Here is a 57,671-nt window from a genome sequence, read left to right on the forward strand (position 1 = left end):
TTTATCCTCTTCTTCTAGCTCAAAAGGAAAATGATTTGTCAGCGTGATAAATTTACTATAAAATGGCTCCGGCATTTCTTTTAAATGAGCGATGGATTGTTCGAAGAATTCAATATCCTTCAATCCCCAACCAACGGAATTTTCCTCATTCACCTCGTAATCATTAATTTCATAAAAACGGTCATACCCCAAGCTTTGGTACATAATATCGCGATTCCAGAAGCTCTTATTATTTGCATGAAGGGTGGCAGTAAAATAACCATTTTCTTTCAAAATCTCTGGTGATGCTTCATACTCATTTCCAGAATGAGTAAAGAAAACTGCTCCTCTGCTTAATGGATACATGGAATTTTCCACAATAAACTCAGAATCTGATGTTTTACCTTGTCCAGTTTGGTGGTAAAAATTTTCAAAATAAAAACTTTCTTTAATAAATTCGTTTAAAAACGGCGAAATTTCTTCCCCATTCACTTCCCGATTTACAGTAAAGGTCTGTGTTGACTCTAAGCTTACCATTATCACATTTTTCCCCTTGGCAATTCCAAACATATCCTTATTTGGTTCTGTGTAATTCGCCTGATTGTAGTTAACCATATCTGTTAACTCACTACCATCTGCAAAAGCTCTTTGTGCAGTAGCCTTTGTTTGAAGAAATACATCATAAAGTTGGTAATTATACGTACCAATATTTTTCACTAATAGCTCTCTATCAAATGTTCTTGTTAGTAATTGCGTTCTCTGTGTTTCTGCTAAGCTTAGATTAAAAAACGCTAAGCTTATCGTAAATAAATAAAAAATACTTTGCTGAACCCTAGTATATTTGGGAATCTTTAAGAATGTTGGTTTCTTTTTCATAATGACTGCAAGTAGAATAATATCTACGAAGAAAAGAATGTCTGTAACATGAACCAGTTCTCTGACACTACTTCCTAAATCACTCAAATTACTTGTCTGAAATAAAAGTGGAAGGGTTAAGAAGTCTGTATAAACTCGATAAAAGACTACATTTGCATATAATACGAATGAAAGAATCAAACTGGAGATAAATATATATCTTTTTTGATTTTTCTCTGAAAGAAACATGGAAATCCCCAAAATAAACAAGAGGGAGCTTAATGGATTAATAATTAATATAAATTGTTGAATCGAATTTTCAATTTTAATATCAAAGCTAGTAATATAAGCAATATTCGTTTTAATCCACAATAAAACTGTTGCAATCGTTATAATGGATAGCTTTGACCATTCAAATTTATTCTTAAACAATGGTGAATCCTCCTAACTATTGATCAAACAAAATCTCTAAATGATCACTTTACACATTTTACAATAATTTTATTATATAAAGCCAATCTTTATGAAATTTTAATCTAATTTTCATGTTCATGTATTAATATAATAACTTACTCTTTTTTAGACGTCCAATTAGACGAAAAGTTTCAAAAAAGCAGAAGAAATTTATAGAGAAATTTTTCCAAATACTTTTTTTCATTTATTTTTTCAAAATAAAGCAATTTATGTATAAATTTAGATACCATTTCCAGCAAAGTACATACAAATTCTCCGTATGAAACATCTATTAAATTACACCAAAAAGAGGCTGGAACATAAGTATTCCAGCCATAGATAAACCCGAACAACCATATGATTGTTCGGGTTTATATTGGTTTATAAAAGGCTGTTTCAGTGAAGATGGTGTTATTATCCGCAGCTTGAATACACTTTGCTTTCCATGGGGCGAGCGCCGAGCCGGCTTCGTCGCTCACGCTCCTGCAGAGTCTCGGACTTTCTCGCAGCTCCCATGGGAGTCTACATGTATTCAGGCTGCTCCGTCTTTCCAATTAATTAATTTTTTCTATTTCCATAATAGTTTATAGAAAAACAATCTTTAAAAGTGAATTAGTTTTTACACTGACTATATTTAAAATCATAAATAACTAGCATGAAAAAGTAGCCTTTATTTAAGAGCTAAATTAAGGATTGTTCGTCTTTACAGACTGGCTATTTAGTTTTGTCCCAGCCTCTTAATATATCTATATGAGGTTTAGACTTTTAAAAACTATTCCTACTAAATTAATTTTTCGCTAACCAAGCAGCACCAATCACACCTGCTGTATTCCCCAAGGTCGCAACATCAATTACTGTTGATTCTGCTACGCTTTTAAAAGAGAACTTCAAGAAGTTTTCTTTTACCGGATTTAATAGCACATCACCAGCTTTTGAAACGCCACCACCGATGACAATTTTCTCTGGATTTAAAGTATTAGCAATATTAGCTAATACTAATCCTAAATGGAAAGCTACGAATTGTACGATTTCATTTGCTAACTCGTCACCTTTTTTCGCAGCATCAAAGACATCCTTTGCTGTAATGGCACCTTCTTGATCCAACACAGAATGAAGCACACTCAATGTATGTCTTTCAGCTAATCTTTCTTTCGTCAATCGAACAATTCCAGTTGCTGAAGCAATCGTTTCTAAACAGCCCGTTTTTCCACAGTTACAAGGAGCACCGTTTTCTACAATAGCCGTTAAATGACCTATTTCACCAGCAGCTCCCTTCACTCCTTGCACAATATTCCCGTTTATAATAACTCCGCCACCTACACCAGTACCGAGCGTAACACAAACTAAATCTTTGGATCCTTCTCCAGCACCTTTCCACATTTCACCTAGTGCTGCACAATTCGCATCATTATCAATTGTTACAGGCAGACCTAAATCTGCTTCAAGTCGTGCTTTTAATGGGAAATTATCTGGCCAGCCTAAGTTTACTGTATTGAAAATAACACCTGTTTTATAATCAAATGGTCCTGGTGCGCCCATCCCAGCACCTAAAACATCTTCCTTCGAATGTCCTAATTCTTGCAATTTAGCATCGATTGATTTAGCAATATCTGATGTAATGTTTTTACCTTCTTCAGAATTATCTGTTGGGATTTCCCAATGATCGATCAAATCTCCCTTTAATGATAAAAAGGCTATTTTTACCGTTGTTCCACCTAAGTCAATTCCCGCTACCCATTTTTCCTGCATTGTTAATTCCCCCTATTTTTCTGTTCCAATAAAACCTGTATTTCTTGATTAAGTAATCGCATGGCAGAGTCAAATTCTCGATCTTTTATTAATTGAGATTGATATAATTCTTTAATTTCAGATTTCATTAATTGTAAATCGCCTACACGATCGCCAACATAGATGATCGTCCCATATTTTTTTAAAAACTGTTGCACATCATAAATTGTTTGCATGGTACCCCTCGATTTCATACATATTCAAACTCACTGCAAAGGTTTGCATAACTTGATAAATTAATCGTTTTCAAATTAAGTATATCGGAAATGAACCGTTTCCTCAACAGCAGATTCATTTCCCTTATTAGAATAGTAAAAATCAGACAAATGCTTTAATTCGTGCCAAATTGAAGGATAAACCACCCTTTTATCATATTTCTCTTCTTTTCTCATATATATATAAAAGTAAATATAAGACAGGCTTATAAAGTAAATGATTATTTTTTATTTCCATTAGATGGAGCGGTGAAAATAATGAAAAAAGATTTTATCCGATTAAGTATCTCTCTTATTATCCTTGTTGCTATTTTTTATATTTTCCAGCAAAAGCAGATTGCAAAGGAAAGTATAACTTACTTCCCAATTGATCCAACAGTGACCTTTCCTAAAGCAAACACTACCCTTACATTTAATAAAAAAAGATTCGATGAGTACAGCATTCTCTGGGAAAGCAATTCTTCTATTAATAAACAAGCGTATTTACGGCAAGATATGAGCTTACTCTATGCAAATGGGAAATTAATAAGCACGATGGGAGAATGGCGACAAAATACATTAGAACTTTCAGAAGAAAAAACAGTCGTGGAAAGAGAAAGCAACTATTTACAAGCAATTACTTTTCATTATGCTGAAATACATGATACAAATGAAAGAATTTTCAGTTCTCAAAAAATTTCAGCGGACAATTTATATGTCATTAATTCGAAGTTTGAAAGTACACCACTATCTTTCCATACTCCAAATAACTTAGTCGAAAAAGATTGGGCAACAACATTGGATAAACAAGCATTAGATTATATTGATTACTCTTATCGTCAAGTACTAAAGAAATTCCATATTTCAGCTGAACAATATGATACAAAACTATTACTTACGGAATTAACCAAATTTAACGATTCACCACTCCCATCTTTTTCAAAGGAACAAAGCGCAAAAATACTTGGACAATTGACTGAAGGTCTTTATAAAAACTATTTCCTGGGAATTATGAAAGAAGACGGAACCATCGCTGATCCCATCGGCAGTTCTATCCCTGTAATATTAATTAATGACAATCATCTTCTTATCTTATTTACAACCAAAGATGGCGAACCAATTGTTTTAAGACAGCAAATTTCTACTCTTTAATTTTATCCCATAATAAAAGATATTTCGGATTGTTTTCGTCCAATTCTAAAGCTTTTTGTAAATATTCTCTAGCTTCTTCTAGTTTCTTATCGTATAGACTGACAACTGCTAAATTATAATATGCTTCATGAAACTCTGGATTCAAATGGATTGTTTTTTGCAGATTTTTTTCAGCTGCGGCAAGTTCCTTTTTCTTAAGTTGGATATAAGAAAGTAAAAAATAATAGTTCTCGTTATTTTTAGTTTTAATTGTTTCTAAAACTTGTTCTGCATCATCATATTTTTCATCATTCACATAATTATTGACCATAATTAGTGCAGATTGATCCCGATTTTGTGACACCCCTGAACTCGATGTATAGCCAATGCCAATACCTATTAGCAATAAAGTAATTAGTAATGCCCCAAGCTGGATTTTCCAGCTTTTTTTCTTTGGAAAATTTACAATAGCTGTTGCCAGAAAACCGCCTACTAATCCACCAATATGTCCAGCATTATCGATTCCTTGTATGGTAAAGCCAAAAATAAGGTTAATAATGATAATAATAATGACATTCCAACCCATCACTCGAAAAAATAGCTTTGGAAATTGCCATGCAAAATAAAGAAGTGCACCAAAGCATCCAAAAATCGCGCCACTTGCACCAGCTGATAAAGATGGACTAAATAAATAACTTGCAAACACCCCGCTAAATCCAGCGAAAAGATAAATGATGAAAAATCTACTGTTCCCAAAAATCCTTTCTATTAATGGACCAACATAATAAAGAGCAAATGAATTCATTACTAAGTGCAAAAAACCAATATGCAAAAAAATAGGTGTTATTAACCGCCACCATTCTCCAACTGCGATTAAATAATTTACTTTCGCTCCCCATTTAACCAATGTTTCGCTATTGGTACTTCCTCCACTCCCTTCCATTAAGAAAAACATAATAACTTGAAAGACAATAAATAAATAAGAGATAAACGGTTTTCCAAAATTCAGTAGCTGCCTTTCTTCTTTTTCATTTTGTTTTATTAGCGCAAGGATAGTTTCTTTATAGCTCTGAATTTGATTGTCCCGTTCTTCCGCTGTATCAGGAATAACATTTAAGTTTATTTTTCTGCCTGCTATCTCCCACTCCTGAACTGACCGATCAAGAAGGATAGTATTTATTTGTACTTTTTTTTCAGTACTATTAAAGGACTGATTTACTAAATGGTCATAAGAATCTACAGGCGGAAAGGTAGTTATATAAACGCTCTCTACTTTAAGAGAGCGTTTACGCAATGTGCGTCTTATCCTCTCAGCATTTAATACTGTTCTTTCCATATCCCTACTCAACCAATTACTCCAATCAAGATCCATCTGAAACAAACGAATAATCGGTGTGTTTCCCCCATTTTTTTTACCTTCTATCCATATTTCTTGGTAATTTTTTGATAGATAGATTACATTATAATGGCATTCCATTATTAAAAAATGGATTATTCTCCAATACTTATACGGTTCTATCTCCATCTGTTTTCTCCCTACTCTCCAAACGCTGAAAGCTAAATATCTTCTCTTTTTTATTCTGTCGGTTTTTTAAATAGGACATTCCTTTCTATTAGGAAATCACCTTTTCCTTTACAATACTATAAATTGTTGTTTTTTTCCTTTTTTTCGCTTGATTGTCATAAAATTATTGATTCTTTCATTATAAAGAAAAGCTTATAATATTTGTTAGGAGCACAAGCTTCAAATAACTATTAAAAAATCTTTTTTTAAAATATTGGTTAATATGGAAAATAATTTTAAATATACTTTTACCAAGATGAGAAGGAAATCGAAGAACCAAATACCCTGTGAGTCATGTTTCCACAAGGTATTTAGAATTTTTTGAAAAGGTTATTGATAAATCGTATCTCTAGAACGACCAAAGACTGAATTCATCATCGTTCTTTTTACACTTGGAATGCTCATTAATATTCTTACTGCATATTTTCGAATAAATGGATTTCTCAATACAGTATTTATGACACGATACCGTTTTTGAAATAAATAATATCCACCTAAAGCAATTAGTAAAATGGAGAATACTCTTGACATTTTTCCATCCCTCCTAATTATTAGTTTGGTAATTATATTATTTTTTATCCGCATACGATAGTAAAAATATTCCCGTATTTCTCATCATGTAAACGACAATTATCGTGCATTACAAATGAAAAACAAGATAGCCCAATGCCGCAAAAAAACCTGATAGGACATTCACCATATCATTGTTAAAAAGGGGAAAACCTTTCATCTTAACTACATTCTGATGACATACTATTCTTGTTTCCACCATTTGACCACAAACTGGACATTGATACTCTACTTGTATAAATGCACCTAAAAGGGTATCCACCACATTCCCTAAAAAACCAAAAAGAAAAATGAGGAAAAATCCCCACAGCTGGATAGGAAATAATAGGGTTGCTATCAAGGCAATCAAAAATGACCCTGCTAATCCTGCGAATGTCCCTAATATGCTAACAGCTCCCGATGTTCCTGTTTCTGCCGCCTTAAAGGTCCGAATAGATAATGGTCTTCTCTTACTTAATGATCCAATTTCAGAAGCCCATGTGTCTGAATTAGCAGCTGCAAGCAAAATAGCGAAAACCGCAATCCACATAGACTCTTTTGTAAAATAATAAATAATACCTACAACGGCAGCCAATGCACCATTTGCCATTACTTGTAACCAATCTCTCGTAGAACCTTTTTGTGTTTTTTTCTCCATTGATTTTTTTGTTTTGCTTTTGTACTTAGAAAGCATGCTAGAGGACACAAAAAAAGCTCCTAAAATAAGTAATCCCTTATAACCAAATCCTAAAGCAATCCCAATGCCGACAAAAAAAGCTGCGATTGCACCACTTTTTGTTAAAGACCTGCGTTTATATGCATAATAGGAGACAAATAAAATGATAATGGCATACATTATATTACTCATTTGTACAAATTATCCCTTCATTCGTGATTATTTTCTGTACAGCTAAATCATGTTTCTGTAGTGGTATTTCTTCTTGAACCTGCATAGAAAACGCTAACGAAATTGTTTTTCCTTTATAGCTTTCTAAAAATCGGTCGTAATATCCCCCTCCAAAGCCTAATCTGTATCCATTCTTCGAAAAGGCTAGTCCTGGAACAAGGAGTAAATCGATTTCTTCTGAAACTGTTCGTTCTGTTTTTTCCATTATAGGTTCAAACAGATTGCTATAAACAGATTCAAGCTGATTAAAACTCTCTAATTTTCGAAAAAACATTTGTCTAGTTTCAGGGATACACTTCGGCACACTTACCTGCTTTCCTAATTGCCAACACATACGAATGATTTGGTATGTATCAACCTCAGGAAATTTGGAAATGGTAATTCCTATATGAGAAGCAGAAGAAAAGGAAGCATTTTTATATAGTTGGAGAGCTATCTGATATGACATATGCTCATACTGGGGTTTACTGATTGTTTGTAGTTGTTTGATCATATTTGTTCGGAACTGTTTCTTATCCAGCATATTATGTATACACCATCCTTACCTTTTGTTTTTTAATATGAAAAAAACAGAAGGGAGATATCCCTTCTGCTTATTTTGTTTCACGGTGAACGGTAGTACGTTTTTCTCTTGAGCAATATTTTTTTAGCTCAAGACGATCTGGATTATTTCGTTTATTTTTTTTAGAAATGTAGTTACGATCACCACATTCAGTGCAAGCTAACGTAATGTTTACACGCATGTTTATTTCCCTCCAAACTATAGGTTGCTAGTTCGTGCATACGACTTTTATATGATAACATCTTTTGTTAGGAAATGCTAGTACTTGTTTTCATTAGAATATGATTCAGCTCTAAAATATCCTTTTTTTCTGTACTAGTAATAGACCAAGCGCGACTAATCCCAGTTGATTGAGGCTTAACATCCATGCTCAATGAAAAGATGCTTACACTTGAACCTTTTGCCATGGGCTGATATTTAAGAATCCCCTTTAGATTATTACTCCAAATATGTTCTGTGTGTACATTCCAAATAGGTTGTACCGTTCTCTGCTCAATACTGTTTGTATTATATTCTCCGTTTACTAAATATAGCTGGTCATCAACAGAATGATAGATGACATTATCCGTAGGAGAAACGAAACAAAGATGTTCTTGATACGCTTTAGGAAAATAATTTAATACTAAAATTTTTAATTTCCTCTCTTGTTGAGAATGATTTCTAACGAAAATCTCGTTATATTGAATTTTGGAATGCTTGTGTATTTGCTTTACATGAACAGAAATCGAGTGTTCTGGTATTAATTTTTCATAGCCATTTTGAATCCAATAAGTTTTTCCATCAATCCAAATTCCAGGGGTAGTAGTTATTTTTTTCATAAGTAGCTTTCTTTGAGCACTTTGATAATCTTTTTGTAAGTTGGCCTCAATCTTCATTCTACTTTCACCTACTCTACTATTTTAATTAGATATGGATTCTTTTACCTTTGTATTTACTAGCAGTTCATCAAAGACTCTTTTTGTTTCTTCCCCCATTCGTTTCCAGCTGAATAGTTGACTCACTAATTTTTGACCATTCTCGCCAATCGCTTTACCTACTGTTGGATTTCCCAATAAATATTCGATATTTTCTACTAAGTTTTCTGCATTATTTGGTTCCATAAATAGACCTGTTTCTCTATTCTTTATAATGCCTTTTAAACCACCAGTATGTGAAACAATCGTCGGAATAGCAAATATAAGTGACTCTAATGCTACAATTCCAAACGGTTCATAAGAGCTCGGAATCACAACGATATTGGCTTGACCATAAAATGCATTTTTTTGTTCTCCCTGTAAATATCCTATTAATTGAACACTTTCCGATAATCCATTTCTCTCAATAAATCTTTGATATTCATCATACATTGGCCCTACTCCAGCAATAACAAAATATAAATCAGATCGTTTTTTATGCAATTTTCTCGCTGCTTCCAATAAAGTACCAAAGCCTTTTTCTTTTACCATTCTCCCCATTGCAAAAATGATTTTCTTATTTTTATCTAAATGAGCGAGTTCTAAAGGTGCAATAGAAGCTTTTTCGATTTGCATAGATTCTATTCCATTTGGGATAATATTAATTTTTGATTGCTCTATTTCAAAAATAGTCATAATCTCATTCTGCATATATTCACTGCAAACAATTAAAGAATCAGCAGCATCAATTAGTTGTCTTTCTTTTCCATGAATAAATTTTTGCATTTCCGTATAAATGCCACCATTTCTTCCATGTTCTGTCGCATGAATAGTTGCTATTAGCGGAATATTTAATTGGTCCTTTAACGAAATTGCAGCAGCCCCTACTAGCCAATCATGTGCCTGAACTAGATCAAATGTAGTTTTCTTCCCTATCTCTATCGCTTTATCCCACATTGCTAGATTTAATCCGCCTATCCAATGGATAAAGTTTTGCTCTATGCTATAAATTGGTTTAACACGATAAACGAATAAACCATTCTTTTCTTCTACATCTTCTGCATTTTTTTTCATATCCTGGGCTGTAATAAGATGAACTTCATAGCCATTTTTTATTAAACTATCTGTTAAGCCAACCACATGAGTACCAAGACCACCGACTATATTCGGCGGATATTCCCATGATAAGATAAGTACCTTCTTTTTATTTGTCGGAATCATTTCTCTTATTTTCGGGTTATTCATTTGTATTGTTGTATTTAAAATAGGATGCACCTTTTCTCTCAAAGACATCCATTCCTTATCCATTGGTCCTTTCATAAATGCACTTAATTGATTTGCAGCTTCAAGGTAGATTAAAGCTTCTTCCCTCGTCCAATTATCTTGGTAGAGCAATGCGCTTAACAATAGCCATTCTTTTTCCAACTGTTTTTGAACACTTTTGGCTTCATTTGCTAAAGGAACTTGTCTCCATTGATGTAGTTCTCTTTCTAAAAAAGCTAAAGAGGCATATAAATTACTTTGATTCTTGATATAGCTTTCTCTTTGGCGTTTCAAAAAAGAAGAACAAAGATGTACATGGTCCATCCCTTGACTAAATTGATTCATATACGTTTCAGGAGTGATATGAACCATATAGCCTTCATCACATAAGTAACGAATACTTTTATTTAACTCCTCCCTTATCTTTTCATAGCTCTTTAAATCAATTGGTAGTGATAGAATTGACTCATTTGTGTAATGATTATACGATTCAAGTACCTCCATAATCGCTTTATCCCAAACTTGCTTTTGAGCATTTCCTTCTGAAAAAATCTGATACAAGCTTTCTTCAACAGGAAAAAAAACAACATGATGGGGTGATTCAACTGCTAATCCAACATCGCTTGGCAATGGATCACTATGATTGATTGTCGCACTGTTAAGATAACTATATGTCAATTTCTCTTTATGCAAATATAAATCTAATCCAGGTGAAAAATACCCTTCTGGAAACCAAAAACCTTTCGGACGGTAGTCAATATAATCGTCAATAATCGATAAGCCCAATTCAATTTGCAATTGAACACCTGTACTAGTTGAAACGTTCGAAACTTGTGAAAAGGAAGCTGGGCTTGCAAGGAGATCTATTCGGTTGTCTTGAATGAGAGACTTCATTATTTTTAATAAATTCATATCCTTTTGCTGCCAATAAGAAAGTAATTTCACATTTCGGTTCTCTTTTTCTAAAAATTCTGTTATTTCTTCTCGAAACGACTGCAAATCCAGTATTTCCATATATATTGGTGGTACAACAAGCTGAATGGTATATGGAGAATTATCTTTTTCAGTAAGGAAAAGAAAGTTAATAAATTGGATTGTTTGTTCATAAAATTCCCTTTTTTTATTCTTATCTTCAGAAAAATAATTCATAAAAGGAATGTTATTTATTACAATCAATTGAAAATACGAACCATTCATTTCTTTTTCACATCCTCTTGCTCTTCTAATTCGTAATAACTATAGGTGCTTACATGCTCAATCCAATTCGGTATAGGGTTGTCCCCTTTTTCCCAATTCTGCAATTCTTTTTCCATTGTACCGACTTGATCATGTGAGATTCTAGGAGTGTGTAATGGATTAGACTGTAATATCGGTAAAAAGGATTGATAAACATCAAGAACGCCTATTTCAAAACAAAAGCTTCTGTTTGGAGACAAGTCTTGTAATACAATCGATTCCTGTCTATTCTCTACAGGAAGAAAGCGATAGCTATGTGCATTTCTTCCATTATAAATAATACTCGTTATATCATTAATCTTTACTGCCAAAGAGCAAGTTCCCGGGTCAATATCATAATAAGTTGAAATTAACTGCCATTTCCCATCCGGTATTCGCCAAAATACTAATGCAGTATTTTCACTTGTTAACCAAGCTTCCATGCCATTTTTCTTCGTTAATAAATCAATACTTGTCCAAAAACGTTCTGAGACATAAGAAATCTTTGGCTGTGTTTTTGTGGTTATTTGTTTCCCTTCTTCTTGTCCGCTCGTCTCTTGTTCTTTCACGTACTTTTTCCATTGGTATTGAACTTTACCAACAGTTGAATTTAGTTCAATGGCAATTTTACGGAATGAAAGTCCTTTACGTCTTAAACTTATAATTTGTTCAATCAATAGAAATAGCACCTCTTTCTAATTTTTTGATTTACCTCTTTCTGAAAATCTTTGGTGTATGTATCGCAAATTACTAGTATATGTCTACAAGATTCCTTTTAGTTCCCTATTTATACTATTATGTTACCACTGAATGGTTGATGCCACAATGAACAGATTTTGTCGGATTGTGCTTAAACTTACGTACGTTCATCTTAGAGGAGCAAAAAATTTTTTCTACCTTCTATCTGCTTACTCTAGTAACCTAAATTCGACATAAGCCTTCTTAAAATCAAGTAGTATTACGACATATTCCTAAATGTTTCGCAAGCAAATTCGAATATTGTCTCCCTTTTTAGAAGAATAGATGATGAAATTATTTTGCCATCTTGCAAATAGATGAAGCTTTTGACCAATTTCTCCTCTATTCCTGTCATAGGTAAATGCTGATTAAATAGGAATTATTGATTGATAATGATAAAATAACTTAGACTGGACTGTTTTCTGCAATACTTTTGATGATTGCTTTTTTTGAAAATAGTCTAATATTATGAATTTGTGACTTGAGGTGAATTATGTTAATTGTAACGCTAGTATTATTAGGGGTTTCCTTATTGCTTCTTCTTCTATCTTTTTTTCTTCGTGATCCTATAAAAGACTTACGTGAGGAAATAGATCAGCTTTCCATTCAACAAGTACAGGAACTATATAAAATAAAAAAGAAATTAAAAGTGTTAGAAGAGGAATTAATGATTGGGGAGGAAAATTTTTCTTTCAAGTCTCCTTCTTCCATAAAGGAGACAAAGCCAATCCAAAATGAAAATACACTATCTATTCATGCTATTATTAAAAACCAAGTTTGGACACTAGCAGCAAGTGGAGTTCCAATTGATCAGATTGCCAATCAATCTTCCCTATCCATTTCTCAAGTTCAACATATTATTAACGAACGGGAAGGACAGTCATAAAATGAAGAAACAAAGTTTACGCTCATTCGCTATAGGAATGCTTCTTTCAGCTAGTGTGATAGGTAGTTATTATTTCTATATGGAAAATACGAAGCCAGATGAAGGCTTCCTAAACACCCCTGATGCGACTACATATCTTCAAAAACAGGGTTTTATCGTATTAAGTAATGTAGAATATGAGGAACTGCAAAAAGCCATAGAGGAAAATAAACAAGAACAAGCTAAATCTGATACGGAAGCAAATATTAAAAAACAGGAAGAATCTAAAAAAGAAGAGCAAGAGACATATACCTATACGCTAAAAGTAAAAAGCGGTATGAGTATTTCAACAATTGCTGAATTATTATATAAAAATAAGATTGTTAAAGATCAAAAAGAATTTGAAACATACTTAATTGATAACGAATACCATACAAAAATTCAAGTTGGCAGCTTTCGTTTAACTAGTAATATGAGTCACAAGAAAATCGCGGAGACTCTTACAAAATAAATAGTGTGATTCTTTAGGCTGGTAGAAAAATATTTTCTTCAGAAAAGAAAAAACCAAACAATCAAACAAAAGTTTGTTAAGATTGTTTGGTTTTTTTATTAACTTCTTAAAAAGGAATTTTTAATAAAAAGTTTGTTATTAATACTCGCGGCCATATTCTTATCACCAATCATATTGTCTGCCTTTAACTAAATAGAAAATATTTTCAGCTATATTAGTAGTGTGATCTGCAGCTCTTTCTAAATAGCGACAAACAAATGTCAGCTGGGAAATTTGATGCAAATATTCAGGTTTATTTTTACTGATTTCAAATAGTTCAATAAACGCTTGTTTGTTTAAACCATCAACTTCATCATCCATCTCAGCAATTTTCCTAGCTAATTTTGTGTCTTCCTCATTATATGCATTTAAAGATAACCGTAACATTTCATTGGTGATTTCTAGCATCCTTTTTACATGTACCATCGGTTTTACTAATTCCTGATTACCTATTCTAATAGTAGCCTTTGCAATATTAACTGCAAAATCTGCAATTCTTTCGATATCTGTTGCAATCTTAATTCCAACAATAATTCGTCTTAAATCAATAGCCACAGGTGCCTGTTTTGCAATAAGAAGAATAGCAAAATCATTTATTTCTTCATACAGCATATCTGCCTTTGCATCATCATCAATTATTTCTAGTGCCATTTCGATATTTTGTGTCTCGAGTGCATCTAATGATCTTTGTAGAGCTTGAATAGAAAATTCTCCAAGCTCTGTCAATTTTCCTTGTAGTTCCTTAAGCCCTGCTTCAAATTTTTCTCTAACTGGCATGATAGGAGTCTCCTTTTTCAGGTGTTAACTAAATTTTTTATCCAAATCTTCCTGTAATATAATCTTCGGTTCTTTTATCCTTTGGATTTGAGAATATTTTATCTGTTACATCAAACTCAACAACTTCTCCATTTAAGAAGAAAGCTGTTTTATCAGAGATACGAGCAGCCTGCTGCATATTATGTGTAACAATAATGATGCTGTAGTTTTCTTTTAGTTCTTGAACTAGCTCTTCCACTTTTAATGTCGAAATTGGATCAAGTGCAGAGGTTGGCTCATCCATAAGAATAACATCTGGTTCTATGGCAAGACATCTAGCAATACATAGACGCTGCTGCTGTCCACCAGATAGTCCATATGCATTCTGGTTTAATCTATCTTTTACTTCATCCCAAATTGCTGCACCTCTTAGACTTTTTTCCACAATTTCATTTAATATTTTCTTATCACGAATTCCGTGAATTTTCGGCCCGTAAGCCACATTTTCATAAATCGACTTTGGAAATGGATTCGGTTTTTGAAAGACCATTCCTACTTTTGTTCTTAATTCTTCCACTCCGTAGTCTTTATCGAAAATATTTCTGCCACGGTAATTAATTTCACCTGATGTTTTTACACCTGGCACTAATTCAATCATACGGTTTAATGTTTTTATATACGTTGATTTACCGCATCCTGATGGTCCAATAATAGACGTTACTTCATTTTCAATAATATCTAAATCTATATTTTTCAGCGCATGGTTATCCCCGTACCATAAATTAAGCTGATTTGTTTTATAAACAGAATTTTTCACCCTACCATCTGTAGAATTATTTTCTACTGCTTTCTTAACTTTATCTACAAAGACTGTACTCATTTGAAGGTCCCCCTATACGTTTAATAACGTTTTTGAAATTTATTTCTAATCAATACTGCAATAGAGTTCATTAAAATCAATAACACTAAAAGAACAATTATTCCTGCTGCTGCAAGACTCTGAAATTCTTCTTGCGGTCTTCCCGTCCAGTTATAAATTTGCATTGGCAATACCGTAAACATATCAAAAACAGTTCTCGGCAAGAATGCTAGGAACAAAGGTAAGCCTAATACTACCAATGGAGCAGTTTCTCCAATTGCACGAGAAAGAGCCAATATCCCCCCAGTTAAAATACCTGGAATAGCTGCAGGCATTACCACTCTAACAATTGTCTGCCATTTCGTTGCTCCCATTCCAAGAGAGGCTTCTCTTAATTCACTAGGTACTGATCGAATAGCCTCTTGAGCTGCAACGATAATGATTGGCAATACCAATAAGCTCATTGTTAAACCTGCTGCAAGGACACTTGTTCCAAGTGATAAAGCACGAACAAATAGTGTTAAGCCTAGTAGTCCAAAAACAATCGATGGCACCCCAGCAAGGTTTGATATATTGATTTGGATAAAATTCGTAAACTTATTTTTGCTCGCATATTCTTCTAAATATATTGCAGTTCCCACACCAATCAAAAGGGAGACTGGCGCAACAACCGCCATAAGCCACACAGTTCCTATTAATGCAGTATATACCCCTGCATTTTCAGGTTTACGGGAAGGCAAGCTCGTTAAAAATTGAAAATCTAAATAGCCAATTCCTTGAGTCAATACTCGATAAAATAGGATACCAAGAACAACTAAACCAAATAATGTTGCGCTAAAAAATAAACCTCTCATTATGACATTTTTCATTAATCTCGGTTTCATTCGCTTGATAACTTCTGAATGATTTACTAACTTCATCTTAATATTCCTCCCTAAAGCGACGAGAAATGTATTGGGCAAGCAGATTCATTAAGAAAGTAAACAGGAATAATGTAAATCCAACAGCATAAATACTGTAATAAATTGTTGTCCCATATCCTGCATCACCTTGACTTACTTGAACAATATAAGCTGTCATTGTCTGAATAGATTCTGTTACATTGAAGCTAAGGTTTGGTGTACTACCTCCAGCAACTGCTACAATCATTGTTTCACCGATTGCTCTTGATAAAGCTAATACTATTGATGAAACAATTCCAGAAACCGCAGCAGGCAAGACAACCTTTAAAGCAACTTCAAATTTTGTAGAACCCATCGCTAAAGCCCCTTCACGCATTGACCGGGGAACTGCACTCATTGCATCTTCTGACAAAGAAGCAATCATTGGGGTAATCATAATCCCAATAACAATTCCTGGACTTAAGGCATTAAACATTTCTAAAGAAGGAATAATTGATCTAAGCAATGGTGTTATAAATGTTAAAGCGAAAAACCCATAGACAATCGTTGGAATACCAGCAAGTACTTCTAAAATTGGCTTAATTATTCTTCTTGTTCTATCACTCGCGTACTCACTTAAAAAAATGGCAGATGCAAGCCCTATAGGCACAGCAACAATTCCTGCAATGATGGTTACTTTTAATGTTCCAGAAACAAGTGGCATAATTCCAAATGATCCTGGATCAGAAAATGGATACCATGATTTACTTGTTAAAAACTCTTTTATATTTACTCTTTCAAAAAAGGTAAATGTTTCAATTATTAGCGTAAATAATATACCAAGTGTGGTTAAAATCGATAAAATAGCAGTAATTAATAATACTTTCGGCATCATTTTTTCTAGCACTTTGCTAATATTATTCTTTTTCTTCTTTTCTGCAATTAATTCCTGAACAGAAAGTGTATTTTCTTTTAACTCTTGCTTGATCATGCTTTTTAGCCCCCCTTAATCCAAACACCAAGATGGAAAGCCAAGTACAAAGCTTTCCATCAAAACTTATTACTTAAGTCCTTTAATTAATTCTAGATCTTTTTCATATTCTTCTTCTGGTAATTTTACATAGCCTACATCTTCTGAAAGCTCTGCAGCATTATCAATCATAAATTCAACGAAATCAGCAACCTCTGCATTTTTCACAGATTCATTTTTCACATAAGTGAATAATGGTCTAGATAGTGGAGCGTATTCTCCACTTTCAACTGTTTCGTTTGTTGGTTCAACTGGACCGTTACCACCATCAATTGGAACAACTTTTAACTTATCTTTGTTTTCCGCATAATAAGCATATCCAAAGTACCCAATTGCATTTTTATCACCTGTTACACCTTGTACTAAAATGTTATCGTCTTCTGATAATGTTGCTGCTTTAGCAATTGGTTGATCTTCTAAAATCACTTCATCGAAATAATCGAATGTTCCAGAATCAGTTCCTGGAGAATAATATTTAATTTCTTCTTCTGGCCATCCTTCGCGGATATCAGACCATTTTTTTGCAGTTCCATCTTCAAGCCAAATTTTCTTTAATTCATCAATTGATAAATGGTCAACCCATGTATTATCTTTATTCACAACAACGGAAAGTCCGTCATATGCTAGTCGTAATTCAGTAAAATCAATACCTTTTGCTTCTAATTCCGTTTTTTCTTCGTCTTTAATTGGGCGAGAGGCATTACTAAAATCAGTTTCACCTGCGATAAATGCTTTAAAGCCTCCACCTGTTCCAGATGATGCAACAGAAACTTTTACATTTGGTTGCTCTGCTTGATATTCTTCAACGATTGCTTCCATAATTGGATAAACAGTTGATGATCCATCTAATTTAATTTGTCCTGATAATTGTTCAGTGCCATTTTCCTTTGATGAATCTGACGAATTGGAAGGACTAGATTCGTTGTTGCCTCCACACGCCGATAATGCTAACATTGTTCCAATCATTGCTGTTAATCCTACTGTTTTAAGGCTCTTCATTTTTCTCTTTACCCCCTAAGGATGGTTGTTTTGTTTTACAAGTTAACTATAAGTCTTTAGTATTAATTTGGTTTTAACTGTTTGTAAATCAATGTAAACGCAATGTAAATTTAGGGATTTCCCTTATATTTTGTCGTTATATGTTAGTTAACATTTAGTTCTGCCTTTATTAAAAGACTTTTTTCTTTAATAAAATGCAAAAAAAGGACAAAACTAATGGAGAATAGTTTGTCCTTTTTATTGCTATCATTATTTTTCTTCATTTTCCTCGTCTTTTTGTCTTTCTTTTTTCAAATCGAAATATGCATCCAATACACGTTCTCCGATTTTTTTATTTGCACCATTATCAACACTTCCTTGGTATGCCCATGGAACCATCACCGCCATCGCAACTTCTGGATTATCGGAAGGAGCATAGCTAATTAAGCTTAGGTTCATGACTTGAGGAGGTATTTTACCATAATCACTTCTAGATGGTCCATCATAAAATGCTTCTGCAGTACCTGTTTTTGCTGCAGGAGAATAATCTTTCCCACCTAAATTAGAATAAGCCGTACCTTTTGGAGTTTGTGCTACCATTTTAAATCCTTGCTGTACTCGTTCAATCCATTCTGGTTTTACATCAACCTTATTTAATACTTTGGGTTTAATGGTTTCTACAACCGGACCAAGTGTACTATCGTCTGCTACAGGTTCACGAATTTCTTTTACAATATGCGGTTCCATCCTTTTCCCACCATTAGCGATTGTGGAAACATATTGCGCGAGCTGCATATTTGAATACGTATCATATTGTCCAATCGATAAATCTAGTAAGAAACCTGGCAATGTATCTTGTCCTTTAAAGCCAACTTGTTCGTTAGGCAAATCAATCCCCGTGCGAATTCCTAATCCATACTGAGCAAATTCATTTCTAACTAATGAAAAGTCACTGAGCTGTACTGACAAGGGTTGACCATATACATAATTTGCACCAGCCATCTTCATCACTGTACGGAACATATAAACGTTAGAAGATCGTTGCAATGCAGTGAGATCATTAATTGGTCCCATTGTTGTCCATGATTTTTTGATTGTGTTTCCTATTTTTACTGGTGTATCATTCCAGACTGTTCCAGGAGAAATAGCTCCTGTTTTATATCCAGTTAATACGGTTGCACCCTTTACAACAGATCCCACGTTGTAAGTAGTTGTAATATTACCAAGTGCATCGTCTTGAACTTCCAATTTTCCTGTTTTTTCATTTCTTACTAGTCGCTTTCCTGCCATTGACAGAACATCTCCAGTGTTTGGATTCATCATAACGACATAGGCTCTATCAAGCAATTTCGTACCAGCAAATGTCTTTGCTGTTTTTAATTCTTCCTCGATAACTTTTTCTACTTCTAATTGAAGTTCCATATCAATTGAAAGAACTAAATCATTCCCTCGTTTCCCTTCCGTAATGACCTCAGTACTTACGATATTGCCTTTTTTATCTGTTTTATTGCGAATTTTTTCTTTTTGTCCTTTAAGAACATCCTCATATTGAAGCTCTAAATAACTTGTTCCAACCCGATCATTCCGACTGTATCCTCTTGAAACATAATAATCTAAGTTTTCAGCCGGCAATCCTCTCTCAGCAGAACTAACATTACCTAAAACAGATTTTAAAGTATCTCCGAATGCATAAAATCTTTCCCAGTCAGTTGTTGTATCTACACCAGGTAACGCTTCTAAATTCTCACTTACAACTGCAAACTCTTCGTCACTAACGTCTTTATTTTTTACCATTTGCGGAGTTAGTTTGTACCCGCTAATAAACTCACGATAGATTGCTAAAACCTCTAAATCATGATTAGAAAGTGTTTTTAAGTCCTCTTCTGTAATACGATTAAGCTGCAATTGATATACTTCTGTATTGTATTCGTCTTGATCTGGATACTTCTCTGCTAATGCTTCCTTTTCCTTATCAGAGACCTTCTTATTAGCCTTTTCTTCATTTTTTATAATCCAATAATCCTTTTTCTCACGCTCTGTTACCTTATTCGTATCTTTCATAATATACTTTGAAAGCAACTCAGCTGTTTCGAGCATCTCTTCTTGCTTCACTCCAGAATTAGTATATGTAATTGCTTTTTGCGCAACATTATCCACAATTACTTTTCCAGTAGCATCATACATTTTCCCACGGGGCACAGAGGTATTTACTGTAACATCTTCTGTTTTCTCTAACTCTCTTTTATAATCCTCTCCATAAACAATCTGCACAAAACCTAGTCGCAGAATTAAGGCTGAGAATAATAAAAAGACAAAAAAGAAAATAATATTAAGACGTACAGGTATCGTTTTTTTCTTCTTCTTTTTTCCCAACGTTTAATCACACTTTCCTTGAATATTCTTTTTCTATTGTAATAGAAAACAGTAGATTATTCTATTAATAACCAAATGGAATAATATCCCATAATTGTTTCAGGCGCGAAATATGCTTTTTCTTCCTATGTTATTAATTAATATGGAAATAAAAACGCCTATGTATCCACGTTTCTTTTATCCAAAAAACACCAAAAAGACTATCTATAAAAGGCAGATATGTATCTGCTCATAGATAGTCTTTTTATTGTAAGAGTCTATTAATCTAGTCTTTTTCTTTCTTTAATTCAAAATATTTATCCATTACACGTTTTCCGATGGTTAAGTTCGGTGAAGGTCCATCATTCGTTGTATAAACCCACGGAACCATTACAGCCATTGCTACTTCTGGATTTTCAGATGGAGCATATGTTATTAAACTAACATTCATTACTTGTGGTGGTTCTTCTTGTTTATTTAATGGATCATAATAGAAAGCCTCTGCAGTCCCTGTTTTTCCAGCTGGACTATAAGAAGCTCCTGCAAAAACACTTCCTGTACCTCCTGGTTGCATTACCATACGAAAGCCTCTTTGAATTTGCTCTATCCAGCCAGGTTTTAATTCTAATTTATTTAATACTTTGGGTTGAATTTCCTGAACAATCGGTCCTAATTGCCCCTCTTCAATAGAAGTCTCCCGTATTTCTTTCACTATATGTGGTTGAATACGATAACCACCATTCGCGATTGTTGAAATATATTGTGCTAATTGCATATTCGTATACGTATCATATTGTCCTATGGATAAGAACATGAGATTTGCTGGCTGATTTGGATCAATTGCTCCTTTAAATCCAGCCATTTCATTCGGTAAATCAATTCCTGTTCGAACACCTAAACCAAATTCAGAAAATGAATTTCTTATCTTTGGATAAGCATCCAAATCGATGTTTAAAGGCTGCATATAGGCATAATGTCCTTTACCTATCATAATAGCCGTTTTAGCCATAAAAACGTTTGATGATTGCTTTAGAGCAATTAAGTCATTAATATTACCCATTGTTTTCCAAGATTTAAATGGGTTTGAACCCTTTATTTGCATGGTTGAATCATTAATATAGGTCGTGCCAGGGCTAAGTACTCCTTCTTTATAGCCTGTTAATACCATAGCTCCTTTCACTACTGAACCCACATTATAAGAAGTTGTAATATTTCCCAATGCAAAATCTTGTACAATTTGTTTACCTGACTTATCATCTTTTCCCAATTGTTTACCAGCCATTGTTAAGACTTCACCTGTATGTGGATCCATTAATACAACAAACGCTCTATCTAAATATTGGGTACCAGCATAGCCGTATTTCGTTTTTTTAAGTTCTTCTTCAATGATTTTCTCAACTTCCAACTGTAATTTCATATCGATCGTTAATACTAAATCATTCCCTGCCGATCCATTAGTCAAAATTTCCGAGCCTACAATTTCATCTGTTTTATCTTTAATATATTTGACCTTTTTCTTTTGACCTTTTAAAACATCCTCATACTGTTTTTCTAAATAACTTAATCCAACTCTATCGTTCATGCTATAGCCCTTTGCTAAATAGCTATCTTTTTGTTCTGCAGGAACCCCTCTTTGTGAAGTACTTACATTCCCCAAAACAGTTTTCAATGTGGAACCAAATTCATACTTTCTATCCCAATCACGAAGGGTGTCTACACCAGGTAATCTTTCTAAATTTTCACTAATAATGGCAATTTCTTTATCGGTAACCCCTTCATTTTTTACAATATGGGGAGTATAAAAATAACCGCTTTGAAATTCTCGATATATCGCTAATGTTTCCAAATCTAAATCGGTTAGTTTGTTTAAATCTGTTTCAGATATGCGACTACGCAATAGCTCATCATACGCTTTTTGATATTCTTTTTTGTCGTCTTTATACTTTGACGCAAGCTGTTCCTGATCTTCTTCTGATATCTTTGTCTTTGCTTCATCTGGATTGATTAAAATCCAATAATCTTTCTTGTCTCTTTCTGAAATCTTTTTAAGATCTTTATCACTGTCCATCTTAATAATTTTTGCTAATTCTTCAGCGGTATCCCGCATTTCTTTTGGTGTATACTTCTTCCAATTAGTATATGTAATGGCATTCTTGCCAACATTACTTACAATATTTTTACCTGTTCTGTCATACATTTCGCCCCTAGGAACAGAGGTGCTAATTACGACATCCTCTTTCTTCTCTACTTCTTTTTTATAGTCATCTCCATACACAATTTGTACAAAGCCTAATCTTAAAATGAGTGCTGAAAACAATAAAAATACCGTAAAGAATATAAGGTTTACTCTTAAAGGTATTGGATTTCTCTTTTTTTTCTTTTTTTCCCCCACTTTTAACTCCCCACCATTTCCTCCAAAACTTTCCTAATTACTATTTTAAAGGAAGTTTACAGAAATTTCTATATGATTACAGGATTTTTAATGGAATTCTCTCTTTTCTCATTCACCTTTTCACACAAAGAAGAAGATCTGTTAACTCTATAACAGATCTTCTTTTACATAGTTAAGCTGTCTTCCATCTGATTCTTCTAGCAAAGAAATAAATCACAGAGTGTCCACTTCCTAGGATAAACAACAATACAGGGATTACTTTATTTGGATTGAACATGCTAACACCAATTATAAAAATGAGAACGGATAAAAGCCTTCCTAGATTGAGAAACAATTCTCTAACCACTATATATTCAATTCTCATTTCTCCTGCTTTCCAGCCTTTTCCGATTACATCAAAAGTTAAGCTTGTATAAGGAACAAGAATTAATGGATAGGCGATTGCTATTGTACTCGCATAAATCAGTAATTTCGTATAAGAAAAATCAAAAACGATAATAAACATCGATAGGAATAACATAATTCCCCCAACTAAAATGGACTTATTCCGATTCTCATTTTTGATTGTCCTCGAAACAATATAATAGGCAACAAATGAAATTCCCGAATTGATTAACCCAAATTTACCTAAAGCTAACTCACTGTCTGTAGCTATATAAACAAAGACAGTTATCATAAACGCAAAGACACCTTCTCGTAAGCCTTGGAAAAAATGAGCGTTCGTAATAAGTTTCCAGTTATAATTATTTTTTCGCTCTTCCAAAATTCTTTTAAAAAAATATTTTCCTTCTGCCGGCCTTCTTTTAAGAAAGAAACTAGAAATAACCGCTAGAAGAAAGAGACCAAGAGACATTCCAAAAACAATCATATACCCTGTGGACTTTGTTAGCTGGGAGATAATATAGCCCGCAATCATCGGGCCAATCATTCCAGCAACAGAATTTAGCAATCCTAAAAAGCCATTAAAAAAATCTCTTGTTTCCGGTTCGGTAACTTCAAATGTTAAAACATTATACGCTAGCCAATAGAATCCGTTGCCAATACCAAGTATTGCCCCTAGCACTAGGAGAAATGTCGATGCCTTGTCTCCAATTAACAAAACTGTCAAATAGAATATGGTAAGGAAGGCAACTCCAATTCGAAATACAATGACACGATCAATTTTCTTTGCCCATCTGCCAGCAAGTGTAAAGGTAAGTAATTGTAGCAAGATAATAGCAAGATTATACAATCCTAAATCTCTAAATTCGCCTGACTGTTTCCATAAGAATACATTAACAAAAGTATTAGAAAGCGCTACACTTAATGAGTACAAGCCTCCTGTGAGCAACAATATTTTCAAATCTTTTGTAAGCTCTACATCACCTAATATTTTCCCTATTTTCATCATAGAAACTCCCCTTTGTTCTAGAGTAGTTTCTAACAAAATGAATATCGTTATGCATTATATATAAAAACTAACAATTATGAAAATAAGCTTATCATTACTAAATTTCTGATAATAATACAAAAAACCTGTGAGCATTATGCCCACAGGTTTTGCTTAACCTATAATTATTTAGCAGCAGAATAACGTTTAGCTACTTCATCCCAGTTAATGACATTAAAGAATGCACTGATATATTCAGGACGACGGTTTTGGTAATTTAAGTAGTATGCATGCTCCCAAACGTCTAATCCTAAAACAGGTGTTTTACCTTCCATTAAAGGATTGTCTTGGTTTGGTGTGCTTGTTACTTCTAACTCACCGTTGTTAACAACTAGCCAAGCCCAGCCTGAACCAAAACGAGTTGTAGCAGCTTTTGAGAATTCTTCTTTGAAGTTTTCAAAGCTACCAAATTTGCTGTCAATTGCAGCAGCTAAATCACCAGTTGGTTGACCGCCACCGTTTGGAGAAATTACTTCCCAGAATAATGAATGGTTTGCATGTCCACCACCATTGTTACGAACTGCAGTACGAGCAGCTTCTGGAACTGCATCAAGATTAGATACAAGCTCTTCAACTGTTTTAGAAAGTAATTCGTCATTTCCTTCTAATGCGTTGTTTAAATTTGTTACATAAGTATTGTGATGTTTCGTATGATGAATGTTCATCGTTTCTTTATCAATGTGAGGTTCTAATGCATCATAAGCGTAAGGTAATTGTGGTAATGAATAAGCCATGTCTAATTCCTCCTAATATTATATGTATTATTTTCTTCCCTATAATATTTTGTCCTATTCCAACAATTTTTATAAGAGAAGCTCTTTAACAATACATTAACAAATAAAGAACTTACTTTCAATCTATTTGCTTGAAAAGATTCCCTCTTTAAAATACCCATTTTATATTATTTTAAACAGACAAATGATTGGTTGTTATAACGCGCAGAGAGTTCTAGTATATTTATTATTCTTAAATCTGATAAAATTCACTTTTTGCTTTAATAGTCAGAAAAATGGCGTTCATTCCCTTAATGAAAACCACTTTTCACTTTACTCCTCAGAAAAATAGCGTTCATCCCCCTAATGAAAACCACTTTTCACATCAAATAAAGGGAAACTTCCATCAGTCTCCCACCTGTCTTCCTCGAATTCTCATAAGCAAGAGGTGAGAGTCTTATTGAAGTTTAAAGTGAGATAAATATCCTACATAAAAATAAGACTATTCTACTCTCCATATTTTTTATCATCCTTAGTGATTAACATCACTCCAGTATTCATGCTAATTTGTAATTACCGCGTCTATTAGAACTTATCCTGAAATAAGTTCGATAAATTGTCATTTTTCCGTTTCTCCCTTTTGAATCAACGTTCTAGAGTAGAATATAATCAATACCACTCATACTTAATCCAATTTATTCCATATTAAGATTGACAAATATTTCACAATGTTTTTTAATCAAGGAAAGAGGAACTTTTTAAGGAGTGCTTTCTTATGAATGAAGTACAACTATCATTATATAGTTTATTGATACAACATTTCTTTGAGACTGACAAAATAGAACATGTAAAAAAGGGAACTTTATTATTTCAAGAAAAAGAACCTGTTCAAAAAATATATATTATATTAAATGGAACGATATCTCTTGGGAGAGTACATGAGAAAGGCAAAGAATTTGTGATTAAGATACTCCATAACGAGGAATTACTGTTAGAGTACCAATTATTTAAACATTCTCCTAAGTATTATTTCTTTGCTAAAAGTCTTACAGATTGTGATGTTCTTGCAATTAGCCGCCAAGAATTTGAAGATTTAGCGTTAAAAGATCCAATGCTTCTTACTTCCATTACTAGTTGGTTAAGCACCGGATATCTAAAGGCCCATATGAAATGCCAAGATCTTATAATGAATGGAAAAAAAGGCGGTCTTTACAGCATATTAATCAGGCTGTGTCATTCATTTGGAATAAAAAATAAAGAAGGAATCTTGATTGATATTCCAATCACGCATCAAGAATTAGCGAATTTAACTTTTGGAACAAGAGAAGTTATTCAACGCATATTAAAAGATTTAAGAGAAAGGGAAGTCATTGACTATAGCAACCAGAAAATTACTGTAAAAAATCTTGCCTATTTAAAAAGAGCAGTCGATTGTCAAAACTGTCCCGTTGATATTTGTGGGCTTAATTAATAATAGAAGAGGCTGGGACAAAACAAAATATATAATGGTTAAAGACGAACAATCTCTCATATAGCTATTTAAATACCGGCTGGTTTTCAATATTGGGTTATGGTTATTTATGTTTTTAAAATATCAAGTGGAGAAACCAATTCATTCCATTGCGCTACAGACACACGATGTGCAGGGGAGCAACCTAAGCCCCTTCGGCTAAAGCCTGTGGGGTCTAAAGCTTGCTCTACTTCCCGCAGGAGTCGAGTGTCCTCCACTCCATTTCACTCCGTTTTTAAGTTTACTTAGTTATATCATTTTTTCAAAAGAATACATTAATTGTTAGGAAAAACGGTGCAGACTGAATACACGTAGATTCCTATGGGAGCTACGAGAAAGTCCGAGACCCCGCATATCAGCGTGATAACCACAAACCGTCTATTCTTAAAATTTAAAAACCCAAACAACTATACGAAATTTTTTAACATCTCCGTATAATTGTTCGGGTTTATATTTGGTTGGAACACTTTTGTCCCAGCTTCGTTCATTGAGTTATATTTTCAGCAAAAAATACACAATCATTATCCCCTGAATAATACCTTTTGTAACTATACTGCTGAGAAAGCCTATTAGTGAGCCTACTCCTATTTTAAGCGCATTTTTCCAATTGGTCCTACTAACGATAAGCTCTGCTAGTACGGCTCCTAGAAATGGACCTAGTAGAATCCCAATTACAGGAATGACAAAAGGTCCAACAAGCAATCCAATTGTACTTCCCCAAATCCCAGCCTTCGTACCGCCAAACTTCTTTACACCGATCCAGTTAGATACAGAATCAGCAAAAAATAATAAGACAACAAACATTCCTTGAATAATCCAAAAAAGGACACTAAGTTCTTCAAATGAAAAGAAGAGACCATATAATAGATACCCTGCTAAAATAAATAGTACACTTGGGATGATTGGATAAATCAGTCCAACAAAAGCAATAATAAATAAAATACTGATAATTATCCAATAAATAATATCCATAACATCCCCCTTTCCTTCTAATTTTAGTATAGGAACATCCTTTTAAAACTTTTACCATACTTTTTTATGCAAATCAAATGCTGGGACTTGTATCTATTGGCATTAAAAAGATACAATAGGAATGAAACTTTTGAAGGATGTGTCAGAATGAATATTTTTAAGCAGTTTTATCGAAGCCTCTATTCTCCAAAAGATATAGCAAGCTTCCGTTTTCAAGGTATCGGAAAAACCATTATTTTTTTGTTGCTTTTGACTATTATTGCAGCTATACCTAATTTGTATTATTTAAGTAAGGGAATCAATGAAGCGATACATACTTTTAGTATAACGCTGGAAGAAGAATTACCTTCTTTTACAATAAGCGATAATACACTACATACAAAAAATCAAGAAGAACCAACTATCATTGAAAAGCCTGATTTAACAATCATTTTAGATGCTTTTGGAACCTATGACCATACAAAAATTAGTTCTTACGGAAATACAGTAGCGCTCTTAAAAAATGAATTTGTTATCGTAACAGCAGGGCAGGCTCAGAGTTTTGAATATTCCTCATTTGGAAATATCACCCTTACAAAGGAAGAGCTAATTGATTTTATCCAAACAATGGATTCTTTAGCTTATGTGTTTATCATCATTTTAGTTGTCATCTATATCCTATTTATGCTTATTTATAAAGTTCTTCAAACAATCGTACTTGCTATGTTTGGAAACTTTTTCTCGAAAATTTTCAGAAGAGAATTAACATATGCACAATGCTGGAAAATCACCGTATATAGTACAACCATTCCCGTTATTTTCTTTACTATTATGGACTGTTTACAAACCATTGTTCCTAGTGGCTATTTATTAAATTGGTTCATTAGTTTATTCCTTGTTTGTTTAGCAATTAAAGAAGTCAAACCGGAAAAACCACTCCAACCATAAAAACAGTAAAAAAGCAAAAACCATACACATTGGTTTTTGCTTTTTTATTTCTTAGATGATTTACTTTTCTTCCATCTTGATATTTTCCTCTAGTTTCGCCACTAATGTCGATAGTCTGGAACTTATCTCAGCATTAACTTTGATACTATCCTGCTGTATTTCACCTATTTTTTTCATCTCATCTGAACTTGCAAGTGTTTGTTGACTGATGGAAGTAACATGTAACGTGCTATATTCCATCTTCGGAAAAAATACTTGTAGCTCATTTAATAAATGGTGATTATCTTTTAGCCCTTCACTAACTAAAGTAATTCCCTCCAATAACTGATTAAAAGAAACAGTCGCTTTTTGCACTAAATCATCGCTTTTCGTAAAATTGTTTTGTATATCTTTTAAATCACTTGATGACTTTTGAATGATTTGGTCCATATCAAGTGTAAACGTTTTAATATCCTCTGCTGATTTAGAAGACAAAACAGCAAGTTTTTTCACCTCATTTGCTACCACCGCAAATCCCTTTCCTTGGATGCCAGCTCGAGCTGCTTCTAATGTAGCATTTAAAGCCAATAGCTTGGTTTGTTCCGCAAGTCCTTTTATATCTTCTACAACCTTTTTTATTGATAGAGCATGATTATTAAGCAAATCATTATTACGATAAATTACTGTTACTTTATCTTGTAGCACATGTTGACTTGCAAATAAATTATTTATATTTTCTTCGCCTAGTATGGCAGAATCATTCATTTTGTCTGTGTGTTCTTTTATTTTTTGACTACTTTCTTCAATTTGATCACTTAAGCCTTTCATTTCTTGGAAAACGGTTATATTATGTTCTGAACTGATTGCCGTTTGCTCAGCACCATTTTTCACCGTAATAATCATATCCGTCAGTACCTCTCCACTTTCCATCATTTGCATTGCTTCTGTTTGTAAAATATCATTTGTTTTGGATAAATGAGCACTAGTTGCATGCATTTCAGAAAGTATAAGCTTTAATCTTTGTATTAATAAATTATAACTGTTAATCAACGAGTTGATTTCAGGAATCCCTGTTTTAATGCTAGAAACTTCTTCTAAATGACCATTCCTTGCCATGCGCATAATTTCTCTTAATGTTAATAGTGGGCTTACCATTGTTTTGACAAAAAATCGAATAACAACAGCAATAATCACTATGCTCAATACCGAAAAAAGCAACAAACTATTTTTCAACTGATTTACGTTATGTAAATATTCAGATTGGGGGATTACTAATAAATAAATCCCTTTTAATTCTTGAATTTTTTGAAAGGCAACGGTATATGTGTCTCCATTCCATTTTGTATCCAATACGCCTGATTCTAATTCTTCTATTTTCTGAATAAAAGAATCTTCCAATTTAAATTGGGAGGTCTGACTCACTTTAAATGGTTTTACTTCCTTTTCTGATAGTAAAAAGAACGAAGCGTTTAACCCTTCTTTGGCAAAGCTAGCATCTTGATCTCTAATTATTTGTTCCATTTTAGATTGAAACTTCTCTTCCTGACCAACATACATTAGCATTGTATTTTGAGCCATTACGTAAATAGTACTTGTTTCTTTCTCTAATCTTTCCTGCATCATCTTAATTGTCATTTTTGTAGAGCTATTAATAGAGATAAACGTTAAAATCAAAATGGTAATAATAAATAACGGCAAAATAAAAAGAAATAACCGATTTTGTATAGAAAGCTTTTCCTTTATTCTTTTCTTTTTTTTGACTTTTTTCATTTACTTCGTCCCCCCCAATGACCATTTTCACAGAAGTATGTTAAGGGGATGTAAAGATTAAGTAATTTATTATTAAATTTAAGACTTTTTTCCTATCTCCATTTTCCTGATACTTTATTTAGTTCTAATTTATAGTGGACAAGCATATAGTTTGTCTATAACCAGTTTAGGGGGATGTAGGATGAAAAGGTTTTTTATTACCTTTGCAATTTTAGTGACAATATACGTTATTTATATCGATTTAAATGAAGGTACACTTTCCTCTACTCAAAAAAAAGAACCCTCAATAGAAGTACAGGCATCCCCTGAAGATGCACGTTTATTTTTTGAACAACAAGTCCAATCTGGTGATACAGTTCTTTCTATTGTAGAGGAATATTCTTCTGGCACCTTATCGGTTAGCATAGAGACTGTTGTAAATGACTTTCAAAAACTAAATGATGGTTTAAAACCTGAAGATATTCAAATAGGAAAATCATATTCTTTTCCTATATATAAATAATATACATTTAACTTCCACAGAAATGATAATTGTGGAAGTTTTTTATATCCTTGCTAGAACATAAAAAACTTTTTAACCCTATATAGAGGGATTCCCAGCAAAAATACAAAGCAATTTTTAGCAAGTTTCTTGTCAATATGAATGATTCATTGATACAATAGGAAAGGTTACAAAGAAATAAATAAAAAGCTAAATTATTTTGGCTTGTCCAATATAAAAGGAGCGAATCACCATTGAGTGAAATTATTCATCGTACAAAAACCCGGCCAATTAAAGTCGCTAACTTAACAATTGGGGGAAGTAATGAATTATTTATTCAAAGCATGACAACTACAAAAACCCATGATGTTGAGGCAACTGTTGCCCAAATTAAACGTTTAGAGGAAGCTGGCTGTCAGGTTGTGCGTGTTGCATGTCCAGATGAACGTGCTGCAAATGCCATTAGCGAGATTAAAAAACAAATAAATATACCATTAGTAGTGGATATCCATTTCGATTATCGTTTAGCTTTAAAAGCAATTGAAGGTGGAGCAGATAAAATCCGAATCAACCCAGGTAACATTGGGAAAAGAGAAAAAGTTGAAGCGGTTGTAAAAGCTGCAAAAGCAAAAGGAATTCCGATACGAATTGGTGTTAATGCTGGTTCTTTAGAGAAAAAAATTCTCGAGAAATACGGTTACCCAACTGCAGACGGAATGGTCGAGAGTGCCCTGCACCATATCAAAATATTAGAAGACCTTGATTTCCATGATATCATTGTTTCCATGAAGGCTTCTGATGTTAACTTAGCCATTGAAGCATATGAAAAAGCAGCAAAAGCATTTGACTATCCTTTACATTTAGGTATCACAGAATCTGGTACACTATTTGCTGGTACAGTAAAAAGTGCTGCTGGTCTAGGTGCTATTTTAAGTAAAGGCATCGGAAATACTTTACGTATATCCTTAAGTGCGGATCCTGTTGAGGAAGTAAAAGTTGCCCGAGAACTGTTAAAGTCATTTGGTCTTTCTTCCAATGCAGCAACGTTAATTTCCTGTCCAACTTGCGGCCGAATTGAAATCGACTTGATTAGTATTGCCAATGAAGTGGAAGAGTACATCTCTACAATTAAAGCACCTATTAAGGTTGCAGTTCTAGGCTGTGCAGTTAATGGACCAGGTGAAGCAAGAGAAGCAGACATTGGTATTGCTGGTGCCCGTGGAGAAGGATTACTATTCCGCAAAGGAAAGATTGTCCGTAAAGTGCCCGAGGAGATAATGGTAGAAGAACTTAAGAAAGAAATCGATGCAATAGCTGAAGAGTATTTTGCGAAAAAAGCAGCTGAAGAAGCTGAAAAGAATGGTACAATTAACGTTCAATGATAAATAACAAAAGGAAGGAAATTTCCTTTCTCTAGTAAGAAAATCTAACCTCCTGATAGAGGTTAGATTTTTTTGATTCCCCATTTTCTTGTTAAAAGAATGGGGCAATAAAAATTCCAATGATAATGGAGATGGCACCTAGAGTAATGGCCCAAGTTCCAAGTGCTGATGCTCCCCTTCTTCTTGCGATGAATCCTAATACTATCCCAACAATACCTAATATAATAGGCATTACAAATAAAGATAGGATAGAAATGACTAGAGCTGTAATTCCAATTCCTTTTCCTCCTACTACACTTCTGTCTCTCTCAACTTCAGAGGTCACTGGACGTGTAGCATTAAAAGCCATCGGTGGTGTTATCTCTGCTGATGTTTCTTCCAAATAATCAACAGGTGATCCAGTTCGCTCTCTATCTTGAAAATCGTGACTGTATCCTTCATTGCTGTTTTGATCTGCCATGATGATCCCTCGCTTTCTTTAATAGGAGCATTTATTATCATCACCAAATTCTCTGTCACTATGTCTGTAAATGTTTTACATGACAATTCCCTTTTTGACTTCTCCCCTTTTCCTTGTCCTCATTATTTGTTAAGCTAGATAAGAACAACTTTGAACAAAGGAGCATAAAATGAAAAAAATGCGTTTTGGAATCGATATTGATGGGACCGTAACAAGCCCTGCTACGTTTGTTCCCTTTTTAAATGAAAGCTTTCAATTGAATATTACATTAGAGGATGTTGTTCAATATGAATTTTATCCTTTAGTCAACGTTTCTAACGAAGAGTTTGACAAATGGTTTATAGAAAATGAGGCAAGAATTTACACGGCCTCCCCCCTTGCTGAAGGCGCAAATGTCGTATTACAAAAATGGGCAAACCAACATGAACTAATATTTATTAGTGCAAGAGGCAAAGGGATGCTTGAACTAACAAAAGAATGGTTTATTAATAATGGAATCAGCTTTGATCATATTGAATTAATTGGTTCCCATCATAAAATTGCAGCTGCCCAAAAAAACAAGGTGGATATTTTCTTTGAAGATAAGCATGATAATGCCGTATTGCTTCATGAGGAATTGGGAATTCCAGTAATTCTCTTTGATACACCTTATAATCGGAAATCAATTCCTGAAGGGGTTAAACGGGTAACTACTTGGAATGAAGCGTATGAGTGGGTTGAAGAGTGGGCTAACACTCAAGTAAATAAATAAACTTCATTTTATCCCTTTACTACATAGTATTTATTAAAGACTTTTTACTAAAAGATTGTTGTTTTTCAAAAAAATTTAAAGTCATAATACTGCTAACTTTACGAAAACAACCTTATAATAAGAAAAAAACGAAGCAATATCCTAATAGATATGCTTCGTTTTTTAGTTTTGACACTCTGGACATTTCCCATAAATTTCAAATTTATGACCAGAAACATCGTACCCTTTTAAACTTTCTGTAAGTTCTTCCATTGGACATGTAATAATTTCTTTCGTTTTCCCACAATCCAAGCAAATGAAATGATGGTGGTGGTGATGGTGAGAACAAGTAAAGCGAAAATGTTTTTCGCCATTTAATTCTGTCATTTCAAAAATATCTAATTCAGCAAATAATGATAGATTGCGGTATATCGTATCAAAACTTAAACCTGGATAATCATCTTTTAATGACTCTAGAACATCCTTTGCAGTTAAATATTTATTTTCATTAGAAAATAATGCTAAGATATCTTCTCTCTTGTCTGTATGTTTGTATCCTTTTTCCTTTAGGATATCAAGTGCAGTTTGCACATTCATTTTCTCCACCTCATTTCTGCCAATCTTTTTTATTATAAAGGCACTAATCCTTCAAAATATCTAGCGTGTTTTTTACCTCTACAACGAACTTTATCTTTATAAAAGGCACTAAACAAAAAATCTATAGTAATCATTACGATTTATTAACGTTTAATAGTATCAAAATCAGTATACAAGAACGAATGATTGTTGTAAAGATATCTTCTTTTGTATATCTAAATGAGAGAAATCAAAAAAAAATTAGCACATTTTAGTCTTTCCCCTCATATGTTAGAATGGGGAGTGATGACATGAAAATTTTTGAAAACATAATCAATCATAAAATTAACAACATAACCTCTACTGAACTAATGAAATACAGTAAACAGTTCAAAATTAAAATCACAAACGAAGAAGCCGTAAAGCTTGCTAATCATCTTAATGGCCGAAAAATCAATATTTTCAAGCCTAATGAACGCGCGCAATTAATCAGAGAGGTAGCTAAATTAACAAGTCCTGCTACAGCAAAGGAACTAAACGAGTTATTTAATTTATTTGCAGAGCAGTAAACTACCATACTTAAACTTCAAAATCGAAATAAAAAACGCTCAAATGAGCGTTTTTTAACTTTGTAAGATTTCTTCCAATAGGTTTGCATTGAATGCCTTATTTTTAATCATTTCGATTTCATGCTTATAAGGTGCTTTCTTATTCGTTTTATCTATCCCAACATATGGTGTTTCCAATATTTTTGGAACATTTTCAAGCTCGGGATGATGAACAATTTTCACTAATGCATCAAAACCGATTTGACCGTAACCGATATTTTCATGTCTATCTTTTCTTGCGCCAAGGATATTTTTACTATCGTTAATATGCAATACCTTTAATTTATCAATTCCCACGATTCGATCGAATTCTTCTAATACCCCATCAAAATCTTCTACAATATTATATCCAGCATCATGGGTATGACATGTATCAAAGCATACCGATAATTTATCATTATGGGTAACACCTTCCATAATCATTGCTAATTCTTCAAAGCTACGACCACATTCAGATCCTTTTCCAGCCATTGTTTCAAGCGCTATCTGCAGATTTTCCTTCCCAGTAAGTACTTCATTTAAGCCTTCAATAATCTTTTTTATGCCAACTTCAGCACCTGCTCCCACATGTGCGCCTGGATGCAAAACAATTTGTTTTGCTCCTAGTGCTACCGTTCTTTCAATTTCACTGCGTAAAAAGTTAACTCCCAATTCAAAGGTAGCTGGGTTCGTAGTATTAGCAATATTAATAATATATGGTGCATGCACGATAATATCCTCTATGCCATTTTGCTCCATATGAAGCTGACCTGCTGCAATATTTAAATCTTCTATTTTCTTTCTTCTTGTATTTTGGGGTGCACCAGTATAAATCATGAAAGTATTAGCACCATAGGAGACTGCTTCTTCACTAGCTCCCAGCAACATCTTTTTTCCGCTCATTGATACATGTGAACCAATTTTCAACAAATCAAACAACTCCTCTTTGCCCCTATTTTTTTCTACTCTTAATTCGTTTTTCTCTCTTTTTAATTGTTTCTACTTGTTGTTGCATTTTTTTCTTATAGCCAGGTTTAACCTTTTTCGGTTTTTTAACAAGTGACTTAGCCTTTACATCAATTTCATCCACTTGCTTCTTGCGGTTTTTGCGGCGATTACGATCTTCTAATTCTATCCATTCGCCTTTCTTAAGATCCATATGCTTAAATTCAACGCCTAGTTTTTCCAACTGATTTAGCTTATCTTCATCTGACGTCTCATATATTGTTAAGGCAATACCTGAATAACCTGCTCTTGCTGTTCTTCCTACACGATGCACATAAAAATCTAAGTCTGTTGGTAACTCATAATTGATAACATGACTAATTCCTTTAATATCAATTCCTCTTGCCGCTAAATCAGTAGCTATGATGTATTGGAATTCTAAATCAAGTATTTGTTTCATTACTTTTTTGCGTTCACGAGGTGTTAAACCACCATGTATTCTTGCAACCTTAAGACCCTTGTTTGATAAACCATTAGCAACTTCATCACACATTTGCTTTGTATTTGTAAATACAATCGCAAGATAAGGGTTAAAACTTACTAATGCTTCATATACCGTTGTAATTTTATCACGATGTCTAGAAGGAATTAGCACATGTTCTATTTTTGCTGCCGTCAACTGCTTTGGTTCGATATGAACAAACGTTGGATTTTCTAAATATTTCTTTAAAAACGGCTTTAATTTCTCAGGGATTGTCGCAGAGAATACAAACATGCTTAGATCCTTTGGCATCTTTGAAGCAATTTGATCGACATCTTCAATAAAGCCCATATCAAGCATAAGGTCAGCTTCATCAACGATTAAAATTTTTGCCGTATGCACAAATAATGCTTGTTCTTTGACAAGATCATTAATTCTTCCAGGTGTACCTACAACAATTTGTGGCTGTATTTTTAACTTTTCAATTGAACGCTGTTTATCCGTACCTCCAATAAATAGGCGGGAAGTTATTGGCTGTTCTGAATGCTTAATTATTTTCAAAATTTCTTGATTAATTTGATTCGCTAATTCTCTTGTAGGTGCTGTTATAACAGCTTGTACCGCTTGCTTTTCAGCAACTATTCTTTGAATAATTGGTAAAACATACGAATGTGTTTTACCTGTTCCAGTTTGTGATTGACCAATTGCACTTTCCCCTTTTAAAACAAGAGGAATTACTTTCTGTTGAATTTCCGTCGGCTCGAAAAAACCTAATTCATCAATTGCATCTATAATAAATGGTTTTAACTCGTATTGTTTAAATTGATTATTACTCATATATAAAACTCCTTAATAGCCAGATAAATGAGCGTGCGCAGATTTGGCATTTATCTATAGCTCTTTTGTCCATCATTTTATTATAATAAAAATTTACCTAAAAGGCTATAACGAGTACCCTTTTTATTTTTTCCAATACCATAAATCAAATAAATGTTTTATCCCTAATCCTAGCATTTTACATTACATATGACACTATCCATTATTTCTTTGTAAAACCTAAACATCTTGCGAGTCTTTGCATACTCTATAAAGTAGTATAAGTGAAAGGAGGCGTTTTATATGATGCCACCAAGACCACGTGGACCATTCCAAGGACCACCAATGGGCGGAAGAATGCCAGGAATGAGAGGTCCAACTAACTTTCCTGGAGGTGCAATGGGCAGAGGTGGAGCACCTAGCAGAGGAAGTGGCGGCGGTTTATTATCCAAACTTCTTGGAGGCGGTAATAATGCTGCAGGAGCTGCTACAAACGCAGGGGCTAGGAGTGCTGCATCTGGAGGCGGCGGATTGCTAAAAACATTGACCAACCCTTCTTCCATTAATGGATTTTTAGCAAATTCTCAAAAATTCCTTAATACAGCAAGCCAAATTGGACCTATGGTCAATCAATATGGACCAATGGTTAAAAATATCCCGGCTATTTGGAAAATGTACAGAGGATTAACAAGCTCCAGCAAAGAAACAGAAGAAGTAGACGTTGCGGAGCAAGCAACAGATTCAGTAAAAAGCGAACTTACAAAGAAATCAGTTAAAAAGAAACAAACAAAAGAAGTCGATAATGTTATCGATGACTTTGAAATGGAATCAGTACATGAAAAACCTAAAGGTGCTCCAAAACCAAAGTTATATGTATAAATATCCTTGACCTTACAAGCATTATCCATAAAATGGTTCATTCTAAATAGGCTCCATTATGAAACAGCCCATTACAAAGAGTGAGTCTAAAAGTGGCTTTTGCTTTATTTGGTCTTTTTTTTAGTTTTTTTTATAATCTTTTATGAATATTCCTTTTCCAGACAGTTATACTTTGTAAACAGCTCTTATGTTATATATAATATACATGTTATATTATTGGTGGAAATAATAGTATCTATTACTTAATATATTGTTATTAGAAGTATCATGCAGGAGGAATCGGAGAATGAAAGTCATAAAAATCGCACCTCGGGGCTATTGCTACGGTGTTGTTGATGCAATGGTAATTGCTAGAAATGCTGCTTTAGATAAAACATTGCCTCGTCCCATTTATATTCTTGGGATGATAGTTCACAATAAGCATGTTACAGATGCATTCGAAGAAGAAGGCATTATCACATTGGATGGACAAAACCGAAAAGAAATATTGGAAAAAGTAAACTCAGGTACAGTTATTTTTACTGCACATGGTGTATCACCAGAGGTTCGTAAAATAGCGGAAGAAAAGGGATTAGTTACATTGGACGCAACTTGTCCAGATGTAACTAAAACCCATGATTTGATTAGAGAAAAAGAAAAAGTAGGTTACTACATTATTTATATAGGGAAAAAAGGTCACCCTGAACCAGAAGGAGCAGTTGGTGTTGCTCCACATGCTGTTTCATTGGTAGAAACACAAGAAGATATTAGTACTTTAGAAATTAATCGTGAGAAAATACTAGTTACAAACCAGACAACGATGAGTCAATGGGATGTTGCTGATTTAATGGAAAACATTAAGGAAAGATTTCCACATGCTGAATTTCATAAAGAAATCTGCTTAGCTACCCAAGTAAGACAAGAAGCAGTTGCCAAACAAGCTGGAGAAGCAGACGTATTAATTGTTGTAGGGGATCCCAAAAGCAACAACTCCAATCGCTTAGCCCAAGTTTCAGAGGAAATTGCCGATACTAAGGCATATCGTATAACAGACATTTCCGAACTGAAGCTAGAGTGGCTGAAAGATGCAAAAAGTGTTGCAGTTACAGCTGGTGCATCTACTCCAACCCCAATCACAAAAGAGGTTATTAATTTTCTAGATCAATATGATCCTGCAGATGAAAGCACATGGCAATTGGAAAAGAAAGTTCCTTTAAATAAAATCTTGCCAAAAGTAAAAGTGAAATAATATTGAAACAAGCGTTCACTATAAAGTGGGACGCTTGTTTTTCTAATTTTTTCTTTTATTCCTTTAGTTGATGAACGCCATTTTTCTCTTCTTAATTTCTGCTTTTGATTTTCTCCTTGATGAACACCACTCCTCTCATACACAACTTATTTCTCTTACTACGAATGGCAACTTTTTTAGGTTATCATACTTTTAAATTCACAATCATTCATTCTCCACTAGAATCAAAAAGAGGCTGGGACAAAAGCATTTCAACTAATAATAAACACGAACTTTTGTATAGTTAATACACATAAAAGTTCGTGTTTGTCAGTTTGGAAAAAAGTTTAAAAACGAAGTGAAATGGAGCGGAGGACGCTCGACTCCTGCAGGAAATAGAGGACGCTTTAGACCCCGCAGCTCAGCGAGTAGGCTCAGCTTCCTCCCCGAAGCATCGTGCGTCTGTAGTGCAATGGAACGACTTAGTTTTTACACTTAACTATATTTAAATACATAGATAACCATCATGAGAAAGTAACTTTATTTAAGAGCTAAATTAGAGGTTGTTCGTCTTTAAAGATTGGTTATTTAGTTTTGTCCCAACCTCTTTATTTCTCAAAAATCTTCTTTATATAAAAGTAAACGGATCTGTATGAATAACGGAAGGAAAAATCTCCACCTCATAGCCTTTGTTTTTACACATTTCCGTTAAAACCTTTGCAACGCCAGTCTTCATCACTTTTTCTACATTGTGTCCTGGATCGATAATATTTAATCCTACTGCTTGAGCATCATGGGCAATATGATAATACATATCTCCTGTAATATAGACATCTGCGCCCTTCCTTAAAGCATGGGAATAATATTTATTACCGTCTCCACCTAAGACTGCCACTTTTTTGACCTTTGCATCTAAATTTCCGACTACACGTACCCCATCGACTTCAAGAACCTCTTTGACATGATTAGCAAATTCTAGTAATGTCGACTCTTTTACTTTACCTATTCGACCTAAACCTAATTGCTCCCCTTTTATTTGTAAATCATAGATATCATAAGCAACTTCTTCATAGGGATGAGCTTTAAACATCGCTTTTACTATATTCTTTTCTTTAGAAGCTAGGTAAACTGATTCTATTTTCACTTCTTCTACATGCTCTAATTTATTTACACTACCAATGTATGGTTCTGCCCCCTCTAACGGTTGGAATTCACCGATACCCTCTGTCGAAAAAACACAATGACTATAATTTCCTATCGCACCAGCACCTGCATCGCCTATTGCTTTTTTCACCTGTTCAGCATGATTTTTAGGTACATAAACGACTAATTTCTTTAACTTATCCTCATAGGTTGGTACTAGTACTTCTGCTTCCTGCAATCCTAAAGCATCACTTAAAAGGTCATTGACCCCACCTTTTGCGACATCAAGATTTGTATGAGCAGCATAGACTGCAATATCATGCTTAATTAATTTATGCATTAATTTTCCAGATGGATTATCCATTGTTATTTTGGATAGCGAACGAAAAATAGGAGGATGATGGGCAATAATTAAATCCACTGCTTTTGAAATTGCTTCCTCAACTACTTCGTCAAGAACATCCAATGCTATCATTACACGCTTAACAGGTCTGCTTAAATCTCCTACTTGTAATCCTATTTTATCGTCTTCCATTGCATATTCCTTAGGAGAGAATTGTTCAAACAAAGATATTATTTCATAGCCATTAATAGTCTTCATTGTTCATCACCTCATCCACTAATCTAATTTTTTCTTGCAGTTCTTTACGTTTTTGAGTATTTTCTTCTGATTCAGGTGCAGAATCCAGCTGTGTAAGTATCCGCTGCCAATTTTTTTTCTCAAGCGTCCATTTTTTAACGAAGGCAGCATTTTTTTCTTTCATTAAAAATGGTCCAAATAATAATGTCCTCACTTTATTCGATTCGTATAAAGAATAAGAATCCCCTTTTTCAGCAACTAAAACCTCGTATATTTTCCCATCCTCTTCCAAAATCTCTTCAGCTACTAAAGTCCAAGCATTTTTCAATAGCCACTCTCGAATAGAAGATGCACTAACATTAGGCTGTAAGATTAGTCTTTGAACAGAATCTTTTAGTTTATTCTTACCGTTTTCTAAAATCGTTGCGATTAATGTTCCGCCCATGCCTGCAATCGTTACGCAATCCACTTCATTTGGCTCGATTACTTCTAAGCCATTTCCTTTTCTTACAGAAATTTTTGAAGTTAATCCCTCCTGCTTTACTTGTTTAACAGCAGATTGGTAAGGACCTTCAACCACTTCTCCGGCAATCGCAAAATGAACATCATTTCTTTTCACCATATAGCATGGCAAATACGCGTGATCGGATCCAATATCCGCAAATCTTGCATTTCTAGGTATGTATTTTGCAACGGTTTCTAATCGTTTGGATAATTTATCTGTATTCATTATTAACACCACATTTCAAATTCTAGTTAAAGCAAATACTTTGATACAATAAGTATTATTAGTAAAAAAGCCCCGATAATAGCGGAAATCGTAAAATATAATAATTTATACCTCTTCCCACATAAATACCAAAATAAACAATTAAGGAATAAAATGATATATAAAAATATTATTTCATTAGAAAAAAATTTCAAACCAAAGACTACACTACATAAAAGAATGATAATTGCAGCAACAGTAGCCGGTATATCTACATTTAACTGATTTTTATTATACAAAAAAATCCCGACAAAACAAAAAATCAGAAAAATTAGTGAAATAGCCATTTGCAAAATGAAAGACAATTCAGTAAAATATAATAAAAATATAGTTATTGGAATGAAAGAAAAGAATAGAAGTGAAAAGATGAATATGATACTTTTGCCTTCTTTCTTTACCTGACTTTTTTCCACACCATTACCTTCCGTATACAAAGTAAGTAAATAATCACAATAATGTTCTGGAAGCATCTTATTTTCTTTCCAATAGGCAATTTCCTTTACAATAATCATTTTTCTCTGATCTTGCATCTTAAAGCATCACTTCCTTTTATTTAAGTAATAAGCCAAGTAGGAAAATTTAACATTTATCATTTCTAACCTTAAAAAAAAGAAATAGCCACTTCATACAGGAAGTAAACTATTTCTTTATGGAATCATATTGAAGATTACTAAGCCGTAGGCAACTTACTCTAAGAAATCTTTCAATCGTTTGCTTCTGCTTGGATGTCTTAACTTTCTTAATGCTTTTGCTTCAATTTGACGAATTCTCTCACGTGTTACACCGAATACTTTTCCTACTTCTTCAAGTGTACGTGTACGGCCATCGTCAAGCCCAAAACGCAATCTTAAAACATTTTCTTCTCTATCTGTTAATGTATCTAATACGTCTTCTAATTGCTCTTTAAGTAATTCATAAGCAGCATGCTCTGAAGGAGAAGTAGCATCTTGGTCCTCTATAAAATCGCCTAAATGAGAATCATCTTCTTCACCAATCGGTGTTTCTAAAGAAACAGGCTCTTGCGCGATTTTTAAAATTTCTCTTACTTTGTCTGGTGATAGATCCATGTCTTCCCCAATTTCTTCAGGAGTTGGTTCGCGGCCAAGATCCTGTAGTAATTGACGTTGCACACGAATTAATTTATTTATGGTTTCAACCATATGCACAGGTATACGAATTGTTCTCGCTTGGTCCGCAATCGCACGTGTGATTGCTTGACGAATCCACCATGTTGCGTACGTACTAAATTTAAATCCCTTTTCATAATCAAACTTTTCAACTGCTTTGATTAAACCCATATTTCCTTCTTGGATTAAATCAAGGAACTGCATTCCACGTCCAACATAACGTTTAGCAATACTTACAACCAAGCGCAAGTTAGCTTCTGCTAGACGGCGTTTTGCTTCTTCGTCGCCTTGTAATATACGCTTTGCTAAATTTATCTCTTCTTCTGCAGAAAGTAAATCAACTCTTCCGATTTCTTTCAAATACATACGAACTGGATCATTTATTTTTACACCTGGGGGAACACTTAGGTCATTTAAATCGAATTCTTCCTCCCCTTTTGCAAGCTCTTGGACATTCGGTGCTTCTTCTTCACCATCACCGATTAATTCGACTCCCTGATCACCTAAAAATTCGTAAAACTCATCCATTTGGTGAGAATCTAATTCAAAACTGGATAATTTCTCAGCAATATCATCATATGCGAGCACACCCGTTTTTTTACCTACTTCTGTTAATTGTTCCTTTACCTGATCAAGGGTTAGTTCCGTTTCAATCTCTTTTGAACGGGCAGACTTCTCAGCCATATGTCCCCCTCCTTCCAAAAAATCAAGACAATAATATACTATTTTAACTTTTTTTCTAATAAAAGAACTTCCATGCCAATTTGCGCAGCTTTTATATAGTCATTTTGACGTTCTGCATCTTTCAGCATTTGCTTCTTTTCCTTTATTTCAAGCAATTTCTCATAATTAATGATTTGTTTCATATAATCACTAATTTCTACTTCACTTACCTCTTCATTCACTTCCATCATTTCGATTTCGGCTACGATCCGTTGTAAGTCTGGATCGTCAATAAAATTCATAAATGAACTTGTATCGTTGCCTAGACCCTTTTCATAATAAGCAAGAAGATAAGTAAAGATTGCTTGGTGTTCATCAATATTAAATGCTTTTCCCTGTAAAGAGTCTTGCACTTTGTAGGCAATATCCTCACTTTTAAACATATGTGCAAGCAGTCTTTTTTCCGCAGTATGATATGCTGGTAATAATCCGGTTGCACGTTTTTTTACCGTATATTGTTTTACAGGAACAACATTTTTTTCAACAGCATAATCGTTTGGAACTGATTGTTCCATCTGCATCTCTTGCTGCTTCAATGCCTCTAAAGAGAGAGAAAATTCATCTGCTAGCTGTCGTAAATAAAGATCTTTTTCTACCGCCTTCTCCAGTTTAGCAATTTCTCCTATTACTTCTTCTATATAAGCGAGTTTATCTCCTTCATTTTGAAGATTTTTCCCTCTTCGATAGTAAAGCAATTTAAATCCCATGAAAGGCAGGCTTCCATGAAGTATTTCCTGTTGCAATTTATCTTCCCCAAATTTATTCACATAATCATCTGGGTCCATTCCATCTGGTAACATTACTACTTTTACAACACAATTAGCCTTTGTAAGAAGCTGTCCTGCACGAAAGGCTGCTTCTATCCCAGCTGAATCAGAATCATAACAAATTGTTATATTTCGTGCGTTTCTTTTTAGAATTGCGATATGTTCCTCCGTTATGGACGTCCCCATTGTCGCAACACTATTTTCAACTCCCGCTCTTGTAGCAGCTATAACATCTGCAAATCCTTCGAAAAGAACGGTGTGTTGAAGCTTTCGTATTATAGGCCTTGCTTTATGAAAATTGTAAAGTGTATTGCTTTTATTAAAAATTGGTGTTTCTGGACTGTTAAGATATTTGGGATTATTATCCCCTAAAGCACGTCCAGAAAACGCAATTGTGTTACCATTTCGATCATAGATAGGGAATATTATTCGATCGCGAAAACGATCAAAATATTTCTCATCCCTTTCACTTTTTACAATCAAACCAGCTTTTTCTAATAGCGAAACATCAAATTTACGTTTCCCTAAAAACTTCACAGCTAAATCCCAAGAATTAAGTGTATAGCCTATTTGGAACTTTTCAATGATAGGTAAAGTAAAGCCCCTATTAGACAAATATTCTAATGCATGCTGACCATCCTTTGTGTTTACGAGCAAATGATGGTAGAATTTAGATAATAAATCATGTGCATCAATCATTTGCTGTAAATTTTCAGGAATGGCTGGTTTTCTTTCCAGCTCAGCCACTTCTATCCCTAAGTCAATATTTGTTCGGTCAGCTAGACTTGAAGCAACTTCTACAAATGAAGATCCTTCTAAGTCCATAAGGAAAGTAAATACATTTCCACCTGCATGACAGCCGAAGCAATGGAATATCTGTTTATCTGGCGATACAGTAAAAGAAGGTGTTTTTTCGCCGTGAAAAGGACAAAGACCGATGAAATTGCGCCCTTGTCTTGTAAGGGATACATGTTCTCCAATGATTTCAACAATATCAGTAGCTTGCTTAATTTCATTGAGTTTTTCTTCAGGAATGCGCGCCACCATTATCTACACATCTCCCTACTTATTGCCTACTTTAAAGAATTATTCGACGTAACCAATCGATTCTCCTTCATTTTTCGACAAAATCCTTATAAAATTTCTTCTGAATTTTTGTCGATCCTCTTCAGTATAAGGTTTTGGCCCTTTACCATATACCCCTTTTCGTCTTGCCTTAGCAGATAAATAGCGCATATCAAGTGCAGTATTTATACTTTTCTCCTCAAAAATTACTCCTCTTGGTGAGAGGACAGTAACTTTCTTTAACAATAACGTAGAGGCTAGCCCAATATCTTGAGTGACGACAATATCCTGTTTTTTGGTAGCATTCATAATAAATAAATCCACAGCTTCTTTATCGCTATCCACATACTTCCACTTCTGTTCGTCATTTTCTTTCATCATATGTGCATAGGATGCAACGAATAGCAATTCATAATGATAATAAGAAGCTATTTCGACAATATCTTCTTTTACAGGACAGGAATCAGCATCAACATATATCATATGTTTCCCTAATGTACTATTAATTCTACATCACTCCACATATTCCTTCTTCCTAAATAATTTTTTCATGAAAGAAGTAATGTCGAAATTTTTTTATCCCTTTCCTTGACTTCTCACAATAAATAGTTTATTCGTAAAAAGCCAAGTCTAAACCTAAAACATGATACTTTTTTATCACAATTTTTTATTATAGTACAAATCCGCTTGAAATTCCATCTTTTTTTATCTATAATTATTCCTTTTATGCCATACTAGAACCAAAAAATGCGAAAAATAATTATTAGTCATTTAAAATAGCTGATTTTATAAAGTTAGAGCTCACTTCAAAAAATACAATACTCAAGTTTTTTACAATTAAAAACTTGATTCTACAATTGGAGAATCAAGCCTTTACCACTTAATCTTCTATATAAACTCGTAGTTATCTGTCTACATTATATTTGGATCTATAATACAAGCTGTGAATAATATTTGCTGTTTCTTCCACCGCTTTATTCGTAACATCAATAACTGGACAACCCAGTCGATTCACAATATCGTCAAAATAGGTTAGCTCTTCTTTTATTCTTTCAATTTGCGCATAACTCGCTTGGTCACTTAAGCCTAAGGAAATAAGGCGCTCTTTTCTAATATTGTTTAATTTTGTCGGACTTATTTTCAATCCAAAACATTTGCTCGCCGGTACTTGAAATAACTCTTTTGGCGGGTCTACCTCGGGCACAATCGGTACATTTGCTACTTTGACCCTTTTATGGGCTAAAAATTGTGAAAGGGGTGTTTTAGAGGTTCTAGAAACACCAATTAATATGATATCAGCCTTCTCTAATCCCCTCGAATCCCTGCCATCATCATATTTCACAGCAAATTCTATTGCTTCAACTTTTTTAAAATAGTCTTCATCTAGTTTTCGAACAAGACCTGGTTCATACAGTGGAGTCTTTCCCCATAGCACTTGAAATTGGTCAATAATTGGTCCAATTATATCGCATGCATATACCCCTTCTTGCCGAGCTAGCTCACTCATATAATTACGAATTTCTGGTTTAACAAGTGTATAGGCAATCATTCCATGCTCAAGTTTTGCTTGCATTACTACTTCATGAATATTCGATTTATCCTCTACAAATGGAAATCTTTTGATTAATACATTTACATTATGTCCGGAAAATTGGCTGATTGCTGCTTTTGTTACAAGTTCAGCTGTTTCACCAACCGAATCAGATACAACATAGATAATTTGTCTTTCAGTCATTTTGTTCCTCCACAATTCCATCACGATTATTAGACAAGTCTACAAACGCTCTAGTAATATTTGTTTTCGAAACCCTTCCTATTACAAGAAGACCATTCTCCGTCTTTTCTACAACTGGGAGTGCATCAATTTCACGATTCATTAATTTACAACCAACATCTACTAATATTTCTTCTTTAAAACAATACGTGACATTCGGCATCCTAGTCATAATAATTGCAACTGGCAAAGAGTTTAACTCTTGTTTACCAATACTTGCTCTCAATAGATCTTTGCGGGAAACAACTCCTGTTAATGTAGAGTCTTCATCAACGACAAAAATGGTTCCAACATCTTCTGTAAACATAATTACGATTGCGTCATATACAGAGGAATTTTCATGAACCACAACTGGATGGGAATAATAATCCTTCACTAATATATTGCGAATATTATCGATTACTTGCCTTTCCGAGTTTTTTCCAGTATAGAAGTACCCTACACGAGGTCTTGCATCTAAAAAGCCAGCCATTGTCAATATCGCTAAATCTGGTCGAAGGGTAGCCCTTGTCAGATTTAATTTATCTGCAATATGCTCACCTGTAATGGGACCATTCTCTTTTACTATTTCAATTATTCTTTCTTGACGTTTATTCAGTTCGATCTCCTATTCACCACCTTCATTTAGGTAACGATATCTACTAACTATTATATACGAAATAGGCGGAATCAAAAGAAAAAGAATCCAAAGTTAACTATTTTCATCTACAAATTTTAAAAGATTTGGCTATATCTTTATCCTCATCGCGCCATTTAATTCTTACAAAACGAAACTAGGTAGGGAGTTCCCCTGCCTAGCTCTTTTTAAACCATTTATTTTTTACTTTACAATTATTTCATTTACACTTGCAAATCCTTTAATATATGAAGCAACTTCCACCATCAGATTTAAGCGATTTTCTTTAATTTTTTCTTCATCAGCCATAACCATTGTATGACCAAAGTATGCTGAAATTACATCTTTTAACGAAAATAATAAATCAAAATATGCTTCTTCATTTATCTCTGTATTAATTTTTTCCTTTACAGCTGTAAAACGATTATATAATTCATGTTCAAATTCATTTTCAAATAAACTTGGATCAACCGAAGAAATCGTTTTTGCCTTATTAGAAATATTGATGATTCTGCTTAACGCTTCAATTCCTTCTTTAAAATCCGCATTACTCTTGCGAAGCTCAAGTACTTTTGCTTTTCTTAACACACTTGCTGCTCCACCAATTTTTTCTGCTAATATCGCATCTATCATATCATAACGAATGCCTTTTTCTTGCAAGATATGCTTCACACGCAATTTAAAGAATGAAAGAACCGAATCAACTAGTTCTTGACCAGCTACTTTTGAAGTATGAGGCATTGCTTCCATCGTAAGTTCAACTAAGTTCTCAATTGATATACTCCAATTTTTATCAATTAGCGTCTGCACAATTCCTGTTGCCTGTCGTCTTAAGGCGTAAGGGTCTTGTGATCCTGTCGGAACCATTCCAATACTAAAGAATGAGACAATCGTATCTAGTTTTTCAGCAAGTGCAAGAACTGCCCCCACATTACTTTTAGCTGTTTCATCCTCTGCATGGCGCGGCATATAATGTTCATTAATAGCAACAGCTACTGCTTTTTTCTCTCCCTTTTGCAAAGCATAGCGTTCTCCCATTAATCCTTGCAGTTCTGGGAATTCATAAACCATATTGGTAACAAGGTCAAATTTCGCAATTTGTGCTGCTCTATCTACGTCCTGTTGTTCTTCTGTCGTTAGATCTAGCTTTTCAGATAAGGAAGCGGCAATCACTCGTACTCGGGCAACTTTTTCTGCTAAAGTTCCAATTTCCTCATGATAAACAATCGTTTCTAACTTTTTAAGAAGATCATCAATTACTAGTTTTTGATCTTCTTTATAGAAGAATGCTGCATCAGCAAGTCTCGCTCTTAGAACTTTCTCATTTCCTTTTGCAACTTTGTCTAAATGTTGATGATCACCATTACGAACAGTGACAAAGAATGGTAACAGCATTCCTTCTTTTGATTTCACTGGGAAATAACGTTGATGTTCCTTCATACTAGTGATTAATACTTCTGTAGGCAACTCTAAAAATGACTCTTCAAAGGTACCAAATAATGCAGTTGGATATTCAACTAGGTTGGTCACTTCATCTAATAAATCAGCATCGATTGGAATCACCCAATTGTTTTCTTCCTCTAATTTTTTAATTTGAGAAACAATAGCCTCTTTACGTTCAATTGCATTAACCATTACGTACTGAGCCAACATTTTCTTCTCATAATCAAATGGATTGTGGAAGACAATTTCTCCACCGAGGAAACGATGACCAAGAGATTTATTTGATGTTTCTACATTGGCGATAGAGAAAGGTATAATCTCCTCTCCGAATAAGGCGATAAGCCATTTTATTGGCCGTATGTAACGTAAATCATTATTTGCCCAACGCATATTTTTGGGAAACGTTAAGCTTAAAATTAACTCTTTTAATTCAGGCAATAGTTCACTTGTTTGTTTCCCTTTAATAAACTTTTTAACGTGAGCGTACTCTACACCATTTATTTCTTTAAAATATATATCATCTACTGTTAAACCCTGTCCTCTAGTAAAACCAGCAGCTGCCTTGGACCATTCTCCGCCTTCATTTTGTGCAATACGTTTAGCAGGACCTTTTGCTTCTTCTTCCATATCTTTCTGTGATTCATCTAAACCAGCAACAACTAGCGCCAATCTACGAGGAGAAGAAAATGCATGAACAGAAGTATAGCCTAATTGCTTTTCTATGAGCCATGCCTCCATCTTCTCCTTCAATGCCTTTATACTAGCAGGTATGAAGCGTGCTGGCATTTCTTCTAAACCAATTTCCAATAATAAGTCTCTTTTATTCATGACTTTCTCCCTCCTTGCTTTTTAAAATTGGGAATCCTAATTTTTCTCTTTCTTCGTAGAATGTTTTGGCAACCTTACGCGCTAAATTTCTACATCTTCCAATATACCCAGTTCTTTCAGTAACAGAAATAGCCCCTTTAGCATCCAATAGGTTGAAAACGTGAGAGCACTTTAATACATAATCATAAGCAGGATGTACTAGCCCTTCGTCCATTTGTCTATGTGCTTCTTTTTCATAGATGGAAAATAAATTAAATAACATTTCTGTATCTGACGTTTCAAATGTGTATTTACTATGTTCAAATTCTGGTTGATAAAAAATATCTTTGATTGTAAACCCATCTGTCCACTCTAAATCAAACACATTTTCTTTATCCTGAATGTATGATGCCAATCGTTCAATCCCATATGTTATTTCAACAGAAACTGGCTTACATTCAATACCACCAACTTGTTGAAAATAAGTGAATTGCGTGATTTCCATGCCATCAAGCCATACTTCCCATCCAAGACCAGCACAGCCTAGAGAAGGATTCTCCCAGTTATCCTCTACAAAACGAATATCATGCTCTAGTGGATTAATGCCTAGTGCTTTTAAAGAATCTAAGTATAGTTCTTGAATATTATCTGGTGATGGCTTCATGATTACTTGAAATTGATGATGCTGATATAGGCGGTTTGGATTTTCCCCATATCTTCCATCAGCAGGTCTTCTGGATGGCTCTACGTAAGCCACATTCCAAGGCTCAGGACCTATCGCTCTTAAAAAAGTGTAAGGACTCATCGTTCCAGCACCTTTTTCTACATCATATGCCTGCATTAGAATACAGCCATAATCAGACCAATGTTTCTGCAATGTTAAAATCATGTTTTGAATATTCATTGCTTTAAATACACCTCCGAAAATTGATAAATCATCTTTAGCATAGAAACTTTAAATCGAGACATTTTAAAGTTAGAAACACAAAAAACTCTCGTCTCTATGCCAAATTTCGACATAGGGACGAGAGTTAACCCGCGGTTCCACCCTATTTGCTGTATAAATACAGCCACTTTCATACGCAGTTGCTCCAAGAACGCCTTCCTTAATACTCATGCACTTGGCTTTCACTATCCCAAGCTCGCTTTTCATGAGGAGAACTAAGTACTACTTTCTTTTCAACGCAACACTCTTATTTACATGAATAATATCGAAAATTTTTTTAATTGTCAACCTTGCTAACACTTGGGAAATAAATTTAGTTCTTATGTAAAAGCATCCCCTAAATTTTTCATTGATTGGATAAATTTTTTAGATTTCAAATATAGTCCAGAATACTCTTCATAATAAGCATCAATAATGATGCTAAGCTCTTTCTTTGTTGTATCTTTTACTGAAATACTTCCTAGTCGCGAAATATCCATATAATAAAAAACACGAAGAAGCTTCACAGTGGACTGAGAAATTTTATAATGATACGGATCTTTTTCCAAGCATTGGTGACAGACCAATCCTCCTTCTCTTATTGAAAAAGAAAAATGGCCTTCTGTTGCACCACAAAAAACACACCGATCTAATGTTGGATATAACCCCAAACCGTTTAACATTTTTAATTCATAAATATTCACTAAAATTTCCGGGTCAAATTCTTCATTCATATAATTCAATGTTTGAAATAATAATTCGAAATGAAACGGATTGGGCTTTTTTTCATCTGTGCATTTATCAGTAAGCTCTACTATATAGCTAGCGTATGCAGTTAGAAAAATATCTTCTTTTAATCCACGCATGCTAGAGATAATATCGCCCTGCTGCATAAGCCCTAATCCACTACTGCGCTGGACGAGAAAATAACCATAGACAAAAGGTTGGGTTACAGCAGAAAGTCTGCTGTTCGGCTTTTTTGCACCTCTTGCCATGACCCCAACCTTTCCCCATTCTCTTGTATAGAGAGTAACTATTTTATTTGATTCTCCATAGTCAATTGATCTAATAACGATTCCTTCACACTTTTCCAGCATCACCATTCACCATCCCTTACTATAAAGACAGCGCTATGAGATGGGATAATCAAGTTCTGCTAGTTCCTCTTCTTGCATTCCTGGTATTTCATGATTAGCCTTTTCTAATTCTTTAAAGAGTAGATAAGTATCAATGTTACCTGTTTGGGAAAAAACTTTCCAGGTAAAGTCTAACATGTAAAACCCCACCTTTCGATTTTTAACTAGCTGTTTAAACCTTAATCTTATCATAGCCTGTCTTTATAAAATCATGAGACGAAAATATTGTTAATTGATCGCATGTATAATTTTTAATTACCTACGAATTCAAACAAGACGGTTTTTGCAAGTCTTGTTGATTTTATCCAACTAGCTTAAAACAAAAGCAAATAATTAATATTCGTCTTCTCTAAAGCCGAAGTCACGGAGCTGTGTCATTTTATTACGCCAATCTTTTTGCACTTTTACCCATAACTCTAAATAAACTTTATTTCCGAGAAGATTTTCGATATCCGTTCTCGCTCTTTTTCCAATCTCTTTCAGCATACTTCCTTGTTTACCGATAATAATCCCTTTTTGAGAATCGCGTTCAACGATGATTGTTGCCATTACATTAATAACATCGTTTGGTTTTCTCTCCATTTTCTCAATGACTACTGCAAGGGAGTGAGGAATTTCCTCTCTTGTTAAATGAAGTGCTTTTTCCCTTATTAATTCTGAAACAATAAAGCGTTCTGGATGATCGGTTACTTGATCAGCTGGATAAAATTGTGGTCCTTCTGGCAAATATTTTTTTATTTGTGTTAACAATGTTTCCACATTATTTCCCTCTAAAGCAGAGATAGGAATGATCTCTTTAAATGGATATTTTTCTTTGTATGATTCAATAATCGAAAATAATTGATCTGGGTGAATCGTATCAATTTTATTAATCACCAAAAATATCGGAGTCTTTACTGTCTGGAATTTTTCAAGAATAAATTCTTCGCCTTTTCCAAATCCTTCTTCCGCATTAACCATGAAGAGGATTAAATCCACTTCTTTCAGCGTATTTTGGGCTACCTTCATCATAAAATCACCAAGTCGATGCTTTGGCTTATGAATTCCAGGTGTATCAATAAAAATTAGCTGGGAATCATCTGTTGTTAATACACCTTGAACTTTATTTCTAGTCGTTTGTGGCTTGTCGCTCATAATGGCAATCTTTTGGCCAATTACGCGATTTAAAAACGTAGATTTCCCTACATTTGGTCTTCCAATAATGGATATAAATCCTGATTTATGCTCTGATTGATTATTAATGTTCATGTAAATCCTCCGGTGAAAATGCTCCTGGCAATAATTCTGCCACTGTTAATGTTTGTATATCGCCTTTTAAATTCGTCAATACCACTTCCATGTCTTTAGGACATAGTTCAGATATTACTTGTCTGCATGCCCCACAAGGAGAAACAGGTCCTTCTGTATCTGCAATAACAACTAGCTTCTTAAAGGTAGTATCACCTTCTGATACTGCTTTAAACAAGGCTGTTCTTTCCGCACAGTTAGTCATGCTATAAGCTGCGTTTTCAATATTGCAACCATGATAAACGGTTCCATTTTCTGAAAGAAGCGCCGCACCTACCTTGAATTTCGAGTAAGGCACGTATGCTTTCTCACGAGCAAGCTTAGCTTCTTCGATTAGAAATTCCTTTTTCATATAAACCCCTCTTTTCTTTAGCAGTTTTTTCTTTCCATTTTGCAGTTAACATTTGGGTGTATAAATAGATGCTGAAATGGTGGCGGGTTTGCCAATTGTCCCAGCTCTCTACCATTCTTTCAACAAAGCTTTATCTTAAAATAATATCTTACATTTTGGTTATCCCTTGACAGTAAGGAATGTTTATCCTTGCAAATTATTTTAAAGAAAACAATCAACGTTTACAAACTTCAGTATTGATTGACCCTATTTACTATGTACTGTCTTAAAATTATATACTAATTTGCATCTACAATAAAGAGGCAGAAGTCAGGAGTTTGTCGCTTACTGTTTGTTTTAGCTAAAGACTGGACTTTTAATAAATAGAGTCTAACAGCCTGTATTTGCCTATATAAATTTTCTTGTTTTTCAGTCAGCGAATTCAAGAATGTGCCTCGTAAAACAAAAAGGCTATCTTTAAAATCTAGACTAAAAAGCCAAATGCATTCTTCAGCTTTTTTTCGTCTAACTTTTACCAGATAACCAATGTAATATTTATTTTTTAGCCGCCTGTAATAGCTGTCACTATTTTCGGAATAAAGATGATTCCACCAATTACAACAGAAAGAATCGCTGCTACAAACACGGCACCTGCTGCTATATCCTTAGCCTCTTTTGCCAATGGATGATATTCATTGGTAACAAGATCTACCACACGTTCAACTGCTGTATTTATTAGCTCTAAGCTTATTACTAATCCAATGCAAAAAGCAATAAACATCCACTCTTGTTTTGAGAGATCATTTAAAACCCCTAATACAATCACAAGAATCGAAATAACCAAATGAATCTTTACATTTCTTTCTTGTTTTATAGCGGTTAGTATCCCGGATATAGCTAAGCGAAAGGAGGATAATTGACTGTTTTTTCGAATTCTTTTATCTTTGTAATCCGAATTCATCTAAAATATCCTTTTGAAGAGTAAACATTACTTCTTCTTCTTCCTTCGTCATATGGTCATAACCTAGTAAATGCAAAAATCCATGAACGGATAAAAATCCAAGTTCTCGCATATAAGAATGACCATATTCTTTTGCCTGCTCCTCCGCTTTATCAATGGAAATGACAAGATCCCCTAACATTCTTGGAAGACCTTCGCCAACTAACGGAATCTCCCCTTCTCCCAATTCCTCAAGTGCAAAAGAAATGACATCTGTTGGTTGATCCTTATCTCTGTATTCCTTATTTATTTCTTGAATTTGATCATTATGAACAAAAGTGATAGACAGCTCAATTTCTCCTTGCAGATTTTGTTTTACCGCTGCAAATTGAAGAAGATCATGAATTTTGGTTATTTCACTTTCCTTTACTTTTTCCGTTTCATCAATAAAATCAATCTCTAAATTCATACTCTACTTCCTTTACTTTTTCATTTCAGGATATTCGATTCGTGAATGAAAAATCCCTTTTAAAGTTTCGCTCAATGTATTTCGAACAATTTCTAATTCCTTTAATGTTAAATCACATTCATCCAATTGTCCATCTTGCAAACGATCGGAGATAATATTTTTAATTAAAGAATCAATTTGATCCGTTGTAGGAGCATTCAAGCTTCTAACTGCAGCTTCTACACTATCAGCTATCCCAATAATGGCTACCTCTCTTGTCTGTGCCTTTGGACCAGGGTAACGGTAATCACTTTCATTTACCTCTCCACCCTTTTCTTTTGCTTTAAAATAAAAATATTTTAATAAAGTAGTTCCATGATGCTGTTCCGCAATATCTACTATTTCTTTCGGGAGCTTATATTTTCTTAACAATTCTGCGCCATCCGTTGCATGGGCAATAATAATATTTTTACTTGCCTGAGGCGGAATACGATCATGGGGATTTCCCATATTCATTTGATTTTCAATAAAGAAGTGTGGCCTTTTCGTTTTACCTATATCATGATAATAACAGCCCACTCTCGCTAGCAAGCCATTAGCTCCAATGGCTTCACAGGCAGATTCAGCTAAATTAGCAACCATAACGCTGTGATGATACGTTCCAGGCGCTTCTGTTAAGATCTTACGTAAAAGTGGATGGTTCGGATTTGATAGCTCAATTAACTTGATAGTAGAAAGAACACCAAATCCAGTTTCAAGGAAAGGAAGAAATCCAATCGTTAAAACAGCGGAACTTATCCCTGAGATAATTGCCAACAGAATAAATACACCATATTCCTTTGCACCATAATGACCATTTTGCAAATACAATATCGCTAATATCGTAACAATATTGATGAAAGAAATAAAGAATCCTGCATAAAGAATATTGGTACGCTGATTTCTTTTGTTTAAAAAGAGTATTCCTGCTAAACCACTAGCGATAATGTATATTCCCATACCTACATTAAATGTTCCAGCAACCCCTTCATTAAACATAATCATTCCACATATCGCAAAAATAATCGTTACCAAAATGGCGGATTTTTCTTCCATTAATATTTTTATTAGCATAACTGCCATCGCAGCCGGAAAAATATAACCGATCTCCGTATATTCAAACTGCTGAAATACACTTACGGTTTTCATCAGTACGATGGTTACACTAAATATTAAAAAGAACATTAAATAGAATTGAATATTTTTCTCCTTGGCCTTTGCTGTTCTTTTAAATGTATAAAAATATAGCAAAGAGAGTATTGCTAATATAATGATGCCTAAACCGATAAATGGTTGAATGGAATTATCGCTATCTAACAATCCGACAAGCTCTAGCTGTCTGTGAATCTCTCTGCTAATTAGCTGTCCCTCTTCCACCAAAACTTGACCTTGAAGGACTCTTATCGGCTCTATATTATCCACTGCTTGTTGACGCATCTCCTCCGTTGCAGTCGGATCATAAAATTCATTTTGAATAATCGCAAACCTTCCTAGATCAATACTTGCGCTCTTCAAATCAGATGTCAAACCATCATTGACTTTTAAAATATCCTCTACTCTTTTTTTAGCATTTTCTACTTCATCTGATGGAATCTTTCCATTCATCACTGTATGTATTGCTGTCACCGTAATATCTTTTGCTATTTCTAATTGATCTTCAGAATAAGGAATAAGGGATTTTAAAGATCGATCCATAATTTCGTTCGTCACTTCATTTGTTAGCTTTCCTTTTAACAACTCAAGCTTTTCATCAGCAGTTGGTTCTTTTATTGACTCCTTATCCTTATTATCCTCTTCTGCTTTTTTTCGTTTTTCTTCTAATTCTTTCTCTACTTCATTATTTACTTCTGTAACAGAATCAAATATAGAGGATATTAAATCAACACGATTTTGCGCAATTTCTTTATTAACTACATATACATCCTGTACTTGGTTTTTCGCTTCTTCTTTCTTTTTCTCTGTGCTTTCCTTATCTTCTACCGTTATTGGTGAACGAATCGTTTGATCTGCTACAGAAAAAAGCTGTACATTTAATTTTTCTGGCTTTACGTTTCCATAGAGAGTAAAGAATAAAATGACACCAATAAGAACAAAAAGAGTTATTTTAAAAAAGGTGATATTCATTAGTTTTATTAAGTTATTAATTATTCTCTGCCAAACGCTCATATTTACCTCCTATCGTCAAAAAATAGGTTAATTTGCTTCCTTATTCTCATCTTGAACCTATTTCTTCATCCTTAACCAATCTAGTTGTAACTTCTTACTATGCGGCTGGTTTGAGGCTCACCCTTCAATTTCTTTGCTAGATAAGTAAAGCCACTATTTTCTTAGAAAAAATCTTATGATATGTAAAATGATAACAGTTTTTTCGATTGTTTTCACCCTTTTTCGGAATATTTCATGTTTCTTAAAACTAAACAAATAAAAAAAGAACAATCCTCTTAAGTAAAGAGATTGTTCCTTTTCATTTTAAACTTCCTGCTTTCCATATGCGTTGATAATTTTTCCAACTAGCGGATGTCTTACAACATCGCTTTCTTCTAAATGTACTAAGCCTATTCCGCTCACCTTTTGCAAAATTTGTTCCGCAACAACTAAACCAGATTTGACGCCTTTCGGCAAATCTATTTGTGTTTTATCACCAGTAATCACCATCTTAGAACCAAATCCAAGTCTTGTTAGAAACATTTTCATTTGTGCATGTGTCGTATTCTGTGCTTCATCCAATATAACAAAAGCATCATCCAATGTTCTCCCACGCATATAAGCAAGTGGCGCTACCTCAATCGTATTTCTTTCAATCAAACGTGTTGTATGCTCCATCCCGAGAACATCATGCAGTGCGTCATATAACGGGCGTAAATACGGATCCACTTTTTCTTTAAGATCTCCTGGCAAAAAGCCTAAGCTTTCACCCGCCTCAACAGCAGGTCTTGTTAAGATAATTCTATTTACTTTACCGCTCTTTAAAGCATTTACTGCCATTACAACTGCTAAATACGTCTTCCCAGTACCTGCAGGACCAATACCAAACACTAAATCATTTCTTCTAATCGAACGGATATACTCACTTTGCCCAATCGTTTTTACTCTAATTGATTTTCCTTTAACCGTTTTGGCTATTTCTTCATCGTATAGCGCCCCAAAGTATTC

General features: G+C 34.1%; 55 protein-coding genes (2 of these 55 running past the window's edge). 11 read left to right on the forward strand and 44 right to left on the reverse strand.

Translation table 11 applies throughout. The features are described 5' to 3' along the window. The 3 genes from AB3U99_RS15585 to AB3U99_RS15595 form a co-directional block, all read right to left on the reverse strand. Positions 1-1,266: the 5' portion of an LTA synthase family protein gene (locus AB3U99_RS15585; RefSeq protein ID WP_400242373.1), read on the reverse strand. The gene continues 624 nt to the left of window position 1, outside the view; 1,266 of the gene's 1,890 nt are visible here — the first part of the coding sequence; its start codon is at positions 1,264-1,266; its stop codon lies off the left edge, out of view. Positions 1,267-2,073: 807 nt separating this feature from the next. Then, positions 2,074-3,036 carry an ROK family glucokinase gene (locus tag AB3U99_RS15590; protein ID WP_400242375.1) on the reverse strand — a complete coding sequence of 321 codons (963 nt, stop codon included), beginning with the start codon at positions 3,034-3,036 and terminating at the stop codon, positions 2,074-2,076. 2 nt (positions 3,037-3,038) lie between these two features. Further along, positions 3,039-3,251, reverse strand: a complete 213-nt coding sequence (locus AB3U99_RS15595) for a YqgQ family protein (RefSeq protein WP_400242377.1) — start codon at positions 3,249-3,251, stop codon at positions 3,039-3,041. A gap of 297 nt (positions 3,252-3,548) precedes the next feature. Between AB3U99_RS15595 and AB3U99_RS15600 the strand changes: the two genes are divergently transcribed. After that, positions 3,549-4,421, forward strand: coding sequence for a hypothetical protein (locus AB3U99_RS15600; protein ID WP_400242379.1), 873 nt, complete (start codon positions 3,549-3,551; stop codon positions 4,419-4,421). Here the strand turns inward: AB3U99_RS15600 and AB3U99_RS15605 are convergent. The 8 genes from AB3U99_RS15605 to AB3U99_RS15640 form a co-directional block, all read right to left on the reverse strand. After that, positions 4,411-5,925, reverse strand: a complete 1,515-nt coding sequence (locus AB3U99_RS15605) for a rhomboid family intramembrane serine protease (protein WP_400242381.1) — start codon at positions 5,923-5,925, stop codon at positions 4,411-4,413. The genes AB3U99_RS15600 and AB3U99_RS15605 overlap by 11 nt on opposite strands. Before the next feature lie 369 nt (positions 5,926-6,294). Beyond that, a complete protein-coding gene (locus AB3U99_RS15610; protein WP_400242382.1) occupies positions 6,295-6,495 on the reverse strand; it encodes a hypothetical protein in 201 nt (66 codons plus the stop codon). 109 nt (positions 6,496-6,604) lie between these two features. Next, entirely contained in the window at positions 6,605-7,381 is a 777-nt protein-coding gene (locus AB3U99_RS15615; protein WP_400242384.1) for a DUF92 domain-containing protein, read from the reverse strand. Next, entirely contained in the window at positions 7,374-7,943 is a 570-nt protein-coding gene (locus tag AB3U99_RS15620) for a 5-formyltetrahydrofolate cyclo-ligase (RefSeq protein WP_400242386.1), read from the reverse strand. The genes AB3U99_RS15615 and AB3U99_RS15620 overlap by 8 nt, the downstream gene beginning before the upstream one ends. A gap of 70 nt (positions 7,944-8,013) precedes the next feature. Continuing rightward, positions 8,014-8,163, reverse strand: coding sequence for a 50S ribosomal protein L33 (gene rpmG, locus AB3U99_RS15625; protein WP_016204868.1), 150 nt, complete (start codon positions 8,161-8,163; stop codon positions 8,014-8,016). Between the two features lie 67 nt (positions 8,164-8,230). Continuing rightward, positions 8,231-8,857, reverse strand: a complete 627-nt coding sequence (locus AB3U99_RS15630; RefSeq protein WP_400242389.1) for a hypothetical protein — start codon at positions 8,855-8,857, stop codon at positions 8,231-8,233. 24 nt (positions 8,858-8,881) lie between these two features. Further along, positions 8,882-11,335, reverse strand: coding sequence for a glycosyltransferase (locus tag AB3U99_RS15635; RefSeq protein ID WP_400242391.1), 2,454 nt, complete (start codon positions 11,333-11,335; stop codon positions 8,882-8,884). After that, positions 11,332-12,030: a DUF4912 domain-containing protein gene (locus AB3U99_RS15640; RefSeq protein WP_400242393.1), complete on the reverse strand. Its 699-nt coding sequence runs from the start codon at positions 12,028-12,030 to the stop codon at positions 11,332-11,334. The genes AB3U99_RS15635 and AB3U99_RS15640 overlap by 4 nt, the downstream gene beginning before the upstream one ends. A gap of 554 nt (positions 12,031-12,584) precedes the next feature. On the opposite strand from AB3U99_RS15640, the gene AB3U99_RS15645 reads away from it, so the two are divergent. Further along, the gene (locus AB3U99_RS15645) at positions 12,585-12,977 is read left to right on the forward strand and encodes a hypothetical protein (protein ID WP_400242395.1); all 393 of its coding nucleotides are present in this window, start codon (positions 12,585-12,587) and stop codon (positions 12,975-12,977) included. Between the two features lies 1 nt (position 12,978). After that, the gene (locus AB3U99_RS15650; protein ID WP_400242396.1) at positions 12,979-13,467 is read left to right on the forward strand and encodes a hypothetical protein; all 489 of its coding nucleotides are present in this window, start codon (positions 12,979-12,981) and stop codon (positions 13,465-13,467) included. 162 nt (positions 13,468-13,629) lie between these two features. Here AB3U99_RS15650 and phoU read toward each other — a convergent pair whose 3' ends face one another. The 9 genes from phoU to AB3U99_RS15695 all read right to left on the reverse strand — a co-directional run bounded on the left by phoU (position 13,630) and on the right by AB3U99_RS15695 (position 24,917). Beyond that, a complete protein-coding gene (gene phoU / locus AB3U99_RS15655) occupies positions 13,630-14,283 on the reverse strand; it encodes a phosphate signaling complex protein PhoU (RefSeq protein ID WP_400242398.1) in 654 nt (217 codons plus the stop codon). A 37-nt stretch (positions 14,284-14,320) separates the two neighbouring features. Then, positions 14,321-15,142: a phosphate ABC transporter ATP-binding protein PstB gene (gene pstB / locus AB3U99_RS15660; RefSeq protein WP_400242400.1), complete on the reverse strand. Its 822-nt coding sequence runs from the start codon at positions 15,140-15,142 to the stop codon at positions 14,321-14,323. Between the two features lie 20 nt (positions 15,143-15,162). Next, positions 15,163-16,041 (reverse strand): phosphate ABC transporter permease PstA, encoded by an 879-nt coding sequence (pstA, locus tag AB3U99_RS15665; RefSeq protein ID WP_400242402.1) that lies wholly within the window; start codon positions 16,039-16,041, stop codon positions 15,163-15,165. 1 nt (position 16,042) lies between these two features. Beyond that, positions 16,043-16,993 (reverse strand): phosphate ABC transporter permease subunit PstC, encoded by a 951-nt coding sequence (pstC, locus tag AB3U99_RS15670; RefSeq protein WP_400242403.1) that lies wholly within the window; start codon positions 16,991-16,993, stop codon positions 16,043-16,045. 69 nt (positions 16,994-17,062) lie between these two features. Further along, on the reverse strand, positions 17,063-18,031 hold the full coding sequence (locus tag AB3U99_RS15675; protein ID WP_400242405.1) for a PstS family phosphate ABC transporter substrate-binding protein: 969 nt from the start codon (positions 18,029-18,031) through the stop codon (positions 17,063-17,065). 249 nt (positions 18,032-18,280) lie between these two features. After that, complete coding sequence (locus AB3U99_RS15680; protein WP_400242407.1) at positions 18,281-20,383, reverse strand: peptidoglycan D,D-transpeptidase FtsI family protein; 2,103 nt, start codon at positions 20,381-20,383, stop codon at positions 18,281-18,283. A gap of 265 nt (positions 20,384-20,648) precedes the next feature. Beyond that, positions 20,649-22,754 carry a peptidoglycan D,D-transpeptidase FtsI family protein gene (locus AB3U99_RS15685; protein WP_400242409.1) on the reverse strand — a complete coding sequence of 702 codons (2,106 nt, stop codon included), beginning with the start codon at positions 22,752-22,754 and terminating at the stop codon, positions 20,649-20,651. Between the two features lie 172 nt (positions 22,755-22,926). After that, positions 22,927-24,144: an MFS transporter gene (locus tag AB3U99_RS15690; protein WP_400242411.1), complete on the reverse strand. Its 1,218-nt coding sequence runs from the start codon at positions 24,142-24,144 to the stop codon at positions 22,927-22,929. A 164-nt stretch (positions 24,145-24,308) separates the two neighbouring features. Next, on the reverse strand, positions 24,309-24,917 hold the full coding sequence (locus AB3U99_RS15695) for a superoxide dismutase (RefSeq protein ID WP_251627522.1): 609 nt from the start codon (positions 24,915-24,917) through the stop codon (positions 24,309-24,311). A 754-nt stretch (positions 24,918-25,671) separates the two neighbouring features. Between AB3U99_RS15695 and AB3U99_RS15700 the strand changes: the two genes are divergently transcribed. Then, on the forward strand, positions 25,672-26,367 hold the full coding sequence (locus tag AB3U99_RS15700; protein WP_400242413.1) for a Crp/Fnr family transcriptional regulator: 696 nt from the start codon (positions 25,672-25,674) through the stop codon (positions 26,365-26,367). 531 nt (positions 26,368-26,898) lie between these two features. Here AB3U99_RS15700 and AB3U99_RS15705 read toward each other — a convergent pair. Further along, positions 26,899-27,378: a DUF456 domain-containing protein gene (locus tag AB3U99_RS15705; RefSeq protein WP_400242415.1), complete on the reverse strand. Its 480-nt coding sequence runs from the start codon at positions 27,376-27,378 to the stop codon at positions 26,899-26,901. A gap of 147 nt (positions 27,379-27,525) precedes the next feature. On the opposite strand from AB3U99_RS15705, the gene AB3U99_RS15710 reads away from it, so the two are divergent. After that, positions 27,526-28,305, forward strand: a complete 780-nt coding sequence (locus tag AB3U99_RS15710) for a DUF1189 domain-containing protein (protein ID WP_400242417.1) — start codon at positions 27,526-27,528, stop codon at positions 28,303-28,305. Between the two features lie 60 nt (positions 28,306-28,365). Here AB3U99_RS15710 and AB3U99_RS15715 read toward each other — a convergent pair whose 3' ends face one another. Next, positions 28,366-30,054 (reverse strand): methyl-accepting chemotaxis protein, encoded by a 1,689-nt coding sequence (locus tag AB3U99_RS15715; RefSeq protein WP_400242419.1) that lies wholly within the window; start codon positions 30,052-30,054, stop codon positions 28,366-28,368. Between the two features lie 181 nt (positions 30,055-30,235). Here AB3U99_RS15715 and AB3U99_RS15720 point away from each other — a divergent pair, with 181 nt between their 5' ends. Both AB3U99_RS15720 and ispG read left to right on the forward strand, forming a co-directional pair. Further along, positions 30,236-30,556: a LysM peptidoglycan-binding domain-containing protein gene (locus AB3U99_RS15720; protein WP_400242421.1), complete on the forward strand. Its 321-nt coding sequence runs from the start codon at positions 30,236-30,238 to the stop codon at positions 30,554-30,556. A gap of 242 nt (positions 30,557-30,798) precedes the next feature. Further along, positions 30,799-31,917, forward strand: a complete 1,119-nt coding sequence (ispG, locus tag AB3U99_RS15725; protein ID WP_400248098.1) for a flavodoxin-dependent (E)-4-hydroxy-3-methylbut-2-enyl-diphosphate synthase — start codon at positions 30,799-30,801, stop codon at positions 31,915-31,917. A gap of 91 nt (positions 31,918-32,008) precedes the next feature. Here ispG and AB3U99_RS15730 read toward each other — a convergent pair whose 3' ends face one another. After that, the gene (locus tag AB3U99_RS15730; RefSeq protein WP_400242423.1) at positions 32,009-32,377 is read right to left on the reverse strand and encodes a DUF4190 domain-containing protein; all 369 of its coding nucleotides are present in this window, start codon (positions 32,375-32,377) and stop codon (positions 32,009-32,011) included. Between the two features lie 169 nt (positions 32,378-32,546). Here AB3U99_RS15730 and AB3U99_RS15735 point away from each other — a divergent pair, with 169 nt between their 5' ends. Continuing rightward, positions 32,547-33,128 carry a 5' nucleotidase, NT5C type gene (locus AB3U99_RS15735; protein WP_400242425.1) on the forward strand — a complete coding sequence of 194 codons (582 nt, stop codon included), beginning with the start codon at positions 32,547-32,549 and terminating at the stop codon, positions 33,126-33,128. Between the two features lie 162 nt (positions 33,129-33,290). Here the strand turns inward: AB3U99_RS15735 and AB3U99_RS15740 are convergent, their stop codons facing one another. Further along, positions 33,291-33,704 (reverse strand): Fur family transcriptional regulator, encoded by a 414-nt coding sequence (locus tag AB3U99_RS15740; RefSeq protein ID WP_031535403.1) that lies wholly within the window; start codon positions 33,702-33,704, stop codon positions 33,291-33,293. 290 nt (positions 33,705-33,994) lie between these two features. On the opposite strand from AB3U99_RS15740, the gene AB3U99_RS15745 reads away from it, so the two are divergent. Further along, positions 33,995-34,252, forward strand: coding sequence for a DUF2624 family protein (locus AB3U99_RS15745; protein ID WP_031535405.1), 258 nt, complete (start codon positions 33,995-33,997; stop codon positions 34,250-34,252). A 54-nt stretch (positions 34,253-34,306) separates the two neighbouring features. On the opposite strand, the gene AB3U99_RS15750 is transcribed toward AB3U99_RS15745, so the two are convergent. Continuing rightward, positions 34,307-35,200 (reverse strand): deoxyribonuclease IV, encoded by an 894-nt coding sequence (locus AB3U99_RS15750; RefSeq protein WP_400242427.1) that lies wholly within the window; start codon positions 35,198-35,200, stop codon positions 34,307-34,309. Between the two features lie 22 nt (positions 35,201-35,222). Continuing rightward, a complete protein-coding gene (locus AB3U99_RS15755) occupies positions 35,223-36,533 on the reverse strand; it encodes a DEAD/DEAH box helicase (RefSeq protein WP_400242429.1) in 1,311 nt (436 codons plus the stop codon). A 282-nt stretch (positions 36,534-36,815) separates the two neighbouring features. Between AB3U99_RS15755 and vrrA the strand changes: the two genes are divergently transcribed. Together vrrA and AB3U99_RS15765 are read left to right on the forward strand one after the other, a co-directional pair. Then, positions 36,816-37,391: a VrrA/YqfQ family protein gene (gene vrrA, locus AB3U99_RS15760; protein ID WP_400242431.1), complete on the forward strand. Its 576-nt coding sequence runs from the start codon at positions 36,816-36,818 to the stop codon at positions 37,389-37,391. 286 nt (positions 37,392-37,677) lie between these two features. Next, positions 37,678-38,619 (forward strand): 4-hydroxy-3-methylbut-2-enyl diphosphate reductase, encoded by a 942-nt coding sequence (locus AB3U99_RS15765; protein ID WP_400242433.1) that lies wholly within the window; start codon positions 37,678-37,680, stop codon positions 38,617-38,619. Between the two features lie 607 nt (positions 38,620-39,226). Here AB3U99_RS15765 and AB3U99_RS15770 read toward each other — a convergent pair. The 18 genes from AB3U99_RS15770 to AB3U99_RS15855 all read right to left on the reverse strand — a co-directional run. Beyond that, on the reverse strand, positions 39,227-40,342 hold the full coding sequence (locus AB3U99_RS15770; protein ID WP_400242435.1) for a Nif3-like dinuclear metal center hexameric protein: 1,116 nt from the start codon (positions 40,340-40,342) through the stop codon (positions 39,227-39,229). Continuing rightward, entirely contained in the window at positions 40,329-41,051 is a 723-nt protein-coding gene (locus AB3U99_RS15775) for a tRNA (adenine(22)-N(1))-methyltransferase (protein WP_400242437.1), read from the reverse strand. Before AB3U99_RS15775 ends, AB3U99_RS15770 begins: the two co-directional genes overlap by 14 nt. Before the next feature lie 26 nt (positions 41,052-41,077). After that, positions 41,078-41,620 carry a hypothetical protein gene (locus tag AB3U99_RS15780; protein WP_400242439.1) on the reverse strand — a complete coding sequence of 181 codons (543 nt, stop codon included), beginning with the start codon at positions 41,618-41,620 and terminating at the stop codon, positions 41,078-41,080. A 156-nt stretch (positions 41,621-41,776) separates the two neighbouring features. Next, a complete protein-coding gene (gene rpoD, locus AB3U99_RS15785) occupies positions 41,777-42,901 on the reverse strand; it encodes an RNA polymerase sigma factor RpoD (protein ID WP_016202990.1) in 1,125 nt (374 codons plus the stop codon). 38 nt (positions 42,902-42,939) lie between these two features. Beyond that, complete coding sequence (gene dnaG / locus AB3U99_RS15790) at positions 42,940-44,754, reverse strand: DNA primase (RefSeq protein WP_400242442.1); 1,815 nt, start codon at positions 44,752-44,754, stop codon at positions 42,940-42,942. Between the two features lie 39 nt (positions 44,755-44,793). After that, positions 44,794-45,255, reverse strand: coding sequence for a YaiI/YqxD family protein (locus AB3U99_RS15795; RefSeq protein WP_400242443.1), 462 nt, complete (start codon positions 45,253-45,255; stop codon positions 44,794-44,796). A 421-nt stretch (positions 45,256-45,676) separates the two neighbouring features. Then, positions 45,677-46,507, reverse strand: coding sequence for a pyruvate, water dikinase regulatory protein (locus AB3U99_RS15800; RefSeq protein ID WP_400242445.1), 831 nt, complete (start codon positions 46,505-46,507; stop codon positions 45,677-45,679). Next, positions 46,500-47,150, reverse strand: a complete 651-nt coding sequence (locus AB3U99_RS15805; protein ID WP_400248100.1) for a helix-turn-helix transcriptional regulator — start codon at positions 47,148-47,150, stop codon at positions 46,500-46,502. The genes AB3U99_RS15800 and AB3U99_RS15805 overlap by 8 nt, the downstream gene beginning before the upstream one ends. A 216-nt stretch (positions 47,151-47,366) precedes the next feature. Continuing rightward, positions 47,367-49,433 (reverse strand): glycine--tRNA ligase subunit beta, encoded by a 2,067-nt coding sequence (gene glyS, locus AB3U99_RS15810; protein WP_400242447.1) that lies wholly within the window; start codon positions 49,431-49,433, stop codon positions 47,367-47,369. Continuing rightward, positions 49,426-50,316 (reverse strand): glycine--tRNA ligase subunit alpha, encoded by an 891-nt coding sequence (gene glyQ, locus AB3U99_RS15815; protein ID WP_400242449.1) that lies wholly within the window; start codon positions 50,314-50,316, stop codon positions 49,426-49,428. The genes glyS and glyQ overlap by 8 nt, the downstream gene beginning before the upstream one ends. Before the next feature lie 362 nt (positions 50,317-50,678). Continuing rightward, positions 50,679-51,434, reverse strand: a complete 756-nt coding sequence (recO, locus tag AB3U99_RS15820; RefSeq protein ID WP_400242451.1) for a DNA repair protein RecO — start codon at positions 51,432-51,434, stop codon at positions 50,679-50,681. 33 nt (positions 51,435-51,467) lie between these two features. After that, the gene (locus AB3U99_RS15825) at positions 51,468-51,611 is read right to left on the reverse strand and encodes a YqzL family protein (protein ID WP_400242453.1); all 144 of its coding nucleotides are present in this window, start codon (positions 51,609-51,611) and stop codon (positions 51,468-51,470) included. 195 nt (positions 51,612-51,806) lie between these two features. Then, positions 51,807-52,721: a GTPase Era gene (gene era / locus AB3U99_RS15830; protein WP_031536609.1), complete on the reverse strand. Its 915-nt coding sequence runs from the start codon at positions 52,719-52,721 to the stop codon at positions 51,807-51,809. Further along, complete coding sequence (gene cdd, locus AB3U99_RS15835; protein WP_400242455.1) at positions 52,711-53,112, reverse strand: cytidine deaminase; 402 nt, start codon at positions 53,110-53,112, stop codon at positions 52,711-52,713. Before cdd ends, era begins: the two co-directional genes overlap by 11 nt. A gap of 541 nt (positions 53,113-53,653) precedes the next feature. Further along, positions 53,654-54,052: a diacylglycerol kinase family protein gene (locus tag AB3U99_RS15840; RefSeq protein ID WP_400242457.1), complete on the reverse strand. Its 399-nt coding sequence runs from the start codon at positions 54,050-54,052 to the stop codon at positions 53,654-53,656. Further along, on the reverse strand, positions 54,030-54,500 hold the full coding sequence (ybeY, locus tag AB3U99_RS15845) for an rRNA maturation RNase YbeY (protein WP_400242459.1): 471 nt from the start codon (positions 54,498-54,500) through the stop codon (positions 54,030-54,032). The genes AB3U99_RS15840 and ybeY overlap by 23 nt, the downstream gene beginning before the upstream one ends. A 12-nt stretch (positions 54,501-54,512) precedes the next feature. After that, positions 54,513-56,684 carry an HD family phosphohydrolase gene (locus AB3U99_RS15850; RefSeq protein ID WP_400242461.1) on the reverse strand — a complete coding sequence of 724 codons (2,172 nt, stop codon included), beginning with the start codon at positions 56,682-56,684 and terminating at the stop codon, positions 54,513-54,515. Positions 56,685-56,987: 303 nt separating this feature from the next. Continuing rightward, positions 56,988-57,671 carry the 3' portion of a PhoH family protein gene (locus AB3U99_RS15855; RefSeq protein WP_400242462.1) on the reverse strand. It continues 282 nt past the right edge of the window, so 684 of the gene's 966 nt are visible here — the last part of the coding sequence; its start codon lies beyond the right edge, outside the window; its stop codon occupies positions 56,988-56,990.

This window comes from Niallia tiangongensis, from assembly GCF_044704065.1.
Lineage (GTDB): Bacteria > Bacillota > Bacilli > Bacillales > Cytobacillaceae > Niallia > Niallia tiangongensis.

Excerpts from the sequence above, each read along its gene's own strand:
- AB3U99_RS15590 (WP_400242375.1), bottom strand. The coding sequence starts at position 3,036 with ATGCAGGAAAAATGGGTAGCGGGAATTGACTTAGGTGGAACAACGGTA.
- AB3U99_RS15595 (WP_400242377.1), bottom strand. The coding sequence starts at position 3,251 with ATGCAAACAATTTATGATGTGCAACAGTTTTTAAAAAAATATGGGACG.
- AB3U99_RS15600 (WP_400242379.1), top strand. The coding sequence starts at position 3,549 with ATGAAAAAAGATTTTATCCGATTAAGTATCTCTCTTATTATCCTTGTT.
- AB3U99_RS15605 (WP_400242381.1), bottom strand. The coding sequence starts at position 5,925 with ATGGAGATAGAACCGTATAAGTATTGGAGAATAATCCATTTTTTAATA.
- AB3U99_RS15610 (WP_400242382.1), bottom strand. The coding sequence starts at position 6,495 with ATGTCAAGAGTATTCTCCATTTTACTAATTGCTTTAGGTGGATATTAT.
- AB3U99_RS15615 (WP_400242384.1), bottom strand. The coding sequence starts at position 7,381 with ATGAGTAATATAATGTATGCCATTATCATTTTATTTGTCTCCTATTAT.
- AB3U99_RS15620 (WP_400242386.1), bottom strand. The coding sequence starts at position 7,943 with ATGCTGGATAAGAAACAGTTCCGAACAAATATGATCAAACAACTACAA.
- rpmG (WP_016204868.1), bottom strand. The coding sequence starts at position 8,163 with ATGCGTGTAAACATTACGTTAGCTTGCACTGAATGTGGTGATCGTAAC.
- AB3U99_RS15630 (WP_400242389.1), bottom strand. The coding sequence starts at position 8,857 with ATGAAGATTGAGGCCAACTTACAAAAAGATTATCAAAGTGCTCAAAGA.
- AB3U99_RS15635 (WP_400242391.1), bottom strand. The coding sequence starts at position 11,335 with ATGAATGGTTCGTATTTTCAATTGATTGTAATAAATAACATTCCTTTT.
- AB3U99_RS15645 (WP_400242395.1), top strand. The coding sequence starts at position 12,585 with ATGTTAATTGTAACGCTAGTATTATTAGGGGTTTCCTTATTGCTTCTT.
- AB3U99_RS15650 (WP_400242396.1), top strand. The coding sequence starts at position 12,979 with ATGAAGAAACAAAGTTTACGCTCATTCGCTATAGGAATGCTTCTTTCA.
- phoU (WP_400242398.1), bottom strand. The coding sequence starts at position 14,283 with ATGCCAGTTAGAGAAAAATTTGAAGCAGGGCTTAAGGAACTACAAGGA.
- pstB (WP_400242400.1), bottom strand. The coding sequence starts at position 15,142 with ATGAGTACAGTCTTTGTAGATAAAGTTAAGAAAGCAGTAGAAAATAAT.
- pstA (WP_400242402.1), bottom strand. The coding sequence starts at position 16,041 with ATGAAGTTAGTAAATCATTCAGAAGTTATCAAGCGAATGAAACCGAGA.
- pstC (WP_400242403.1), bottom strand. The coding sequence starts at position 16,993 with ATGATCAAGCAAGAGTTAAAAGAAAATACACTTTCTGTTCAGGAATTA.
- AB3U99_RS15675 (WP_400242405.1), bottom strand. The coding sequence starts at position 18,031 with ATGAAGAGCCTTAAAACAGTAGGATTAACAGCAATGATTGGAACAATG.
- AB3U99_RS15690 (WP_400242411.1), bottom strand. The coding sequence starts at position 24,144 with ATGATGAAAATAGGGAAAATATTAGGTGATGTAGAGCTTACAAAAGAT.
- AB3U99_RS15695 (WP_251627522.1), bottom strand. The coding sequence starts at position 24,917 with ATGGCTTATTCATTACCACAATTACCTTACGCTTATGATGCATTAGAA.
- AB3U99_RS15700 (WP_400242413.1), top strand. The coding sequence starts at position 25,672 with ATGAATGAAGTACAACTATCATTATATAGTTTATTGATACAACATTTC.
- AB3U99_RS15705 (WP_400242415.1), bottom strand. The coding sequence starts at position 27,378 with ATGGATATTATTTATTGGATAATTATCAGTATTTTATTTATTATTGCT.
- AB3U99_RS15710 (WP_400242417.1), top strand. The coding sequence starts at position 27,526 with ATGAATATTTTTAAGCAGTTTTATCGAAGCCTCTATTCTCCAAAAGAT.
- AB3U99_RS15715 (WP_400242419.1), bottom strand. The coding sequence starts at position 30,054 with ATGAAAAAAGTCAAAAAAAAGAAAAGAATAAAGGAAAAGCTTTCTATA.
- AB3U99_RS15720 (WP_400242421.1), top strand. The coding sequence starts at position 30,236 with ATGAAAAGGTTTTTTATTACCTTTGCAATTTTAGTGACAATATACGTT.
- AB3U99_RS15730 (WP_400242423.1), bottom strand. The coding sequence starts at position 32,377 with ATGGCAGATCAAAACAGCAATGAAGGATACAGTCACGATTTTCAAGAT.
- AB3U99_RS15735 (WP_400242425.1), top strand. The coding sequence starts at position 32,547 with ATGAAAAAAATGCGTTTTGGAATCGATATTGATGGGACCGTAACAAGC.
- AB3U99_RS15740 (WP_031535403.1), bottom strand. The coding sequence starts at position 33,704 with ATGAATGTGCAAACTGCACTTGATATCCTAAAGGAAAAAGGATACAAA.
- AB3U99_RS15745 (WP_031535405.1), top strand. The coding sequence starts at position 33,995 with ATGAAAATTTTTGAAAACATAATCAATCATAAAATTAACAACATAACC.
- AB3U99_RS15755 (WP_400242429.1), bottom strand. The coding sequence starts at position 36,533 with ATGAGTAATAATCAATTTAAACAATACGAGTTAAAACCATTTATTATA.
- vrrA (WP_400242431.1), top strand. The coding sequence starts at position 36,816 with ATGATGCCACCAAGACCACGTGGACCATTCCAAGGACCACCAATGGGC.
- AB3U99_RS15765 (WP_400242433.1), top strand. The coding sequence starts at position 37,678 with ATGAAAGTCATAAAAATCGCACCTCGGGGCTATTGCTACGGTGTTGTT.
- AB3U99_RS15770 (WP_400242435.1), bottom strand. The coding sequence starts at position 40,342 with ATGAAGACTATTAATGGCTATGAAATAATATCTTTGTTTGAACAATTC.
- AB3U99_RS15775 (WP_400242437.1), bottom strand. The coding sequence starts at position 41,051 with ATGAATACAGATAAATTATCCAAACGATTAGAAACCGTTGCAAAATAC.
- AB3U99_RS15780 (WP_400242439.1), bottom strand. The coding sequence starts at position 41,620 with ATGCAAGATCAGAGAAAAATGATTATTGTAAAGGAAATTGCCTATTGG.
- rpoD (WP_016202990.1), bottom strand. The coding sequence starts at position 42,901 with ATGGCTGAGAAGTCTGCCCGTTCAAAAGAGATTGAAACGGAACTAACC.
- dnaG (WP_400242442.1), bottom strand. The coding sequence starts at position 44,754 with ATGGTGGCGCGCATTCCTGAAGAAAAACTCAATGAAATTAAGCAAGCT.
- AB3U99_RS15795 (WP_400242443.1), bottom strand. The coding sequence starts at position 45,255 with ATGATATATGTTGATGCTGATTCCTGTCCTGTAAAAGAAGATATTGTC.
- AB3U99_RS15800 (WP_400242445.1), bottom strand. The coding sequence starts at position 46,507 with ATGACTGAAAGACAAATTATCTATGTTGTATCTGATTCGGTTGGTGAA.
- glyS (WP_400242447.1), bottom strand. The coding sequence starts at position 49,433 with ATGAATAAAAGAGACTTATTATTGGAAATTGGTTTAGAAGAAATGCCA.
- glyQ (WP_400242449.1), bottom strand. The coding sequence starts at position 50,316 with ATGAATATTCAAAACATGATTTTAACATTGCAGAAACATTGGTCTGAT.
- recO (WP_400242451.1), bottom strand. The coding sequence starts at position 51,434 with ATGCTGGAAAAGTGTGAAGGAATCGTTATTAGATCAATTGACTATGGA.
- AB3U99_RS15825 (WP_400242453.1), bottom strand. The coding sequence starts at position 51,611 with ATGTTAGACTTTACCTGGAAAGTTTTTTCCCAAACAGGTAACATTGAT.
- era (WP_031536609.1), bottom strand. The coding sequence starts at position 52,721 with ATGAACATTAATAATCAATCAGAGCATAAATCAGGATTTATATCCATT.
- cdd (WP_400242455.1), bottom strand. The coding sequence starts at position 53,112 with ATGAAAAAGGAATTTCTAATCGAAGAAGCTAAGCTTGCTCGTGAGAAA.
- AB3U99_RS15840 (WP_400242457.1), bottom strand. The coding sequence starts at position 54,052 with ATGAATTCGGATTACAAAGATAAAAGAATTCGAAAAAACAGTCAATTA.
- ybeY (WP_400242459.1), bottom strand. The coding sequence starts at position 54,500 with ATGAATTTAGAGATTGATTTTATTGATGAAACGGAAAAAGTAAAGGAA.
- AB3U99_RS15850 (WP_400242461.1), bottom strand. The coding sequence starts at position 56,684 with ATGAGCGTTTGGCAGAGAATAATTAATAACTTAATAAAACTAATGAAT.